Source organism: Saccharothrix luteola, assembly GCF_020859565.1.
In the GTDB taxonomy this organism is placed as follows: Bacteria; Actinomycetota; Actinomycetes; order Mycobacteriales; family Pseudonocardiaceae; genus Actinosynnema; species Actinosynnema luteola.
In genome coordinates this window covers 287,109-328,192 of sequence record NZ_JAJHUO010000008.1, presented here as the reverse complement: position 1 = coordinate 328,192, position 41,084 = coordinate 287,109, and the positions used below count along the sequence as shown (strand labels likewise).

General features: G+C 71.6%; 33 protein-coding genes, 1 tRNA gene, 1 pseudogene and 1 riboswitch (1 of these 36 only partly in view). Of the genes and pseudogenes, 20 read left to right on the top strand and 15 right to left on the bottom strand.

Features of this window, described 5'->3' with window-relative positions:
• Window positions 1-851: 851 nt before the first annotated feature.
• The gene (locus tag LNK82_RS14340; protein ID WP_443706256.1) at window positions 852-2,033 is read left to right on the top strand and encodes an alpha-lytic protease prodomain-containing protein; all 1,182 of its coding nucleotides are present in this window, start codon (window positions 852-854) and stop codon (window positions 2,031-2,033) included.
• 107 nt (window positions 2,034-2,140) lie between these two features.
• Here the strand turns inward: LNK82_RS14340 and LNK82_RS14335 are convergent, their stop codons facing one another.
• Complete coding sequence (locus LNK82_RS14335; RefSeq protein WP_308257210.1) at window positions 2,141-2,848, bottom strand: SDR family NAD(P)-dependent oxidoreductase; 708 nt, start codon at window positions 2,846-2,848, stop codon at window positions 2,141-2,143.
• A 57-nt stretch (window positions 2,849-2,905) separates the two neighbouring features.
• Between LNK82_RS14335 and LNK82_RS14330 the strand changes: the two genes are divergently transcribed.
• Both LNK82_RS14330 and LNK82_RS14325 read left to right on the top strand, forming a co-directional pair.
• Entirely contained in the window at window positions 2,906-3,475 is a 570-nt protein-coding gene (locus LNK82_RS14330) for a TetR/AcrR family transcriptional regulator (RefSeq protein WP_230567443.1), read from the top strand.
• A gap of 19 nt (window positions 3,476-3,494) precedes the next feature.
• Window positions 3,495-5,414: a serine/threonine-protein kinase gene (locus LNK82_RS14325; RefSeq protein WP_308257209.1), complete on the top strand. Its 1,920-nt coding sequence runs from the start codon at window positions 3,495-3,497 to the stop codon at window positions 5,412-5,414.
• On the opposite strand, the gene LNK82_RS14320 is transcribed toward LNK82_RS14325, so the two are convergent.
• Both LNK82_RS14320 and LNK82_RS14315 read right to left on the bottom strand, forming a co-directional pair.
• The gene (locus LNK82_RS14320) at window positions 5,365-6,483 is read right to left on the bottom strand and encodes an APC family permease (RefSeq protein WP_230567441.1); all 1,119 of its coding nucleotides are present in this window, start codon (window positions 6,481-6,483) and stop codon (window positions 5,365-5,367) included. The genes LNK82_RS14325 and LNK82_RS14320 overlap by 50 nt on opposite strands.
• Window positions 6,480-6,872, bottom strand: a complete 393-nt coding sequence (locus LNK82_RS14315; RefSeq protein ID WP_230567440.1) for a DUF2000 domain-containing protein — start codon at window positions 6,870-6,872, stop codon at window positions 6,480-6,482. Before LNK82_RS14315 ends, LNK82_RS14320 begins: the two co-directional genes overlap by 4 nt.
• Window positions 6,873-6,975: 103 nt before the next feature.
• Between LNK82_RS14315 and LNK82_RS14310 the strand changes: the two genes are divergently transcribed.
• Together LNK82_RS14310 and LNK82_RS14305 are read left to right on the top strand one after the other, a co-directional pair.
• On the top strand, window positions 6,976-7,434 hold the full coding sequence (locus LNK82_RS14310; RefSeq protein WP_230567439.1) for an Lrp/AsnC family transcriptional regulator: 459 nt from the start codon (window positions 6,976-6,978) through the stop codon (window positions 7,432-7,434).
• Between the two features lie 123 nt (window positions 7,435-7,557).
• Window positions 7,558-8,949, top strand: a complete 1,392-nt coding sequence (locus LNK82_RS14305) for a hypothetical protein (RefSeq protein WP_230567438.1) — start codon at window positions 7,558-7,560, stop codon at window positions 8,947-8,949.
• Here LNK82_RS14305 and LNK82_RS14300 read toward each other — a convergent pair.
• Complete coding sequence (locus tag LNK82_RS14300) at window positions 8,900-10,471, bottom strand: dolichyl-phosphate-mannose--protein mannosyltransferase (protein ID WP_372470487.1); 1,572 nt, start codon at window positions 10,469-10,471, stop codon at window positions 8,900-8,902. The genes LNK82_RS14305 and LNK82_RS14300 overlap by 50 nt on opposite strands.
• Window positions 10,472-10,495: 24 nt before the next feature.
• Between LNK82_RS14300 and rsmI the strand changes: the two genes are divergently transcribed.
• The 10 genes from rsmI (at window position 10,496) to LNK82_RS14250 (ending at window position 23,015) form a co-directional block, all read left to right on the top strand.
• The gene (rsmI, locus tag LNK82_RS14295) at window positions 10,496-11,341 is read left to right on the top strand and encodes a 16S rRNA (cytidine(1402)-2'-O)-methyltransferase (protein ID WP_230567437.1); all 846 of its coding nucleotides are present in this window, start codon (window positions 10,496-10,498) and stop codon (window positions 11,339-11,341) included.
• A gap of 87 nt (window positions 11,342-11,428) precedes the next feature.
• Entirely contained in the window at window positions 11,429-13,219 is a 1,791-nt protein-coding gene (gene metG / locus LNK82_RS14290) for a methionine--tRNA ligase (protein ID WP_230567436.1), read from the top strand.
• Window positions 13,216-14,052 carry a TatD family hydrolase gene (locus LNK82_RS14285; RefSeq protein WP_230567435.1) on the top strand — a complete coding sequence of 279 codons (837 nt, stop codon included), beginning with the start codon at window positions 13,216-13,218 and terminating at the stop codon, window positions 14,050-14,052. The genes metG and LNK82_RS14285 overlap by 4 nt, the downstream gene beginning before the upstream one ends.
• Window positions 14,053-14,332: 280 nt before the next feature.
• On the top strand, window positions 14,333-15,766 hold the full coding sequence (locus tag LNK82_RS14280; protein ID WP_230567434.1) for a resuscitation-promoting factor: 1,434 nt from the start codon (window positions 14,333-14,335) through the stop codon (window positions 15,764-15,766).
• An 82-nt stretch (window positions 15,767-15,848) separates the two neighbouring features.
• Entirely contained in the window at window positions 15,849-16,727 is an 879-nt protein-coding gene (gene rsmA / locus LNK82_RS14275) for a 16S rRNA (adenine(1518)-N(6)/adenine(1519)-N(6))-dimethyltransferase RsmA (protein WP_230567433.1), read from the top strand.
• 86 nt (window positions 16,728-16,813) lie between these two features.
• Window positions 16,814-16,906, top strand: a riboswitch (SAM riboswitch).
• Window positions 16,907-17,108: 202 nt separating this feature from the next.
• Window positions 17,109-18,119: a methionine ABC transporter ATP-binding protein gene (locus LNK82_RS14270; RefSeq protein ID WP_230567432.1), complete on the top strand. Its 1,011-nt coding sequence runs from the start codon at window positions 17,109-17,111 to the stop codon at window positions 18,117-18,119.
• Window positions 18,116-18,799, top strand: coding sequence for a methionine ABC transporter permease (locus LNK82_RS14265; RefSeq protein ID WP_230567431.1), 684 nt, complete (start codon window positions 18,116-18,118; stop codon window positions 18,797-18,799). The genes LNK82_RS14270 and LNK82_RS14265 overlap by 4 nt, the downstream gene beginning before the upstream one ends.
• 28 nt (window positions 18,800-18,827) lie before the next feature.
• Entirely contained in the window at window positions 18,828-19,634 is an 807-nt protein-coding gene (locus LNK82_RS14260) for a MetQ/NlpA family ABC transporter substrate-binding protein (protein ID WP_230567430.1), read from the top strand.
• A gap of 426 nt (window positions 19,635-20,060) precedes the next feature.
• Window positions 20,061-21,026, top strand: a complete 966-nt coding sequence (locus LNK82_RS14255; protein WP_230567429.1) for a 4-(cytidine 5'-diphospho)-2-C-methyl-D-erythritol kinase — start codon at window positions 20,061-20,063, stop codon at window positions 21,024-21,026.
• Window positions 21,027-21,245: 219 nt separating this feature from the next.
• Complete coding sequence (locus LNK82_RS14250) at window positions 21,246-23,015, top strand: ABC-F family ATP-binding cassette domain-containing protein (RefSeq protein WP_230567428.1); 1,770 nt, start codon at window positions 21,246-21,248, stop codon at window positions 23,013-23,015.
• Between the two features lie 154 nt (window positions 23,016-23,169).
• Here LNK82_RS14250 and LNK82_RS48270 read toward each other — a convergent pair whose 3' ends face one another.
• Window positions 23,170-24,471 carry a DivIVA domain-containing protein gene (locus LNK82_RS48270; RefSeq protein ID WP_372470486.1) on the bottom strand — a complete coding sequence of 434 codons (1,302 nt, stop codon included), beginning with the start codon at window positions 24,469-24,471 and terminating at the stop codon, window positions 23,170-23,172.
• 107 nt (window positions 24,472-24,578) lie between these two features.
• Here LNK82_RS48270 and LNK82_RS14220 point away from each other — a divergent pair, with 107 nt between their 5' ends.
• The gene (locus tag LNK82_RS14220; RefSeq protein ID WP_230567427.1) at window positions 24,579-26,228 is read left to right on the top strand and encodes a fatty acyl-AMP ligase; all 1,650 of its coding nucleotides are present in this window, start codon (window positions 24,579-24,581) and stop codon (window positions 26,226-26,228) included.
• Window positions 26,225-26,530, top strand: a pseudogene (locus tag LNK82_RS48265) (GNAT family N-acetyltransferase); the annotation flags it as partial. The gene LNK82_RS14220 and the pseudogene LNK82_RS48265, both read left to right, overlap by 4 nt.
• 37 nt (window positions 26,531-26,567) lie before the next feature.
• On the opposite strand, the gene pth reads toward LNK82_RS48265, so the two are convergent.
• The 8 genes from pth to LNK82_RS14180 all read right to left on the bottom strand — a co-directional run bounded on the left by pth (window position 26,568) and on the right by LNK82_RS14180 (window position 34,457).
• On the bottom strand, window positions 26,568-27,137 hold the full coding sequence (gene pth, locus LNK82_RS14215) for an aminoacyl-tRNA hydrolase (RefSeq protein ID WP_230567426.1): 570 nt from the start codon (window positions 27,135-27,137) through the stop codon (window positions 26,568-26,570).
• Window positions 27,127-27,639, bottom strand: a complete 513-nt coding sequence (locus LNK82_RS14210) for a DivIVA domain-containing protein (protein WP_230567425.1) — start codon at window positions 27,637-27,639, stop codon at window positions 27,127-27,129. The genes pth and LNK82_RS14210 overlap by 11 nt, the downstream gene beginning before the upstream one ends.
• A 58-nt stretch (window positions 27,640-27,697) precedes the next feature.
• Window positions 27,698-28,303, bottom strand: coding sequence for a 50S ribosomal protein L25/general stress protein Ctc (locus LNK82_RS14205; RefSeq protein WP_230567424.1), 606 nt, complete (start codon window positions 28,301-28,303; stop codon window positions 27,698-27,700).
• A gap of 361 nt (window positions 28,304-28,664) precedes the next feature.
• Window positions 28,665-29,636 carry a ribose-phosphate diphosphokinase gene (locus LNK82_RS14200; protein WP_230567464.1) on the bottom strand — a complete coding sequence of 324 codons (972 nt, stop codon included), beginning with the start codon at window positions 29,634-29,636 and terminating at the stop codon, window positions 28,665-28,667.
• 13 nt (window positions 29,637-29,649) lie between these two features.
• The gene (gene glmU, locus LNK82_RS14195; RefSeq protein ID WP_230567423.1) at window positions 29,650-31,128 is read right to left on the bottom strand and encodes a bifunctional UDP-N-acetylglucosamine diphosphorylase/glucosamine-1-phosphate N-acetyltransferase GlmU; all 1,479 of its coding nucleotides are present in this window, start codon (window positions 31,126-31,128) and stop codon (window positions 29,650-29,652) included.
• Window positions 31,129-31,195: 67 nt separating this feature from the next.
• On the bottom strand, window positions 31,196-32,842 hold the full coding sequence (locus tag LNK82_RS14190; protein ID WP_230567422.1) for a GGDEF domain-containing protein: 1,647 nt from the start codon (window positions 32,840-32,842) through the stop codon (window positions 31,196-31,198).
• Between the two features lie 91 nt (window positions 32,843-32,933).
• Window positions 32,934-33,004 (bottom strand) — tRNA-Gln (locus LNK82_RS14185).
• 307 nt (window positions 33,005-33,311) lie between these two features.
• Entirely contained in the window at window positions 33,312-34,457 is a 1,146-nt protein-coding gene (locus tag LNK82_RS14180; RefSeq protein ID WP_230567421.1) for an alpha/beta hydrolase family protein, read from the bottom strand.
• Window positions 34,458-34,612: 155 nt separating this feature from the next.
• Here LNK82_RS14180 and LNK82_RS14175 point away from each other — a divergent pair, with 155 nt between their 5' ends.
• Both LNK82_RS14175 and LNK82_RS14170 read left to right on the top strand, forming a co-directional pair.
• Window positions 34,613-35,572 carry an acyl-CoA desaturase gene (locus LNK82_RS14175; protein ID WP_230567420.1) on the top strand — a complete coding sequence of 320 codons (960 nt, stop codon included), beginning with the start codon at window positions 34,613-34,615 and terminating at the stop codon, window positions 35,570-35,572.
• Between the two features lie 125 nt (window positions 35,573-35,697).
• Window positions 35,698-36,291, top strand: a complete 594-nt coding sequence (locus LNK82_RS14170) for a TetR/AcrR family transcriptional regulator (RefSeq protein WP_053719425.1) — start codon at window positions 35,698-35,700, stop codon at window positions 36,289-36,291.
• A gap of 170 nt (window positions 36,292-36,461) precedes the next feature.
• Here the strand turns inward: LNK82_RS14170 and LNK82_RS14165 are convergent, their stop codons facing one another.
• Both LNK82_RS14165 and LNK82_RS14160 read right to left on the bottom strand, forming a co-directional pair.
• The gene (locus LNK82_RS14165; RefSeq protein WP_230567419.1) at window positions 36,462-37,583 is read right to left on the bottom strand and encodes a PQQ-dependent sugar dehydrogenase; all 1,122 of its coding nucleotides are present in this window, start codon (window positions 37,581-37,583) and stop codon (window positions 36,462-36,464) included.
• A 37-nt stretch (window positions 37,584-37,620) separates the two neighbouring features.
• Complete coding sequence (locus tag LNK82_RS14160; RefSeq protein ID WP_230567418.1) at window positions 37,621-38,151, bottom strand: DUF4291 domain-containing protein; 531 nt, start codon at window positions 38,149-38,151, stop codon at window positions 37,621-37,623.
• Window positions 38,152-38,304: 153 nt separating this feature from the next.
• Here LNK82_RS14160 and mfd point away from each other — a divergent pair, with 153 nt between their 5' ends.
• Window positions 38,305-41,084, top strand: partial view of a transcription-repair coupling factor gene (mfd, locus tag LNK82_RS14155; RefSeq protein WP_230567417.1) — the 5' portion only. 784 nt of this gene lie beyond the right edge of the window; the window shows 2,780 of its 3,564 coding nt (coding positions 1-2,780); the start codon lies at window positions 38,305-38,307; its stop codon lies off the right edge, out of view.

Sequence of the window (41,084 nt, the reverse complement as noted above, 5' to 3'; positions counted from 1 at the left end):
CCGCCCCGCCCGGCCCGCCCGCCCCGCCCGGCCCGGCCGACCCGCCCGGCCCGGCCGACCCGCCCGGCCGGCCGGGCGGCAGCCAGCCACCGGCCTGACCCGAGCCGCGGATCCAGCCGCCCTGCCATCCGGTGCGCGATTCCCGCCGCCGCGCCGCTCGCTCGAGCTGGGGTCCGCCGCGCCACCTCCTGCGGCCCGCCCCCGCTGTCATGTCGCGTGCTCGCCGCGCCGCCTGTTGCCGCTCCCGCCGCTCGCCACCGCGCCGCTCGCGGCCTTCGCGTCGCGCCTGCGGTCCCGCCGCTGGTCCCGCCGCACCCTTGGCCGACTGTCGCATGATCGCCGAACTCCGGCGCTGGCCGCATGCGCTTGCGGCTGCCGTGTCTGCGGCCGTTGATTGCGCCCATTGAGGGTCGGCGGTGCGCGTTGGTGTGGGCGTTGTTCGCCTTGGATGGCAAACGTTTGCGGGCACCGCCGGGATGGTGTGCCGGTGGGGCGGGTCTTCGTGCGGTGGGTGGGGTGAAGTCGGTGAGTTGTGGGGTGTGGGTGGGTGGCGGGTGGGGGTTGAGGTGCGGAAATGGGTGGGGGAAGATCGGGAGTGGACTGGACCATAACGTGGTGTTATGACTTGACTGGCATATCCGGTGGGGGTTTTGGCTGGCTAGCGTCGGGGCAACGGCCCCGCATCCCGTGTCACCACCCCTGCAAGGAGACAGCGGATGACTCGACGTAGCGTCGCCGCGGTCGCCGTGGCGGTTTTGAGCGCTGCCGGATTGGCAGCTGCGCTGGCCACCACCGCGAACGCTGGTCCACCACCGCCACAGCTCGCGGTCGACGGAGGCATGGTCGCGGCCATGGCGCGCGACCTCCACCTCACCCCCGACCAGGCCCGCGCCCGCATCGAGCGCGAAGCGGTCGCCGCACGGACCGAGAGGACGCTCAAGGCGCGGCTCGGTCCGGGGTTCGCCGGTGCCTGGCTCAACGCCGACGCCACCCAACTCGTCGTCGGCGTCACGGCCGCGTCGCAGATCCAGACTGTCGAAGCCGAGGGCGCGCGGGCGACGGTGGTGCCGAGGTCACTGGCCCAGCTCGACGCACTCAAGGGCAAGCTCGACCGGAACGCGCGGAGCGCACCCCGGTCCGTGCCCGGCTGGTACGTCGACGTCCCCACGAACACCGTGGTCGTCCTCGCCCGCGACACCGCGGCCGCGAAAGCGTTCGCGCACGCCGGCGGCCTGGCCGACGCCGACGTCCGGATCGAACCCTCCACTGAGGAGCCACGCCCGCTGATCGACGTGATCGGCGGCAACGCCTACTACATCGGCAGCGGCTCACGCTGTTCGGTCGGGTTCGCGGTCAACGGTGGTTTCGTCACCGCCGGCCACTGCGGCCGCACGGGCGCGACGACGACCCAGCCCAGTGGCACGTTCGCCGGCTCCAGCTTTCCCGGCAACGACTACGCCTGGGTCCGCACGGCCGCCGGCAACACCGGCCGCCCCCTGGTCAACCGCTACCCCGGCACGGTGCCGGTCGCCGGTTCCACCGAGGCGCCGGTGGGCGCCTCAGTCTGCCGCTCCGGCTCCACCACGGGCTGGCGCTGCGGCACCATCCAGCAGAAGAACACCTCCGTGACCTACCCCGAAGGCACGATCACCGGCCTCACCCGCACCAACGCCTGCGCCGAACCCGGCGACTCCGGCGGCTCGTGGCTGACCGGTGACCAGGCGCAGGGCGTCACCTCCGGTGGCTCCGGGAACTGCACGTCCGGCGGGACGATCTACTTCCAGCCGGTCAACGAGATCCTCCAGGTCTACGGCCTCCAGTTGATCGTCAGTGGCGGCACGCCAACCAGCACCACCTCGCCGACCACGACGACCACCACGGACCCCGGCCAGACCACCTGGCAGCCAGGCGTCGCGTACACGACCGGCTCCCTCGTGACGTACGACGGCGTCGGGTACAGGTGCTTGCAGGGGCACACGTCCCAACCAGGCTGGGATCCGCCGACGGTGCCCGCCTTGTGGGAGCGCGTGTGAGCTAGCGGCAAGCGCACGCGCGGGGTCCGGCTCGCACGCGATGAGCCGGACCCCTTCCCGCCAAGGCCACGTCACCGGCCGAGGTCAGGTCACCGGCCGAGGTCACGTCACAAGTGGGCGCCTCCTGTCGCATCGAGCCACGCTCCCGTCATCCACCGCGATTTCTCCGATGCCACGAAGGACACCACGTCGGCTATGTCCTCCGCGTAACCGATCCGCCCCAACGCCGAACGCGCCGCCATCGCCGCCTCCGCCGCCGGATCCCCGCGCAGCCAGGACGCGTTCGCATCGGTGTCGACCACCCCCGGTGCGACGGTGTTCACGGTGATCCCGCGCGGCCCCAGGTGCTGCGCCAGGGTCCGCGTGAACGTGTCCAGCGCGCCCTTCGTCATCGAGTACGCGATGCCCACCGGCATGGCGATGCGCGTCGCCCCGGACGAGATGTTCACGATCCGCCCACCGTCCCGCAGCACCGGCAGCACGCACTGCACCAGGAAGAACGGCGCCCGCACGTTCACCGCGAACACCGCGTCGAACGCCTCGGGCGTCACGTCCTCGATCGGCGCCGGCAACCCGATCCCGGCGTTGTTCACCAGCACGTCCAACGGCGGCAGCGCCGCCACCAGCGCGTCGAGCTCCGAGGGCAACGACGCCCGCACCGCGAACGCGCCACCACCGGCCTCCTCCACCACGGCCCGCGCCGCGTCGTCGTCCCGCGCGTAGTGCACGACCACGCGCATCCCGTCCGCCGCCAACCGCAACGCGATCGCCCGCCCGATCCCGCGACTCGCCCCGGTCACCAATGCCGTCTTCACCAGCACTCCGATCTGTAACGACCGCTACAAAAGAAGAACTGTAGCGGACGCTATAAAATGAACCCCGTGGTGGGGCGCAAACGCGGGTTCGACCGGGACGACGTGCTGGACCAGGTCACGCGCGCCTTCTGGCGCGACGGGTACCAGGCGACCTCCGTCGCCGACCTCACCGCGACCACCGGCGTCAACCCGCCGAGCCTCTACGCCGCGTTCGGCGACAAGCGCGCCCTCTTCGCCGAAGCCGTCGGGCGCTACCAGCAGACCTACGGCGCGTTCACCGCGCGAGCCCTCGACGAGGAGCCCACCGCACGTCAGGCCGTCGAGCGGATCCTGACCGAAGCCGCGATCGAGTACACGACCCCCGACCGGCCCAAGGGCTGCCTGATCCTCAGCGCACCCGAGTTGACCGGTCCGCGTGACCAGGCGAGACAGGCGGTCGAGGCCAAGATCCGGCAGGACGTCGCGACCGGCGCGCTCCCCGCGGGCACCGACGCCCGCCGCCTGGCCGTCTTCGTCGCCGCCACCGTCCGGGGCATGTCGTCGCTCGCCCGGGACGGCGCTACGCGGGCTGAACTGCACGATGTTGCCCGGACGGCGCTGTCGGTGTGGCCCGCACCCGTACCCTGAGAGGCGACGAGAAGGGGTGGTGCGGGTCGTGGAGCTGGCCGAGTCGCTGCTGGCGTGGCTGCACGGCTGGTCAGGTGTGCCCCTCTGCCCCGGCGACTGGGCCTGGACCGTCACCGCGTTCGGCGCCCTGATCGGCGTGCTGCCGACGATCGCCGCGCTGCTGTCGATCACCGTCCGCCGCGTGGTCGGCAACTCCTACGGACCGTTCACCGGCGCGATCTTCGCGGTGCTCGGCGTGGTGAGCACGCTGGTGCTGCCGTGGATGGCCTTCTCGGCCACCTACAAGCTCCTGCGCACCCGCGCGCTGCCCGGCATGGAGTCGCTGGACGGGTCGCCGTGCATGGTGATCAGCCAGTACGACTACCTCATCGTCACCGACCCGATCATCACGGCGATCACCGGCCGGTCCGGCGTGCCGGACGTCATCTTCGCCGGTGTGACGGCGCTGCTCGCCCTGCTCTGCCTGCTGTTCGTGATGCTCCAGGCGGGCTCGGCGTTCCGGCTCGGCCCGAACTGGCCGCGCCGGGTGTTCTGGCCGCCGTTCCTGGTCCTGCTGCTGTCGACGTCCGCGCTGCCGGTCACGCTGGTGGGCCACCTGCTGCTCGGGTTCTTCCCGATCGCGGTGTTGGGCTCCCTCGTCGTGCGGGTTTTCGGGTTGACTACCGCCATGCTGAACCGCCCCGGTCGCGATCGCGGGAACCCGAGCCCGCAACCCGCGGTGTCGAGAACGCCACCGCCGTCGTCCCAGCAGCCGCACCAGTCGTCCTCGCAGCCGCGGCAGTCGTCGTCGCAGCCGCCGCGCCAGCCGCACCAGCCGCCGCCGTACAAGGTGGAGAAGCCGCCGCCCTACCAGCCCGCGCAGATCCCGCCCTACCAGCCGGTCCCGCCCTACCGGCCGACGCCGCCGGCTCGGCACTACCCGCCGACGCGGGTCGCCGACGTGCCCGTGGAGTCGCCGAGGCCGACCAAGCCGGAGCAGCCCGCGCCGTTGGCCGACACGCCCGGCCCGCTGCCGTTCGGCCCGGCCGGCGCCGGCAGCAGCGCGCCGACACCGACGCCGGACTCCGGCAAGGTGTGGAACCCGGCGGGTGGCCGGTTCCGGCGGATCCGCCAGCTCGGCCGCGGCGGGTTCGGCACGGTGTGGCTGGCGGTGGACGAGCAGTTGGCGCGCACGGTCGCGGTGAAGCTCGCGCACGCGCCCGACAACGACACCGAGCAGCGCATGCTGCGCGAAGCGCGCGCTCTGGCCGCCGTGCGGCACCCGAACTGCGTGCGCGTGTTCGACATCGTGCAGGACCCGGACGGCCTCGCGATCGTCATGGAGTACATCGACGGCCAACCGCTGTCCGACGTCGTGCGCGACAGCGGTCTGCTCGCCGACACGCTCGCCGCCCGGCTCTGGGTGAACATGGCCGACGCGCTGGCCGCCGCGCACGAGCGGGGCGTGCTGCACCGGGACGTGAAGCCGTCCAACGTCATCGTGGACACCCAGGGCACCGCGCACCTGATCGACTTCGGCATCGCCAGGTCGAAGGGCGACAGCACGCTCACCGCCACCGGCATGATGGTCGGCACGCCCGACTTCCTCGCGCCGGAGACCGCCCGCGGTGAGGCGGCCAGCCCCGCGTCGGACGCCTGGCAGCTGGCCGCCACGGTCAGCTACGCGCTCACGGGCCACCCGCCGCGCGGGTCGCGGGAGAACCCGATCTCGTCGCTGATGGCCGCCGCGCAGGGCGAGCCGTGCGTGAAGCTGCCGCAGCACAGCGCCCACGCCCGGCTGCTCACCAGCGCGCTGGACGCCGACCCGGCCAAGCGGCCGGCGCTGGGCGCGATCCGCAACGAGCTGAGCACGTGGCTCTCGCAGGCGGGGCTGAGCAAGGAAGGCCCGGTCACGAGGATGATCGACCGGCCGGAACCGCCGACCCGACCCGTGCGCTGACCAGGGCCGCGACCCCGATCACCAGCGGCACGGCCAGCAGCACGCCCGAGAACGCCAGCCCCGCCGGGGGGCCGCCGCGGGCTCCCGGGGCGGTGGGGCCGCGCCGGGGGGGGGGGGGGGCGCCCCCCCCCCCCCCCGCCACCGCCGCGAGCGTGGTCGACGCGACGCGCATCAAGGTGTCCAGCTCGACGTGCAGGCGCAGCGTCACGGCGGTGAGCAGCGCGCACACCACCAGCAAGCCGGTCAGGCCGTGCCGCCCGCCGAGGCGTGCGCCGCCCGCCAGGTAGGTGTTGATCGCGCCGAAGGCCAGCAGCGTCGCGGCCACCGCCGTGACCAGCCGGGCGGACGGCCCGAACACGCGTTCCAGCAGGTCGGCGAGCGGGACGTCGCTCGTCGTGCCCGCCGTCGTGACCGCCAGCCCCAGGTACAGGACGGCGACGACGACGAGCGTCCGCCGGGTCGCCCGGCGCGGGTCGCCGAACTCGTCGGCCAGGTTTCCCGCCGCCTCCCAGCCGGAGAACGCGAAGAACAGCACCACCGCGGCGTGCCCGACGGCGAGCCACCCGTGCGGCGCGAAGGGCTCGAAGTCGTCCCGCGACACGGTCGGCACGGTGCCCGCGACGGCCACGGCCAGCAGCACCGCCAGCAGCCCGACCAGCAGGACCTGCGCGCCCGCCGACACCCGCAGCCCGGCGTAGTTGGCGGCGAACGCCGCGGCCAGCAGCACGATCGCGATCACCGCGGGGTCGCCGCCGCCGAGCGCGTGGGCGACGTACCGGCCGCCGACCAGCGCGCCGCCGAGCACCCCGAACGGCACGCCGACCAGGTAGAACCACCACGCGACCGGCCGTGCGGCCCGTTCGCCGAACGCCGTGCGCACGAACCCGACCACGCCGCCCCGGTGCTGTTCACCCAACCGGGCGAACGACACCGCGACCGGGACGCTCAGCGCCAGCAGCGCGACCCACGCCAGGAGGGAGGCCGGCCCGGCGGCCTCGGTGGCCAGGGCGGGCAGCACCAGCACACCGGGACCGAGCACCGCGCCCACGTACATCGCGGTGAGCCTCATGCCATCAACGGGAGCTTGCGGGTCAGCCGGGTGACCTCGGCGCGCGGGCCGTAGAGGGCGACGGCGACGAACTCCGGGTCCTCGGTGCGGGCGAGGGCTTCGAGGTACTCGGGGTAGGCGCGGGAGCGGCGGGCGACCTCGGTGAAGCCGATCTTCAGCACGCCGTCGGCGCGGTGCAGGGCCTTGAGGTGGTCGGCGGACGTGGTCAGCACCGGCACGGGGTGGGTGTTGAGGCCGAGGTGGAGGGTGCCGTCGGCATCCTTGGCGTCCTCGCCGAGCAGGTCGGGCAGGCGGGCGCCGAGGGTGAGGCCGAGGACGACGGCGGCGTTCGCGGCGAGGTTGGGCGGCAGGTCGTCACGCAGGATCAACGCGAGTTTGGTGGGCAGCACGTCCGGTCCGTTCGTTCGGTGGAATGTGCTCAGACTTGTCCACCTGAACGGCCTGATCCAGTGCCGCCGAACTTCGTTCGAGAGAGTTTGCCATGATCGGGACATGGACGAACTTGATTCGGCGATCATCGCGAATCTGCAACTGGATGCGCGGCTGACCAACCGCGAGCTGGCCCGGCGGCTGGGCGTCGCGCCGTCGACCTGCCTGGAACGCGTGCGCGCGCTGCGCGAGCGCGGCGTGATCAAGGGCTATCACGCGGACGTGGACCTGAGCGCGCTCAACCGCCCCGTCCAGGCCTTCGTCGCCGCCCGCCTGCGCCCGATGAGCCGTGCGGTGATCGCCAACTTCAAGGCGGCGATCGGCGCCCTGCCGGAGGTGACCGCGATGTACGTCGTGGCGGGCGACGACGACTTCCTTATCCACCTCGCCGTGCCGGACCTGGAACACCTACACGCGTTCCTCATCGACCGCCTGAGCGAACGGCGCGAGGTGATCAGCTTCCGCAGCTCGGTGATCTACGAGAGCATCCGCAACCCCGTGCTCACCGAGCTGCCGGGTTGACGTCCGCGCGGTCGCGGTCAACTGCGGCGAACGGGTGAACGCGGTGTCCCCCGGTAACGGACTCTTCCCCCGGGCCGAACTACGCGTTGATTCGTGCGAACGGAACAGTCAGCGAGGTGGATGGTGTCGTCCGAGGAAAGCTGGCACGCCGCCCGGTTGATTCCCACTTCGGGCATCAACGGCGCGGATGAACAGGAAAGACGGGCGACTTCCGCATTGCTGGCGGTGATGTCCGCGGTGCGCGAGTTCGGGCGGACGCTGACGCAGCCCTTGGGCGCGCCCGCCGCTGCCGTGCGGACGTTCATCGAGGTCCCGTTCGAACTCGAAGGACGCAAGGTGATCCCGGACGGGCTGATCCGCGTGGTGCGCGGTCAGCGGTCGTGGACGGCGCTCGTCGAGGTGAAGACCGGCGCCAACCAGTTGCAGGTCGAGCAGATCGAGAACTACCTCGACGTCGCCCGGGACCGGGGTTTCGACGCGGTGATCACCATCTCCAACGAGATCCCCGCGCTGCCCGGCCAACACCCGGCGGCGGTCGACCGGCGGAAGCTCAAGAAGGTCGCCCTGCACCACTGGTCGTGGACCGAAGTGCTCTGCGAGGCCGTGGTGCAGAAGGAGCACCGGGGCGTCGCGGACACCGATCAGGCGTGGATCCTGGGCGAGCTGATCCGGTACCTGGAACACCCGCGATCAGGTGCGATGGCGTTCGAGGACATGGGGCCCGCGTGGGTGCCGCTGCGCGAGGCCATCCAGGCCGGGACGCTGCGGGCGACCGACAAGACCGCACCCGAGGTCGCCCTGCGCTTCGACGCCCTCGTGCGGTTCGCGTGCCTCCGACTCGGGCGGAGGCTCGGTGCGGAGGTGACCCCGGCGCTGACCCGCAAGGAGCTGGCCGAGCCGCAGACGCGGGTGGCGAAGCAAGTCGGTCAGCTCGTCGCCGAGGGCAGGTTGACCGCCGGTGTCCACATCCCCGGCACGGTGGGCGTGCTCCAGGTGACCGCCGACCTGCGGGCCGGCAGGGTCTCGTGCCACGTCGACCTGGACGGGCCGCGGGAAGGGCGCCCGACCACCCGGGTCAACTGGTTGGTCCGGCAGTTGAAGGACGCCCCGGACACCGTCCGGCTCGAGGCATTCGCATTGCACGGCCGCGGCGCGGGTGCGTCGGAACTGCTGCGCACCGTGAGAAGCAACCCGATGGCGTTGGTGGCGGACCCGGCGAAGGACATCCGCGGATTCCGGGTCGCCAATTCGGTGCCTCTGGGAAGCAAGCGCGGCACCGGCCGGAATTCGTTCATAGATTCCGTGCTCGCCGCCGTCACGGGTTTCTACGAAGACGTCGTGCAGAACCTGAAGCCGTGGGCTACCGCACCGCCGCGGATCCGGCCGGAGGAAGCGTTCGCACCGCCTGTCGACGTTCCTCCGGCACTCGTGTCCACCGCGCCGTCCTCGCAGGACGGCCCCGAGATCAGTTCCAGGACGGCAGCCACTTCTGGGCGTCCCACACCTCCGGGGTGATCGGGATGCCGTTGAGGATCGGCCACAGCCACACGAAGTTGGCCACGACCAGGCCCACGTACAGCGACACCGCGAGCAGGCCGGTGCCGCGGCGTTCCTTGCCGTCGGTCCGCCTGCCCAGGACCTCGCCCAGCGCCAGCGCGATGCCCAGCACCAGGAACGGCGCCATCGGCATCGCGTAGAAGTAGTACATCTGCCGGTCGACGTTGAGGAACCACGGCAGGAAGCCCGCGCCGTACCCGACCAGCACCGCCGCGTACCGCCAGTCCAGCTTGGCGATCGACTGCCACATCGCCCACGCCAGCATCGGGAACGCCAGCCACCACAGGGCGGGCGTCCCGATCAGCATGATCGCGCCGACGCAGCTCGGTCCGCCGCAGCCCTGCACCGAGCCCTCGAAGTAGTAGAGCATCGGCCGCAGGCCCATCGGCCACGTCCACGGCTTCGACTCCCACGGGTGCTGGTTCGTCTCCGACGTCACCAGCTTGGTGTGGAACTCCAGCACGTTGCCGCTGTAGTACCAGAGCGCCCGCAGCGGCGCCGGGATCCAGCCGTCCTCGGGGATCTTCGTGCCCGCGATGTGCCGGTCGATGGCCGTCTCCGACGCGAACCACGCCCACCACGTGGCCAGGTACGCCAGCAGCGGGATCACCAGCAGTGCGAACAGCGACGGCAGCAGGTCCTTCGCGAACGCGCCCACCCACGGCCGCGCCACCCCCGCCGAACGACGCGCCAGCGCGCTCCAGAACACCGACAGCACGCCGAAGAACGCGATGTACCACAGACCGGACCACTTCACGCCGCACGCCAGGCCGAGCGCGACCCCGCCCGCGAACCGCCACCAGCGGAAACCCAGCCACGGGCCGAACGGCGAGTTCGTCACCCAGCCCTCGCGCACCGCCTCGGCCAGCCGCGACCGCACCTGGTCCCGGTCCACCACCAGGCAGGCGAACGCCACCACCACGAAGAACGTCAGGAACGCGTCCAGCATCCCCATCCGCGACTGCACGTGGCTCATGCCGTCCGCGATCAGCAGCACGCCCGCGATCGCCGCGATCAGGTCCGACCGCGTCATCCGCCGGGCGATCCGCACCACCAGCAGGATCGTCAACGTGCCCACGGCGGCCGACGCGAACCGCCAGCCGACGCCGTCGTAGCCGAACAGCCACTCGCCGATCGCGATGAGCTGCTTGCCCAGCGGCGGGTGCACGATCAGCTCGTAGCCGGGGTTGTCCTCGTACCCGCCGTTGCGCAGCACCTGCGCGCCCTGCGGCACGTAGTGCTTCTCGTCGAAGACCGGGGTGCCCTTGTCGGTCGGGAACCCGAGGTTCCAGAACCGCACCACACCGCCGATCAACGCCACGGTCAGCGTGACGAGCCAGCCCCTGAGGGCGTCGCTCATCGCGCCGGGTTCGAGCTGGCGGGCCCGCTGTTCGCGGTCGTTGCCCGGTGGCGGGCTCGTCGGCGGCGCCCCGCCGGCGTCGACCACGTCGTCTGCGGACTGCGGTGCGATCAGGCTCACGCGCACGATCGTAGGGTGAGACACGTGAGACCTGTATCTGGATCAGGCCGTTTGGTGCTGGCGGCTACTCCGCTCGGCGACGTCCGGGACGCTTCGCCGCGCCTGGTGGAGGCGTTGGGCACGGCCGAGGTGATCGCGGCCGAGGACACCAGACGGCTGCGGTCGCTCGCTTCGGCCCTCGACGTCACGCCGGCCGGGCGGGTGGTCAGCTTCTACGACCAGGTCGAGACGGCCCGGCTGCCCGGCCTGCTGGAGGCGCTGCGGGACGGCCGGACGGTGCTCCTGGTGACCGACGCGGGGATGCCGAGCGTGTCCGACCCCGGCTACCGCCTCGTGGCCGCGTGCGTCGAGGAGGACATCCGGGTCACGTGCCTGCCCGGCCCGTCCGCGGTGACGACCGCGCTGGCCGTGTCGGGCCTGCCGTCGGACCGCTTCTGCTTCGACGGCTTCCCGCCGCGCAAGCAGGGCGAACGCCGGCGGTGGTTCGCGGGCCTGCTCGACGAGCCCCGGACGTGCGTCTTCTTCGAGTCACCCCATCGGCTGGCGGACACCCTCGCCGACGCCGCCCACGTGCTCGGCCCGGACCGCCGCGCCGCCGTGTGCCGGGAGCTGACCAAGACGTACGAGGAGGTCAAGCGGGGTGGCCTCGGCGAGCTGGCCGAGTGGGCGGCCGAGGGCGTGCGCGGCGAGATCACCGTCGTGCTGGCGCCCGCCGAGGCCCGCGAGACCCCGCCGATCGAGGCGCTGGTGGCCGAGGTGAAGCAGCGCGTGGCCGACGGCGAGCGGCTGAAGACGGCGGCGGCGGAGGTCGCCGAGGCGGCGGGGGTGAGCAAGAAGGCCCTGTACGACGCCGCGATCAGCAAGAGCTGAGACGGGCGGGCGGTCCGCCGCGCACGGCCCCTCGCGGACTGCCCAACCCGCGGAAACCCGCTGGAAGCGGCTCCGTAGGCTTGGCCCATGAGTGCCTCCGTGCTGACCGCGGTGGCGTGGCCCTACGCCAACGGCCCCCGCCACATCGGTCACGTCTCCGGTTTCGGTGTCCCCTCCGACGTGTTCTCCCGCTACATGCGCATGTCGGGCAACCGGGTGCTGATGGTCTCCGGCTCGGACGAGCACGGCACACCCATCTCGGTGCAGGCCGAGAAGGAGGGCATGTCCACCCGCGACCTCGTGGACAAGTACCACCGCGTGATCGCGAACGACCTGCACGGCCTCGGGCTGTCCTACGACCTGTTCACCCGGACGACCACCGGCAACCACTACAAGGTGGTCCAGGAGCTGTTCCTCGCCCTCTGGCGCAACGGCTACGTCATCCCGAAGACCGAGATGGGCGCGATCAGCCCTTCCACCGGCCGCACGCTGCCCGACCGCTACATCGAGGGCACCTGCCCGATCTGCGGCTACGACGGCGCCCGCGGCGACCAGTGCGACAACTGCGGCAACCAGCTCGACCCCGTCGACCTGAAGAACCCGCGCTCGCGCATCAACGGCGAGACGCCGAAGTTCGTCGAGACCGAGCACCTGTTCCTCGACCTGCCGCAGTTCATCGACGCGCTCGGCGGCTGGCTGCAGACCCGGTCCGAGTGGCGGCCGAACGTGCTCAAGTTCAGCCAGAACCTCATCGGCGACCTGCGCCCGCGCGCCATCACCCGCGACCTGGACTGGGGCATCCCGATCCCGCTCGACGGGTGGCGCGAGCAGCCGATGAAGCGCTTCTACGTGTGGTTCGACGCCGTCATCGGCTACCTCAGCGCGTCCGTCGAGTGGGCCCGCCGCAGCGGGGACGACGACGCCTGGAAGGAGTTCTGGACCGGCGACGCCCAGGGCTACTACTTCATGGGCAAGGACAACATCGTCTTCCACTCGCTGATCTGGCCCTCCCTGCTGCTCGGGCAGAACGGCCAGGGCGCGAAGGGCGGCGAGCCCGGGGCGTTCGGCACGCTGAACCTGCCCACCGAGGTCGTCAGCTCCGAGTTCCTGACCATGAGCGGCTCGAAGTTCTCCACCTCCCGCGGCACGGTGATCTACGTCACGGACTTCCTGAAGCAGTTCGGGCCCGACGCGCTGCGCTACTTCATCTCCGTCGCCGGCCCCGAGAACCAGGACACCGACTTCACGTGGGAGGAGTTCGTCCGCCGGACGAACTTCGAGCTGGCCAACGAGTGGGGCAACCTGGTCAACCGGTCGATCTCGATGGCGCACAAGAACGTGGGCGCGATCCCGAAGCCGACCAGCCCGACCCAGGCCGACCACGAGCTGCTGGAGCTGTCCCGCAAGGCGTTCGACGTGGTGGGCTCGAACCTGCGCCGCTCCCGCTTCAAGCAGGCCTCCTCCGAGGCGATGAAGGTGGTCGGCGCGGCCAACCGCTACCTGTCCGACCAGGAGCCGTGGAAGCTCAAGGACGACCCCGAGCGCCGCGACACCGTGCTGCACACCGCGTTGCAGGTCGTGCAGGACGCCAACGCCCTGCTGACGCCGTTCCTGCCGCACTCGGCGCAGAAGGTGCACGAGGCGCTGGGCGGCACGGGCGTGTGGGCCGCCCAGCCGCAGCTGACCGACGTGCCGGACCTGGACGTGCCCGACCGCGAGTACCCGGTGCTGACCGGCGACTACGCGGCCGAGCAGGCGACGTGGGCGTCCACCCCGATCGAGGTGGGCAGGCCGCTGGCCAAGCCCGCGCCGCTGTTCGCGAAGCTCGATCCCGAACTGGGTGAGACCGGCCCCGAGTGGGCCCCGATCGCGAAGTGACGAAGCGACGAGGCGAACGGCCACCGGTCCCGGAAGCCCTTCCGGCGCCGGTGGTCGACGCCCACACCCACCTCGACGCGTGCGGCGCGGAGACGCCCGAGCAGGTGCGCGAGGTGCTGGACCGGGCCGTGCGGGCGGGCGTGGACCGCGTGATCACGGTGGCCGACGACCTCGACGCCGCGCGCTGGGCCGCCGAAGCCGCCACGTGGGACGACCGGGTGTTCGCCGCCGTCGCCCTGCACCCCACGCGCACGTCGACGTTCGGCGAGGTGGAGCAGGCGGAGCTGGAGCGGCTCGCCGCGCAGCCGAGGGTCGTCGCGATCGGCGAGACCGGGCTGGACTACTACTGGGACTACGCGCCGAAAGCGGCGCAGCACGAGGCCTTCCGGTGGCACATCGACCTGGCCAAACGGGTCGGCAAGCCGTTGATGATCCACGACCGGGACGCGCACGACGACATCCTCGCGGTGCTCGACGCCGAGGGCGCGCCGTCCACTGTGGTCTTCCACTGCTTCTCCGGCGACCTCTCCTTCGCGCGCGCGTGCGTGGAGCGCGGGTTCGTGCTCTCGTTCGCGGGCACCACGACGTTCCGCAACGCCCACGCGTTGCGGGAAGCCGCACTGTGGGTGCCGGAGGACCACGTGCTCGTCGAGACGGACGCGCCGTTCCTCACGCCCCACCCGTACCGAGGTCGCCCGAACGAGCCGTATTGCGCGAACTACACGCTCCGGGACCTGGCGACGCTGCGTGAGACCGACCTCGGTGAGTTGGCCACGAAGATCACCCGAAACGCCGAACGTGTCTTCGGTCTTCGTGACGCGGTGAAGTCGTAGTCCTCCTTACGACGAATGGCGGACAGACTTGCTCCCCTGACGGAGTGACTGAACTCACAAGGGTTGTCGGGGTGTTGGCACAACCCCCGTGAACCCGTTACGGTCCCGTGACCGTGCCCCTGGTCGTGATTCGGGGGCGCACCCGCAGTCGGGGCGGGTCACGTTGACACCAGAAGCGAGAAGCCGAACACGCACAGGAGTTGCCGGAGATCACCAGCTGACCACCGACATCGACCGTGCGCGTCGCCGGACTTCGCGCCTTCAGGAGGTATGGCACCCCGTGAACTCGTTCAACGAGGACACCGACTGGTTTACGCCCGTGCAGTCGACACCCGTGACCGGTGTCGACGTCCTGGACAGACCCGGGCCGCCGTCCGAATGGGACACCGCGGTGTTCACCATCACCCCGGACGACGTGCTGGACGTGCTGGGACCGGACGCCGACGCGCTGCTGGAGAGCGCGAACGTCGACGTCGACGAGCTGATCCGGCTGATCAACGCCGAGACCACGCTCCTGCCGCCGATCATCATCCCCGACGAGGTCTCCCAGGACCGGGTCGCGGGCAGCCTGGCCGCCGAGCGGCCGAGCGCCCCGCCCGCCGCGCTGGTCGAAGCCGCGGGGAAGTGGAAGCGGCGCTTCCTGAAGGCCGCGGTCCTCACCGTGCTGGTCACCATCTCCGGCGGCGGCGCCACCGCGATCGCGATGGACAAGTCCGTCACGGTCGACGTCGACGGCGAAGCCACCACCGTCCGCACGTACGAGTCGACCGTGGGCGAGATCCTCGCCGACGAGGGCATCGTGATCGGCGAGCACGACGCGCTGAGCCCGTCACCCCAGGCGAAGGTGAGCGACGGCGGCAAGATCTCGCTGGACCGCGGCCGGCTGGTGAAGATGACGGTCGACGGCGAGCAGCGCGAGGGCTGGGTCCGCTCGGTCACCGTGGACGAGGCCCTGGACCAGTTGCAGGTCGACGACGAGGGCGCCTGGCTCTCCCACGACCGCAACATGGACGTCCCCCTCGACGGCCTCTCGCTCGAGGTCAAGAGCCTCAAGACCATCACGCTCTACGACGGCGGCAACGCGCCCCGGCAGGTCCAGACGACGGCCGTGACCGTCGAGGAGCTGCTGAAGAACGAGAACCTGTCGCTCGGCCCCGACGACAAGCTCGAGACGGCGATCGACCTGCGCGTCACCAACGGCGCCGAGGTCCACATCACGCGCACCGGTGTGTCGGTGATCAACGCGACGGAGGCCATCCAGCCGCCCGTCGAGGAGGTCAAGGACGACACGATGATGAAGGGCCAGAAAGAGGTCCTGGACCCGGGCGAGGCCGGCGAGCAGATCGTCACCTACCGCGTGACGGTGAAGAACGGCGCCGAGGTCGGCCGCGAGAAGCTGGGCGCGAAGGTCACCAAGGAGCCGAAGCCGAAGAAGGTCAAGGTCGGCACCAAGCTCCCGCCCGACGGCGCGGTGTGGGACGCGCTGGCGCAGTGCGAGGCGACCGGCAACTGGGCCATCAACACCGGCAACGGCTACTACGGCGGCCTGCAGTTCAACAAGGGCACCTGGGACGCCTACGGGGGCGCCCAGTACGCCGCGTACCCGCACCAGGCGACCCGCGAGCAGCAGATCGCCATCGCCACCAAGCTCCGCGACGCGCGCGGCGGCTACTCGGCGTGGCCCCACTGCCAGCAGAAGCTCGGCTTGCCGTAACACGGCGCCGCCTCCGGCGTCGCGGCGAGGTCGCCTGCGACCTCGCGTGGTGGTCCATCGGCAGTGGTGGAGAATGGGTCGGGTGACTGAGGATTCGACGACGGCCGGGTCCGGGAGCCAGCTCCTGGGTCCGGCCGACGTCCGTCGGCTGGCCGCCGAACTGGACATCCGCCCCACTAAGAAGCTCGGGCAGAACTTCGTCCACGACCCGAACACGGTGCGGCGCATCGTGTCGGCGGCCGACCTGCGCCCGGACGACGTGGTGCTCGAGGTCGGGCCCGGCCTGGGCTCGCTGACGTTGGCGTTGCTGCCCTCCTGTCGCGCGCTGGTGGCCGTGGAGATCGACGGCGTGCTCGCCGACCGCCTGCCGGTCACGGTGGCGGAGCGGGCGCCCCGGCTGGCCGACCGGCTGTCCGTCGTGCACGCGGACGCGATGCGCGTCACGCCGGACCAGCTCCCGGTCGAGCCGACCGCCCTCGTGGCGAACCTGCCGTACAACGTGGCCGTGCCCGTGGTGCTGCACCTGCTGGCCGTGCTGCCGTCGTTGCGCACGGGCCTGGTGATGGTGCAGTCGGAGGTGGCCGACCGGATGGCCGCCGGTCCCGGCAGCAAGGTCTACGGCGTGCCCAGCGTGAAGCTCGCCTGGTACGCCGACGCCCGCCGGGCCGGTCCCGTGCCGCGCTCGGTGTTCTGGCCCGTGCCGAACGTGGACTCGGCGCTGGTCGCGTTCGACCGGCACGAACAGCTGTCCACTGTGGACCCGAAGCGGCTGTTCGCCTTGGTGGACGCGGCCTTCGCGCAACGCCGCAAGATGCTGCGGGGCGCCCTGTCGGGCTGGGCGGGCTCGGCCGCCGAGGCGCAGCGGCTGCTCGTCGCGGCGGGCGTGGACCCCTCCGTGCGCGGCGAACAACTGGACGTCGGCGACTTCATCCGGATAGCCGAGGTCGCGTCCGCTCGATAGTCGTTGATCTTTCGGCCGAAAGTGTGATTTGCCGGACGATCCAGTTTCGGGCTTGCGTCAGCCGGGTCCCGTCAGGTCTACTCGTGGTGCCATCCCGAGCGGCCGAGAGACCTGGCTCCACGACGCCGCAGCAACCACCCCTCCACGGGGGCAGGTGCTTCCGCCAGGAACGATGGAGGAATCACGTGCCCAGGATGCGAATGCTCACCCGCCGGCGGGTCGTCGACCACGGCCGCCGCACGTCGTCCGCCTGTCGCAGCCGCTGAGCAGCCGCAGGCGCCTCGAATCCCCGCGTCCTTCATCCAGGACACCTTTCTGAGCTGAGCCGTCGGTCACGCACGCCATGAGCGTGCGCTGCCGCATGCCGTCGTGGAGCGAAACGTGATCACTGTCGAGAACCTCACCAAGACCTTCCCCGGGAGTACCGGGCAGGTTCGCGCGCTGGACGGCGTGAACCTGGACGTCGCCGCGGGCACCGTGCTCGGCGTCGTCGGCCCCAGCGGGGCGGGCAAGTCCACCCTGGCCCGGTGCGTCGCGCTCCTGGAGCGGCCCGACAGCGGCGCGATCCGCGTCGACGGCACCGACCTCGTCTCGCTCGACGGCACCGCGCTGCGCGCCGCCCGCCGGCAGATCGGCGTTGTGCCGCAAGGGGATTCCCTGCTGCGCCAGCGCACCGCCGCGGGCAACGTCGCGCTGCCGCTGGAGGCGGCGGGCGTGGCCGGGCCGCAGCGCCGCACCCGCGTCGCCGAGCTGCTCGACCTCGTCGGCCTGACCGACAAGGCGGGCTCGTACCCCGACCAGCTCTCCGGCGGCCAGCGCCAGCGGATCGCGGTCGCGCGGGCGCTCGCCGCGTCGCCGTCCGTGCTGCTGGCCGACGAGCCGACGTCCGCGCTCGACCCCGAGACCACCGGCTCCGTGCTCGCCGTGCTGGACCGGGCGCGCGCCGAACTCGGTGTGACGGTGCTCGTGGTCACGCACGACATGGGCGTGGTCCGGAAGATCTGCGACGACGTCGCGGTGCTGGAGGACGGCCGCGTGGTGGAGCACGGCAAGGTGCTCGACCTGGTGTCGGACGCCGCGAGCCGCACGGCCGCGTCGCTGCTGCCCGGCGTGGACCAGAACCCGGCGGTCGAGAGCTCGTTCGACCGGGTCGCGGACGTCGTGCTGATCGGCTTCGCCGCCGTGGGCGCGCTGCTGCCCGAGGCCACCAGCCGGTTCGGCGTGGAGCTGAACCTGCTCGGCGGCGGCCTGACCAGGCTCGGCGAGACCCCGGTGGCGCGATTCCGCGTCGGTCTCAAGGGCGAGCGCGCCGACTCGGCGCTGGAGTGGATCTCGGAAGCGGGCGGCTCCGTGCGACGGACCCTGTCGGGTCCGCAGGGAGTAGCTGCGTGAGGTCTGCGACACCCTGGTCCATCGTGTTCGACGACGTGCTGGTCGCCACCGGCGAGACGTTGTACATGGTGGTCGTCTCCACCCTGATCGCTGTTCTGCTCGGCGCGCCCGTCGGCATCTGGCTTCAGCTCACCGCACCCGGTGGGCTGAAGCCCCGGCCGGTCCTGCACAAGGTGCTCGGGTTCGTCGTCGACCTCGGCCGGTCCATGCCGTTCCTGGTCCTGCTGGTGGTGCTCACCTCGCTGACCAGGCTGCTCCTGGGCAGCACCATCGGGCCGACGGCGGCCATCGTGCCGCTCGCCGTGGGCGCGATCCCGTTCGTCGGCAGGCTGGTGCAGAACGTGCTGGCCGAGGTGCACGTGTCGGTGGTCGAGGCCGCCGTCACCACCGGGTCGTCCACGCTGCGGATCGTGCGCAGCGTGCTGCTCCGCGAGTCGTTGCCCGCGCTGGTCAACGCCATCGGCGTGACCGCGATCGCGCTGCTGGGCTACTCGGCGATGGCCGGCGTGGTCGGCGGCGGCGGGCTCGGCGACCTCGCCGTGCGCATGGGCTACCAGCGGTTCAACGACCGCTACCTGTGGAGCACGGTCGTCGTGCTGGCGGTCATCGCCACCGCGATCCAGTTCACCACCAACCGCGTGGCCCGCGGCGTCGACCGCCGCCGCACCGCGTCCGTCTGATCGTTCTTCTCCTCACCTAAGGAATGAAATGCGTATTCGTGCTGCCCTGCTGGCCGTGCTGCTGACCGCAGTGGGCTGCGGTAGTGGCGACACCGGCGCCGCGTCGGACCCGAACGCGCCGCTGAAGGTCGGCGTGAGCCCGGTGCCGCACGCCCAGGTGCTGCGGTACGTGGCGGACAACCTGGCCGCGGCGAAGGGCCTGAAGATCGAGGTCGTGGAGTTCACCGACTACGTGCAGCCGAACACGGCGCTGGTGGACGGGTCGCTGGACGCGAACTACTTCCAGACCGTGCCGTACCTGGACACGTTCAAGGCGGAGAGCGGCGCGTCGCTGGAGTGGATCGGGCCGGTCCACCTCGAACCGCTCGGCGTGTACTCGAAGAAGCACAAGTCGCTGGCCGACCTGCCGTCCGGCGCTCGGGTGGCGGTGGCGAACGACGCGACGAACGAGGCGCGCGGGCTGAAGCTGCTGCAGGACAACGGGCTGATCAAGATCACGCCGGGCGCGGAGAAGACGGCGACCATCCGGGACATCGCGGAGAACCCGCGCGGGCTGGAGTTCGTCGAGCTGGAGGCCGCGCAGCTGCCGCGTTCGCTGGACGACACCGACGCGTCCGTGGTGAACGGCAACTACGCCATCGACGCCGGCCTGAAGCCCGCGTCCGACGCGTTGGCGCTGGAGAAGGCCGACGGCAACCCGAACGCGAACGGCCTGGTCACCCGAACCGACCTCAAGGACGACCCGCGCGTGAAGGACCTGCTGGCCCTGCTCCAGTCGCAGCAGGTCAAGGACTACATCAAGGAAACCTTCTCGGGTTCCGTCCTCGCCGTCTAACCGCGAGAGTCCTACGTTCAGGACGCGAGAGTCCTACGTTCGGAACACCTGAATTCAACGCTCAGGTGTGAGGGCGTGGCGGGTGGAAGATCAGAAGAGTCCTCGCCGGACGGGCAGATCAGCAGGATGACGGGGTTGGGTGCTTCTGTTCCGGGTCCGTTGTTCGTCGGGTTTCGTGTCATCCCACCGACCTCCACAAGGGCTGCCACACGTGGCAAGGGGGGCGGCATCAGTGAACGCCGACAGGCAAAGCTGGGACAGCGCCCCCCTTGACACGCGCGGTAGGGCTGCGCCAGGTCGGCGGGATGACACGAAGCCCTTCCCTTGGGTGGGGCAAGCGAGTGCGTGAGCGGGAGTTGGGTGTTTCGCCGCAGGTCAGAGGTCGGTAGGAGCGGGCAACCCGGAAACGCCCGTACGCTTCATGGCGTGCTCGCTGTCGTCCCACCCCCGGTCACCGTCCGCGTCCCGGCCAAGGTCAACCTGCACCTGGCCGTGGGCGACTCCCGCGAGGACGGGTACCACGACCTGGTGACGATCTTCCAGGCCTTGTCGCTGACCGACGAGGTGACCGTCGCCATCGCCGAGGAGCCCGGCGTCGAGGTGCACGGCGAAGGCGCCGACTCGGTGCCCACCGGCGCGTCCAACCTGGCGTGGCGGGCGGTGCGGGTGCTGGCCCAGCACGTCGGCCGCGACCCCGACGACCCGAAGGTCCGGGTGGTCATCCGCAAGTCCATCCCGGTCGCCGGCGGCATGGCGGGCGGGAGCGCGGACGCGGCGGCGACGCTCGTCGGGCTGGCCTCGCTGTGGCGGCTGGAGATCAGCCGGGACGAGCTGGCCGGCCTCGCGGGCAAGATCGGCGCGGACGTCCCGTTCGCCATCTACGGCGGCACGGCCCTCGGCACGGACCGCGGCGACCGGATCGTGCCCGTGCTGTCCCGCCACACGTTCCACTGGGTGCTGGCGTTCGACCGGCGCGGACTGTCCACGCCCGAGGTGTTCGACGAGCTGGACCGGCTGCGCGCCGACGGCGACCCGCCCCGCGTCGGCGAGGCGGAAGCCGTGCTCGAAGGCCTGTCCTCCGGCGACCCTCGCCAGCTGGCGCTCCTGCTCGGCAACGACCTGCAGGCCGCCGCCGTGTCGCTGCGCCCCAACCTGCGCCGCACGCTGCGCGCGGGCGTGAACGCGGGCGCGTTGGCCGGCATGGTGTCCGGATCGGGTCCGACCTGCGCGTTCCTCTGCACGGACGGCGACTCGGCGGTGCGGGTGGCGGCCGAGCTGGCCGGTGCGGGCGTCTGCCGGACGGTGCGCGTGGCGCAGGGACCGGTGCACGGCGCGCGCGTCATCGGCACCGAGGAAGCACCCCGGCCGATCCCGCCCGAAGTGCACGCCTGACCTGCGCGCCCGCCTTCTTCGCCGGCACGCGCCCTGGCCGGACGCGTCCTCCTCGGGCAGCCGGTGCAGAACGGCGAACGTGCCCTCTGAGCTGTGACGTCGGACTCCCTGGCGCCGGTCGTGGCCCTTACCACGAGCCGGCTCGGGCTGTCGTCACCGGCGCGATAGCTAGGCTGGCGTACTGCGTTGTCACCCCGTTCTCGATGAAGGTGCTGGTACATGGCCAACTTGGTCAACTTGGAGTCCGTCTCCAAGTCGTTCGGCGTGCGTCCGCTGCTCGACGGCGTGTCCCTCGGCGTCGGCGAAGGCGACCGCATCGGGGTCGTCGGCCTCAACGGCGGCGGCAAGACGACGCTGCTGGAGGTGCTGGCCGGGCTCGCCCCGCCGGACGAGGGCCGGGTCAGCCAGAACCGGGGGCTGCGGATGGCCGTGGTCACGCAGCGCACCGAGCTGGCCGAGGGGTCGACGGTGCGCAACGCCGTGATCGACCCGCTCGGGTTCGACTCCGAGCACGAGTGGGCCTCCGACGCGCGGGTGCGGTCGATCCTGGACGGCCTCGGCATCACCGGGTTCGGGCTGGACTCGCCGGTCGGCACGATGTCCGGTGGCGAGCGGCGACGGGTGGCGCTGGCGGCGGCCCTCGTGCAGGACCTCGACCTGGTCGTGCTGGACGAGCCGACCAACCACCTCGACGTCGAGGGCGTGCGGTGGCTGGCGGAGCACCTGCTGGCCCGTCGCACGGCACTCGTCGTGGTGACGCACGACCGGTGGTTCCTGGACACGGTGTGCAGCCGCACCTGGGAGGTCGTCAACGGGAAGGTCGAGCAGTACGAGGGCGGCTACGCGGACTGGATCTTCGCCCGCGCCGAACGCGCCCGACTGGCCGACACGATCGAGGAGAAGCGCCGCAACCTGGCCCGCAAGGAGTTGGCGTGGCTGCGCCGCGGCGCGCCCGCCCGCACGTCCAAGCCCCGCTACCGCATCGACGCCGCCGAGGCGTTGATCTCCGACGTGCCGCCGCCGCGCGACTCGGTGGAGCTGCTCGCGTTCGCCAAGCGGCGGCTCGGGCGCACCGTGCTGGAGCTCGAGGACGCGACGCTGACCGTGCCCGACCGGGTGCTGGTGCGCGACCTGACGTGGCGGATCGGGCCGGGCGACCGGGTCGGGATCGTCGGCGTGAACGGGTCGGGCAAGACGACGCTGCTGCGGGCGTTGGCCGGTGAGCGCGAGCTGGAGAGCGGCAAGCGCGTCCAGGGGCAGACGGTGAAGCTCGCGCACCTCAGCCAGGAGCTGCACGACCTGGACGGGTCGATGCGCGTGCTGGAGGCCGTGGAGGAGATCGCGCGGCGGGTCGTGCTGGGCAAGCAGGAGATGTCGGCGTCGCAGCTGGCCGAGCGGTTCGGGTTCTCGTCGCAGAAGCAGTGGACGCCGGTGGGCGACCTGTCCGGCGGTGAGCGGCGGCGGTTGCAGCTGTGCCGGCTGCTGATGGCCGAGCCGAACGTGCTGCTGCTGGACGAGCCGACCAACGACCTGGACATCGACACGTTGCAGCAGCTCGAGGACCTGCTCGACTCGTGGCCGGGCACGCTCGTGGTGATCTCGCACGACCGCTACCTGGTGGAACGGGTGTGCGACAAGGTCGTGGCGCTGTTCGGCGACGGTGGGCTGACCGACCTGCCGGGCGGGATCGAGGAGTACCTGCGGCGGCGGGACAAGCAGAAGGAAACCGCCGCCGTGCCGAGCGCGAAGCCCGCGTCCGCGCCGTCGTCGGCGGCGGACCAGCGCGCGGCGCGCAAGGAGCTGTCCCGCCTGGAACGCCGGTTGGAGACGTTGCAGAAGAAGGAAGCCCAGCTGCACGCGGCGCTGGCCGAGGCCGCCACCGACCCGGAACGCCTGCTGGCCCTGGACGCCGAGCTGAAGGCCGTCCTGGCCGAGGCCGAGGACGTCGAGGCCCAGTGGCTGGCCGCCGCCGAATCCGCCGAATCCTGACCCACCGGCGAGAGTCCTACCTTCACGTCGCGAGAGTCCTACGTTCAGAGCACCCGAGTTCGACACTCGGCAGACCGGGCGGTCGGTCTGAGCGTTGAATCCAGGGTGCGTGAGCGTAGGACTCTCGCGTGCTGAACGTAGGACTCTCGCGGGGTCAGCGGCCGCGGCGGCGCAGTTCGGCGGCCAGCAACGGCATCAGCTCGTCCACGAACGCGCAGTCGTAGCCCTGCCCCGCGATCAACGCCGTGGCGAACTTCGTCGTCGCCACCTCCGCCGACGACGCGCCGAGCATGCCGTCGAGCGCGATGCCGACCTCCTCGAGCACCCGGTCGACCTGGGACGTCCGGTACCCGCGCTGCGCCGGCCCCGCCACCGGGATCTTGATCGACCGCAGCTGCTTCCACGACGTGATCGGCGGGATGGCGCTCGGCCGCGGCGGTCCGTCGCCCAGCTGCTTCTCCACCCGCGCCAGGAACGCGTCCACCTCGGTCTCGTCGTACCCGCGCCGGCCGAACATGGGCCGGCTGAAGCGGACTTCACGGACCTCGCGCGCGGTCAGGTCGTCCTGGCCGAGCAGGGTGTTCTCGATCCGGTCGAGGAACTTGTCGACCTGCGACTCCTGGTAACCGCGCCGGCCGCGCGGCGGCTTGCCGAAGGCGGCGGTGCGGACGTCACGGGCCGTCAACGGGCGCGTGCCGGGGCCGGGACGAGGCCGCAACGGAGGCGCGGGAGGGGTGGGAGGCGAGACAGGGGAGAGAGGGGAGGGGGAAGCGGGGGGAGCCAGGGTGAGGGGAGCGAGGGAGGGGGAAGAGCGGGAGGTGAGGGGAGAGGGGAGAGGTGGTGCGGGCATCCGCTCCAAGGTCACCACGACGAGGTCGAGGAACGTGTCCACGTCGTCCTCGTCGTACCCCACCTGCCCCGGCGGGGCGGGGCTGAACTCGAAGTCCTGCACTTCCCGGGCGGTCAGGTGGTCGCGACCCGCCAGGGTGTTCTCGATCCGGTCGAGGAACGCGTCGATCTCGCCCTCGTGGTAGCCCCGGTTCCCCGGTCTCGGCTTGTGGAACCGCACACCGCGCACGTCCTGCGGCGTCAGCCTGGCCGCCGGGCGCATCCCGGTCGACGTGGCGTGCGCGCCCTGCGCGGGGGCGGTGGCCTGGCGCCGCTGCGGCGTCGAGCCGAGCGTCTCGGCCACCAGGTCCATGAACGCGTCGACCTCGGCCGCGTAGTAGCCGGGCCGCGAGGGTCTGAACCGCACTTCGCGCACGTCCTGCTCGGTCACGTCGTCCCGGCCGAGCAGCGTTGCCTCGATGCGGTCCAGGAAGGCGTCCACCTGACCCTCGTCGTACCCAGGCTGACCGGGCGGGGGGCGGTGGAAGGCGACCTGCCGCAGATCCTGCGCGCCCAACAGCGGCGCCGGATGTGCCGGCATGTGCTGACGAGCGTCGAACCCGGCCACCCAATTACCTCCTTCGTGTGGTGTACCGGGGAGTATCGCCGGACGATGCGCCCGATGTTTCGCCCTATCGGCTCAATGCGCCGGAAGATCGCTCTACCCTGACGGACATGAGCCGGTTCGTGGACACGATGGTGGCAACCGCTACGGGCGCCGGAGGACAGGCGCGGGGCATGACCACGGGGGAGCCGAGCGCTCCGGTCCGCAGGTCCTGGGCGGAGGTGCACCGGCAGGCCACCCGCATGGCGGGCGCCCTCGTGGCGGACGGGGTCGCGCGCGGCGAGTCGATCGCCGTCCTGGCGGGCGACCCGGCGGAGATCGCGCCCGCCGTGCAGGCGGTGTGGCTGGCCGGCGGCAGCACGACGATGCTGCACCAGCCGACGGCGCGCACCGACCTCGCCGAGTGGGCCGGTGACACGTTGCGCGTGCTCACCATGATCGGCGCGAAGCTGGTGCTGCTCGGCGCGCCGTTCGACGCGCTGTCGGGCGTGCTGGACGAGCACGGCGTCTCCTACCGCAGGCTGGCCGAGCTGGACGGCGAGCCGCTGGCGGCGCCCGTCGACGTCGACGAGGACCTGCCCGCGCTGCTGCAGCTCACCAGCGGTTCCACGGCCGACCCGAAGGCCGTCCGCATCACGCACGGCAACCTGTGGTCCAACGCCAAGGCCATGGAGATCGCCGCCGAGCTCGACCCGGAGACCGACCGGATGGTCTCCTGGCTGCCGCTGTTCCACGACATGGGGATGGTCGGCTTCCTGACCGTGCCGATGCTGTTCGGCATCGACCTGGTCAAGGTCACGCCGGTCGACTTCCTCGGCCGGCCCACCCTGTGGCCGGACCTGATCAGCCGCTACCAGGGCACGATCACCGCGGCCCCGAACTTCGCCTACGCCATCGCCGCCCGCCGCATGCAGGGCGTGGACGACGGCGCGTTCGACCTGTCCAAGCTGCGCATCGCGCTCAACGGCGCCGAGCCCATCGACCCGGCCGCGGTGAAGATGTTCACCGACGCGGGCGCGCGGTTCGGGCTGCGCCCCGAGTGCGTGCTGTGCGCGTACGGCATGGCGGAGACGACGCTGGGCGTGGCGTTCGCGCCGGTGTTCACCGGCCTCTCGGTCGACGTGGTCGACCCGGAGGAGCTGGAGGCGGGCCACCGGGCCGTGCCCGTGCCGCCGGACAGCCCCAACGCGCGGGCGTTCCCGCTGCTCGGGCCGCCGTTGCCGGGGCTGGAGGTGCAGGTGGCGGACGACGAGGGCAAGGTGCTCGGCGAGCGCGAGGTCGGTCAGCTGCGGGTGCGCGGCGAGGCCGTGACGCCCGGCTACCTCACCGTGGACGGCCCGAGGGACACCCAGGACGCCGAGGGCTGGCTGGACACCGGCGACGAGGGCTACGTGGTGGACGGCCAGGTCGTCGTCTGCGGGCGGCGCAAGGACGTGATCATCATGGGTGGGCGCAACATCTACCCCACGGACATCGAGCGCGCCGCGACCGCCGTGGAGGGCGTGCGCGCGGGCAACGCGGTGGCCGTGCGGCTGGACGCGGGCACGCGCCGTGAGCGGTTCGCCGTGGTGGTCGAGTCGAAGCTGGCCGGCGAGGAGGACGCGGTGCGGGCGTTGAGCAAGGAGATCAGCGCGCGGGTCGTGGACGCGGTCGGGCTGCGGCCGTTCTCGGTGGTCGTGCTCAAGCCGGGCAGCCTGCCGAAGACGCCGTCCGGCAAGCTCCGCCGTTCCGCCGCCGTGGGCTTGGTGCCCACGGGATGACCTCAGGGCCCGTGGACGAGGTGGAGATCCGCCTCGCCCGTGACCAGGACCTGCACGCCGTGGCCGAGCTGCGCCGGCGGTGGACGGTGGAGAGTCGCGGCGAGGTGCCCTCCGAGGAGTTCGTGACCCGGTTCGCCGCCTGGGCGCGTGCGCACGCGGCGACGCATCGGTGCGCGGTCGCGGTCGCGGGTGGGCGGGTCGTCGGCATGGCCTGGCTCGCGGTCGTGCCCCGGGTGCCGCACCCCGCGGCCTTCGACCGGGCGTCGGGCGACGTGCAGTCGGTGTACGTGCTGCCCGACCGGCGGGGCGGGGGACGTGAGGAACCAGGGGGACTTGTGCTCAGTGGAACTTGTTCTGGGCGGCTTCCAGCCCCAGCTCCAGCAACGCCTCCACGGCGTCCGCCGCCCGGTCCAGCTCCAGCGCCAGCTGCTTGCGCTCCACCAGCGAGAAGTCGCGCAGCACGTAGTCGGCGGGGTCCATCCGGCCCGGCGGCCGGTCCACCCCGAACCGCACCCGGTGGTAGTCCTTGGTGCCCAACGACTTCGTGATCGACCGCAGCCCGTTGTGCCCGTTCTCGCCGCCGCCGAGCTTGAGCCGCACCGCGCCGAACGGCAGGTCCAGCTCGTCGTGCACGACGATGATCGACGACGGCGGCGCCTTGTAGAAGTTCGCCGTGCCCGCCACCGGTCCGCCGGAGGTGTTCATGTAGCCGCGCGGCTTCGCCAGCACGACCCGGCGGCCGGCCAACCGGCCCTCGAGGACCTCGGCGCCGCCCTTGTGGGCCTTGAACCTCCCACCTACGCGCGCGGCCAGCTCGTCCAGCACGAGGAAGCCGACGTTGTGCCGGTTGCCCTCGTACTTGGAGCCGGAGTTGCCCAGCCCGACGACCAGGGCGACGTCATCGACCACGGAACCGCAACTCCTGCTCAAGCTCGTCCAACAGGGCGTCCACCGCGCGCACCTGGTAGCCCCGGCGCAGCCCGGACGTGGTGGTGAACCTGGTGTGGCGCACCTCGCCGGAGGTCATCCGCCCCCGCCCGTCCAGCGCCGCGGCGGCCCGGCCGAGGAACGCGTCGACTTCGCCGCGATCGTAGCCGTTCGGCGAGCGCGGCAGCTTCACCGCCAGCACCGCCTCACCGGTCTGCAACGTGGTCGGCGGCACGTGACCGGACCGCAGCTGGTGCTCCAAAGCGGCCAGGAAGTCGTCCACAGTCCGCTGGTCGTACCCGCCGGCGATCTCGGTGAACGCGATCGTGCGCACCTGGTCGGGGTGCAGCGACGTGCGTCCGGCCAGCGCGTCGGCGATGCGCAGCACGAACGCGTCCACCTGCGCCGGGTCGTAGCCCTTGCCCCTCTTGCGGGGGAACCGGGTGGCGCGCACCTGCGCCGGGCTCAGGAACGGGAACGGCACGCCACCCCAGCCGTGCGGCGGGGGAGGCGTGCCGTTCGAGTTGCCCGACGTGATGGGCTCAGCCTTCTTCGGTGGCCTCGGGCTCGGCGGCCTCACCGGTGTCGCCGTCCAGCTCGGCGGCGGTCGGCGCGGCGTTCACCGCGAGGACCATCGCCTCGCCGTCGGTCACCAGCGTGGTGCCGGCCGGCAGGACCAGGTCGGAGGCGTGCACCTGGGTGCCCGCGGTCAGACCGGCGATGGAGTACTCGACCTGCTCGGGGATGTTCAGCGCGTCGGCCTCCACCTGGATGGTGGTGAGGTCCTGCGTGAGCAGGGTCGCCGCGGCGGCGTCGCCCGTGAGGACGATCGGCACCTCGACGGTGACCTTCTCGCCCCGCTGCACGAGCAGCAGGTCGACGTGCTCGATGTAGTTCTTGATGGGGTGCGTGGTGACGGTCTTGGTCAGCGCCAGCTCGGTGGAGGACTCGATGTCCAGCGTGAGAACTGCGTTCTGACCGTGCTCGCGGACAACACGGGCGAACTCGAGCGCCGGCAGGGCCAGGTGCTTCGGGTCGGAACCGTGGCCGTAGAGCACCGCGGGGATCTTGCCGGCGCGGCGGGTGCGGCGGGCGGCGCCCTTGCCGAACTCGGTGCGCTGCTCTGCGGCGAGACGGACCTCGGACACGGTGGGGCTCTCCTAACGGTCTGGCCTGGTAAACGTCGGCGGGTACGTCGGGCGGGGCGAAGCGGGGGTTGGCCTGCGGCGGCGGGCGGCGCGGAGGGTGAACACGCGCGGCATCACAACCGCCGCGTCGATCACGCCGAGCGTGATGCTCGCCCTCGCCGAGGCAACCTGGCCAGTGTAGGCCGATCCGCTGGGCGGGGCCTAATCGGGGGCCTGAACGCCCGGCCGGGGCCGTCGCGAACGGTGAACTCAGGGGTCCTGAACGTAGGACACGCGCGTTCCGAACGTAGGACTCTCGCGCGCTGAACGTAGGACACGCGCGTGTGTCCTACGTTCAGAACGCGAGAGTCGAGCGCTCGTGTCAGGCGTTGCCGTCGAACAGGGAGGTCACCGAGCCGTCCTCGAAGACCTCCTGGATCACGCGCGCCAGCAGCGGCGCGATCGGCAGGACGGTCATGGCGTCGAACCGCTTCTCCGCCGGGATCGGGAGGGTGTCGGTGAACACGACCTCACGGGCGCCGCAGTCGCGCAGCCGCTCGACGGCCGGGCCGGACAGGACCGGGTGGGTGGCGGCGATGACGACGTCCGACGCGCCCTCGTCGAGCAGCTGCTCCACCGCCTTGGTGATCGTGCCGCCGGTGTCGATCATGTCGTCGATGACGACGCACAGCCTGCCCTCGACCTGGCCGACGACCCGGTTGGCCACGACCTCGTTCGGCCGCAGCGGGTCGCGGGTCTTGTGGATGAACGCGATCGGCGTGCCGCCGAGGGTGTCCGCCCACTTCTCGGCCAGCTTGGTGCGGCCGGCGTCGGGGGAGACGACGGTGATCTCGCGGCCCGCGTACTTGGCCTTGATGTGCTCGGCCAGCAGCGGCATGGCCCAGAGGTGGTCCACCGGGCCGTCGAAGAAGCCCTGGATCTGCGCGGTGTGCAGGTCCACGGCCACCAGGCGGTCCGCGCCCGCGGTCTTGAACAGGTCCGCGACCAGGCGGGCCGAGATCGGCTCACGGCCGCGGTGCTTCTTGTCCTGCCGCGCGTACGGGTAGAACGGCATGATCACGGTGATGCGCTTCGCGGACGCGCGCTTGAGCGCGTCCACCATGATCAGCTGCTCCATCAGCCACTGGTTGATGGGCGCGCAGTGCGACTGGATCACGAACGCGTCGCAGCCGCGCACGCTCTCCTCGAACCTCACGAAGATCTCGCCGTTGGCGAAGTCGTACGCCGACTGCGGGGTCACCGACACGTTCAGGTGCTTGGCCACCTGCTCGGTCAGCTCGGGGTAGGCCCGCCCGCCGAAGAGCATCAGGTTCTTCTTGGGTGTCCCGGCCATCGTGGGGTTCACGTCAGCGCCCTTCATCGGTTGTGCCTGCATTCTCGGGCGTCAGAGCGCGCTCCGCCGCTTCGGCCGAAGGCGTGCCCGCCCGGCGGGACACCACCCATCCGTCCAGGTTGCGCTGGGGTCCGCCGGACACGGCCAGCGCGCCGGGCGGCACGTCGCGCCGCACCACGGTCCCCGCGCCGGTGTACGCGCCGTCGCCGACGGTGACCGGCGCGACGAACATGTTGTCCGAACCGGTGCGGCAGTAGGACCCGATCGTGGTCCGGTGCTTGTTCACGCCGTCGTAGTTGACCGTGACGCTGGCCGCGCCGATGTTGGAGTGCTCGCCGATGGTCGTGTCGCCGATGTAGCTCAGGTGCGGCACCTTGCTGCCCGCGCCGATGTCGGAGTTCTTCGTCTCCACGAAGGTGCCGATCTTGCCGCGCTCGCCGAGCCGGGTGCCCGGCCGCAGGTAGGCGAACGGGCCGACGGACGCGCCCGCGCCGATCTCCGCGCCGGAGCCGTGCGTGCGCACCACGGTCGCGCCCGCGCCGATCACGCAGGCCGACAGCGTGGTGTCCGGGCCGACGACCGCGCCCTCGCCGACGGTGGTGCCGGCCCGCAGCTGCACGTTCGGCTCGATCAGCACGTCCCGCTCCAGCCGCACGTCGGCGTCCAGCCACGTGGTGGCCGGGTCGACGACGGTCACGCCCGAGCGCATCGCGGCCTCCACCAGCCTGCGGTTCAGCTCGGCGCCCAGCCTGGCCAGCTGCACGCGGTCGTTCACGCCCTCGACCAGCCAGGCGTCCGACGTCACCAGCGCGCCCACGCGCCGGCCGTCGCCGCGCGCGATCGTCAGCACGTCGGTCAGGTACAGCTCGCCCTGCGCGTTGTCGGTGGAAAGCCGGGACAGCCCGTCGCGCAGCACGGCCGCGTCGAACGCGTACACCCCGGAGTTGATCTCGGTGATCTCCCGCTGCTCGGGCGTGGCGTCCTTCTGCTCGACGATGCCCTCGACCGAGCCGTCCGCGGACCGCACGATCCGCCCGTACCCGGTGGGGTCGGCCACCACGGCGGTCAGCACGGTGACGGCGTTGCCGCGCGCGCCGTGCTCGGCGAGCAGTCCGCGCAACGTGTCGGAGTCCAGCAGCGGCACGTCGCCGTAGGTCACCACGACCGTGCCGCCGAGGTCGGACGGCAGCTCGGCGAGCCCGCAGCCGACCGCGTGCCCGGTGCCCTTCTGCTGCTCCTGCACCGCCACGGTGACCTTGCGGTCCAGCGCGGTGGACAGGCTGTCGAGGTGGTCGGCGACCGCGGCGCGGCCGTGGCCGACCACGACGGCGAGGTGGTCCGGGTCCGTCCCGGCGGCGGCGCGCACGGCGTGCTCCACCAGGGAACGACCCGCGACGCGGTGCAAGACCTTCGGGGTGGCTGAGCGCATGCGGGTGCCTTCACCCGCTGCGAGGACGATCGTGCTGACTGGGGTGGGGACACCCTCGAGCATCAGCGCTCTCCCTAGCTGAGTGCGTGCCTTCAGCGGGAGGGGCCTGGCTTCCCGCCAGGTGCCGATACTAAGCCTCCGAGGAGGGCTCTACTTCCACGGCCGCAACCTGGCAGCCACCTCGCCGCTTCGCCGCGTACATCGCCGAGTCGGCTCGGGCGAGCGCCGCGTGCGCCGCCTCGCGCGGGCGCACGGAGATCACGCCCACCGACAGCGTGACCCCCCTGGACAGGTCGGAAGGCAAGGCGGCGACCGCATCCACGGCCCGGGCGAGGGCCGCTTCGGCGGCGTGCAGCGGCGCGCCGGGCAGCAGCACGACGAACTCGTCGCCGCCGTAGCGGGCCACCAGGTCGTCACCCCGCAACGCCTGGCGCAGTGTGCTCGCAATCACGCGGAGGACGTCGTCACCCTCGGCGTGCGAGTGCTTGTCGTTGACGACCTTGAACCCGTCGAGGTCGACCAGCGCGATGGCCATCGGGTGGGTCTGCGCGTTGATCAGCGCGGCCAGCCGGTCGTCGAGCGCGCGGCGGTTCGGCAGGCCGGTCAGCGGGTCCTGCAACGCCTGCTGCGCGATGGCGCCGTGCGCGCGGGTCAGCCGTTCGTGGTCGCGCCGGGTGAGCAGGGTGGCGGTGCGCGCCTCCTGCATCAGCCACAGCTCCACCTCCAGCGCGTTGGCGTAGGTCTGCAACGCCGAGATGGTGCGCTCGCCGTGCGGGCCGGACATCCGGGCGTACTCCCGGGTCAGGCACAGCATCAGGGTCGGCTCGGACGTGTCGTGCTCCAGCCGGTCCTGGGCGTCGTGCAGCACCTGCAACGCCTGCTGCGGCAGCTCCTCCATCTCCAGGCAGCGCGCCAGCGCGATCGACACGATGATCAGCTCGCGGGCGTACATGGCCAGCTCGCGCAACGCCCACAGCCGCGCGATGTGCTCCGCGCCCGGCTTGGCCAGCGCGTGCGCCGCGCCGATCACGGGCACCTGCTCGGCGGCGGTGCGGTCGCGCCTGCCGGGGTGCAGCGACTCGCGGAACGGCCCCTCGACGGCGGTGGCGATGGCCGACGCGGTGGCGAACCGCTCGGCGGCCTCCTCGAAGTTGTCCACCCGCTCCAGCCGCAGGCCCCAGCCGATCAGCAGCCGGGCCCGGTTGACCAGGTGGACGTAGATCTGGTGCGGGTTGGCGCTGTCCCGGATCGCGTTGTGCGCCCGCGCCAGCACCTCGTCGGCCATCTCGTAGACGCCGAGCTGGGTGAGCACGAGCCCGGTCGACTGCAACGCGGAGGCGAGCAGCCGGTCCCAGGTGCGCTTGTCGATCATCGGGTCGGGCGCGAGGTCCTCTTCCAGCATCGCCAGGCCGCCCGCGACCTCGGTCAACGCCTTGTCCTCGAACCCGCCGAGCAGGTAGCGCCGCCCGCGCAGGGCGTGCGCCTCCGCCTCCAGCACCAGCAGGCCGTGCCGGCGGCAGTGCGCCACCATCTCGTCCAGGACGGAGTCGGACAGGTCGACCAGGCCGGGGGTGACGATCCGGACGACCGCGGCCGCGCGCAGCAGCTGGCCGACGATCCGCGGCTCGCCGCGGCCCTGCGCCTCGGCCAGGATCTCGTCGACCTCGTGCGCCGCGTCGAGCTGGTCGGACAGGTGGCTGCTCTGGGCCACGGCCACGAGCTCACTCGCGCGGCCGACCAGCCACGCGTCGGACATCTCGTGGAGCGCCGGCGCCACGTTGTCCTGCTCGTCGACCGCTTCCTCGTGCAGCGACTCACACCCCCATGCAGACGCAGGGCGGCCGGGGCCTTCGTGGCCCGGCCCCTCGCTCCGCCACCAGGATTCGAACCTGGACCATCGGAACCAAAATCCGAGGTGCTGCCTTTACACCATGGCGGAACGGTCGAGGCTCGCCCCGACCGCGCGAACACATGTTGTCACGAGTCCCCCTCGAAGTTCAGCACCACCACTCAAGTGGCGGCAAGCCCACCGTGACCCGATCATGACACTGTGTGTTTATGCAGGTCAGCGCGGTGAAGAACGTGGCCCACATCACGGCTGGGTGAACTCCACACCGCTGCCGGTCGACGCTTGAGGGCGGCGTGGCGGGGTCTCGTGACCCCTCTTCGCCACGATTTCGGGCGAAACAATCACCCGCTTAACTACCTTCCGTAGTCGATCGGGCACAAGCAGACGCGCCACCGGGCTACCGGATGCCGTCGACCGAGTCGAGGAACTCGGTCAGCGTGCGGTCGTAGGCCTCCGGGTCGACGTTCCACGCCGCCGTGTGCTCGGCCGCGGGCACCTCGACGTACCGCATGGGCCAGTCGAGCCGGTCCGCCGCCGCGGCCAGGTCGCGCGACGCCTGCACCGGCACGGTGCCGTCCGCGCCGCCGTGGAACAGCAGCGTCGGCGGCCTGCGCGCGGGCGGGTGGTCGAGCAGGTCGAAGCGGGTGAACTCCAGGTCGACCCGCCAATCCGAGACCAGCTCCGCGATCGGCGCCAGCTGCACGGGCACGCCCCGGTTGCGCGACTGCAGCTCCAGCGTCTTCGTCCAGCTCACCACGGGCGCGTCGAGCACGACGGCGGCCACGGCGTCCGCCTCCGCCGAGCGGCCGAGGAACTGGCCGACGATCGCGCCGCCCATCGACCACCCGTACAGCACGACATCGCGCGCGCCGTGCTCCTGGGCGTACCGGACGGCCGCCTCCACGTCACGCCACTCCGTGTCGCCCAAGTGGTAGAGACCGTCCGGCGAGCGCGGCGCGCCCTCGTCATTGCGGTAGGTCACGGCGAGAACGGGTAGCCCTAGCTGGTGCAAGGCAGGCATCACGCGCAGCGCCTCGGCCCTCGTGCCACCCCGACCGTGCACCGCGACGACCCACGTGTCCGACGTCGCGGGGACCAGCCATGCGGGCGCGTCACCCAGTTCGGTGGGAATTCGCACTTCCGTGTACTCCAGGTCGAGCGCGGTGGCGGGGTCGGTGCTCCAGACCGAGGTCTCCAGCCGCACCTGCGTGCCGTCCGCCGGCGCCTCGCCCTGCAACTCGCGCACCACCGTGCCCTCCGACCGCTGGGTCACCGGGCCGACCTTCGCGCCGCCGCCCGGCCAGACGAGACCCCACGTGCCGGGAAGCACTGTGACCCTGGACTCCGCCAGCGCGACGGTCCCCGAAGCCGACGACGTGACCGTGTCGCGGTAGCCGGGACGGGCGTTCTCGGGTTCGAGGAGTTGGCCGCTGTAGTACCAGCCGAACCCCAGCAGACCCCCGATGACCAGCAGGAACACCACCGCGAACGTGACCAGTGCGATGCGGAGGCGGCGGCGGGCGCGGACGTTCGGTGACCCCATCACCGAATGATGCCCCCGCCGTGATCGACACGCCCGACTTCCTGAGAACACGCCGTGACTTCGGCCGCGGCTCTGGCGGGATGAGGCACGGCTAACTTACGCTGCCGTAAGTTACGGTTCCGTAGGTAGCCCCGAGTACACAACGAGGTACATGTATGACCAGCACCCTTGAGAGCAGGTCCACGCCGCAGGGTCCTGAGGATCGCGGACCCAAGCCGATGATCGAAGGGCGACGGGGACACGTCGAGCAGTTCGGCGTGTACGTGTTCGTCATCGTGCCGTTCCTGGCTCTGCTCGCGGCCGTTCCGCTCGCTTGGGGTTGGGGCCTGGGCTGGGTGGACGTCGCGCTGTTCGTGGCCTTCTACTACCTGGCCGGCCTCGGCGTGACGATCGGGTTCCACCGGTACTTCACGCACGGCTCGTTCAAGGCCAACCGCGCGCTCAAGATCGGCCTGGCGATCGCGGGCATGATGGCGTTGCAGGGCCCGGTGATCGTCTGGGTCGCCGACCACCGCCGCCACCACGCGTTCTCCGACCGCGAGGGCGACCCGCACTCGCCGTGGCTGTTCGGCCGCGGCCCGGTCGCGCTGGCCAAGGGCTTCTGGCACGCCCACATGGGCTGGCTGTTCGACCGCGACAAGACCAACGCGGAGCGCTTCGCGCCCGACCTGCTGGCCGACAAGGACCTGGTCCGGATCGACAAGCTGTTCCCGCTGTGGACCGCGATCAGCCTGCTCGCGCCCGCCGTGCTCGGCGGCCTGATCACGATGTCGTGGGCCGGCGCGCTGTCGGCGTTCTTCTGGGCCGGTCTGGTCCGGGTGGCGTTCCTGCACCACGTGACGTGGTCGGTCAACTCGATCTGCCACATGGTGGGCGACCGCCCGTTCGCCGCGCGCGACCGTTCCGCGAACGTGTGGGCGCTGGCGATCCTGAGCTTCGGCGAGTCGTGGCACAACCTGCACCACGCCGACCCGACGTGCGCGCGGCACGGCGTCAAGCGCGGTCAGATCGACACCTCCGCGCGGCTGATCTGGGTGTTCGAGAAGTTCGGCTGGGCGACCAACGTGCGGTGGCCGAACCAGCAGCGGTTGGCCCGCATCAGCGCCAAGAAGTAGACGTGGCCGAGTAGTCGAGCAAGCGACCGCCTGCCCCTCGCGACCCACGCGGGGGGCAGGTGTTTAGGGTGGTCTGGGTGGCGGGGAGACGGCGCGGCGACGAGACACCGGTGCCGCGCGTGCGGATGACGGGCAAGGAGCGGCGCGAGCAACTGCTCGACGTGGCCCGGGCGCTGTTCGCGGAGAAGGGCTTCGAGGTCACCTCCATCGAGGAGATCGCGCACCGGGCGGGCGTGTCCAAGCCCGTGGTGTACGAGCACTTCGGCGGCAAGGAAGGCATCTACGCGGTCGTGGTGGACCGCGAGATGCAGTACCTGATGGACCACATCGTCAACGCGCTGTCCGGCGGGCACCCCCGTGAGCTGCTGGAACAGGCCGCGTGCGCGTTGCTGGACTACATCGAGGGCTCGACGGACGGCTTCCGGATCCTCGTGCGCGACTCGCCCGTGGCGTCGTCCACCGGCACGTTCTCGTCGTTGCTGAACGACATCGCGTCCCAGGTGGAGTCGATCCTGGGCCTGCACTTCTCCCGCCAGGGTTACGACCGCAAGCTGGCCGCGCTCTACTCGCAGGCCCTCGTGGGCATGGTGGCGTTGACCGGCCAGTGGTGGCTCGAGGTCCGCAAGCCGAAGAAGGACGAAGTGGCCGCCCACCTGGTCAACCTGGCCTGGAAGGGCCTGTCCCACATGGACCACAAACCCCGCCTCCGCACCCGCTGACCCCCGCGCGTGTCGAACGCTCGGGTCCCGCGTGTCGAACCCTCAGGACCCCTGAGTTCAACGCTCAGGTACCCGCGGGCGGACCTGAGCGTTGAATTCGGGGTACGCGAACGTTCGACTCGCGGGTCCTGAGTGTTCGACACGCGGGGCCTGGAGGTTCGACGCGCGGGTCAGGTCGGGTTGGTGATGCGGAGGATCTTGTCGTCGGTGCCGTTCGAGGTGGTGACGTAGAGGGAGCCGTCGGGGGACAGTTCGGCGCCGCGCAGGCGGCCGTGGGTGCCGTCCAGTTCCGACGGGATGGCGACCGAGTGCACGCCGCCATCTTGGGTGACGGTGAAGAGCAGGAGCTTGGCGCCCTTGAGGGCGGTGACGGCGAGGACGCCGTTCAGGGAGCCCCACTGGTCGCCGACCAGGAAAGCGGCGTCGCAGATCGCCTCGGTCGGACGGCCGGACGACCACACGGCCGACACGGCGTCGGGGAAGCGCGAGAGGTCCGTCATCGGCACGTCCTCGTCGTACCCGCCGACCGTGCCGCCCTGCGACGGGTCCCAGCCGTAGTTCCCGCCGGGCTTGAGCACGTTCACCTCGTCGTCCACCGAGGGCCCGTGCTCGGCGGTGAACACCATCCCGTCCTGCCGCACGGCCACGCCCTGCACGTTGCGGTGCCCGTAGGTGTAGATCCGGTCGCCGAACGGGTTGCCCGCCACGCCCTCGCCGGTCGCGAGGTCGATCCGCAGCACCTTGCCGCCGAGGCTGGCCCGGTCCTGCGCCACGTCGCCCCGCGCGGTGTCACCGGTGCCGACGAGCAGGTTGCCGTCGCGGTCCAGCGCCATCCGGCACCCCGAGTGACGTCCGCTCGACGCCGTCGGCAGCCCCGAGAGCAACGGGTCCTTCACCCTCGTCGCCTTCGCGCCGTCCAGCTCCCACGTCACCAGCCGCACGTCCGAGGACGTGTTGAAGCACGTGGTGAACCGACGGCTGGTCGCGAAGTCGGGGTGCACGACCAGGCTCATCAGCCCGCCCTCGCCCCGCGCCTCCACGTCACCGAGATCGGCCTCGACCTCGGTCACCCGGCCGTCCGCGACCAGCGCGATCCGCCCCGGCCGCTGCGGCACGAGCATCCGCCCGTCGGGCAGGAACCCCACGTCCCACGGGTGGCTCAGCCCGGAGGCGACCACCTCGACCCGCAGCCCCTCCGGCGTGGTCGTCGAGGGCGCGGTGCCACCGGCGCCCTCCGTCGAACACGCCGCGCACGCGGCCAGCACCGCGGCGAACCCGACAAAGCGACGCATGTCCCCCAGCATGACAACCCCCGTGTGTGCTCGACGTTCACGTGCGGGGCATCGGGTACGGCCGTTCCACCGGCAGCAACGCCCGCGCGCCCTCCAGGTCACCGGCACGCACCAGCGCGTGCACCTCGTGCGCCAACGGCGTCACGTCGGTCAGCCCCACGACCCACTCGTCCACGTACCGCCGCGACGCCTCACCGGCCAGCCCCAGCTGCAACGACCGGTGCGGCAGCGCCTCCAGCCGCAGGCTGCGCTCCGGGTCCCACTGCACCCGCACGTCCGGCTTCCGCCCGACCCCCTCGTCGCTCGGCACGGCCGACCGCACCGCCCAGTCGAACCCCGATCGGGTGATTCGCACGGCCAGCACGCACTCCTGGTCCGGCTTCGCCCCCCACCCGGACCGGTACATCATCCACAAGAACGACGGCTTGATCCACGTCATCCGCCCCGGCCTGAACGGCGGCACGAACCGCCCCGCCGCCAGCGCGGGGACGGCGATGGCCGGGGAGTACGCCTGGTACACCGTGATGTGCCGATCGTCGTAGTCGGCCCTGATCTCCCTGTGCTCCACGTACCCAGCGTCACCCCGCGGTCAACCGAAATCACGGCGCACCCGGCCGGCGGGGGCCGTAGGCTGGGAAGTCGAGAACCCCTCCGGTGGACGTGGACGTGTTCGGTCCCGGGCAGGGGTCTGTCCGCGTTCGAAATCCGGGGAGCCACCGCAATGCCCCAGCCCGGCCCGCTGTCCGGCCTGCTGACCGCTGTCCTGCCCGACAAGGCGCTGCGCGCCCTCGCCGACTCGGTCGGCGTGCCCGACCTCGAACTCGAAGGACCGCCCGCCGCCCGGCCGCTGGTCGCGGCGGCCCTGTCCCGGCACGCGCCCGTCCTCGCGGTCACCGCGACCGGCCGCGAGGCGGACGACCTCAAGGCCGTGCTGTGCGACCTCATCGGCCACGAGCAGGTCGCCCTGTTCCCGTCGTGGGAGACGCTGCCGCACGAACGGCTCTCGCCCCGGGCCGACACGGTCGGCGCCCGCCTGGAGGTGCTGCGCCGCCTGGCCCACCCCGGCGAGCACCCGCTCAAGGTCGTCATCACCACGGTCCGCAGCCTCATCCAGCCGATGGCGCCCGGCCTCGGCGACCTCGAACCGGTGCACCTGGCCGTCGGCTCGGAGCACGACTTCGAGGCCCTGCTGGTCAACCTCACCGAGATCGCCTACACGCGCGTCGACATGGTCGAGAAGCGCGGCGAGTTCGCGGTCCGCGGCGGCATCCTGGACATCTTCCCGCCGACCGCCGAGCACCCGCTGCGGGTCGAGTTCTGGGGCGACGAGGTCAGCGAGATCCGCCCCTTCGCGGTCGCCGACCAGCGGTCGCTGCCGGAGGAGGTCGCGGGCTTCATCGCGCCGCCGTGCCGCGAGCTGCTGCTGACCCCGCAGGTCAAGGCCAAGGCCGCCGCGCTGGCCGAGGAGCACACGGCCGACGCCCACCTGCACGAGCTGCTGACCAAGATCGCCGAGGGCATCCCGTCGGAGGGCATGGAAGCCCTCATCCCCGCCCTGTGCGAAGGCGAGCTGCAGCTCCTCACCGACGTCGTCCCCGCGGGCACGCACGTCGTGCTCAACGACCCGGAGAAGATCCGGGCCCGCGCCGCGGACCTCGTGCGCACCGGCCAGGAGTTCCTGGAAGCGTCCTGGATGGCCGCGGCGGGCGGCGGGCAGAGCCCCATCGACCTGGACTCCAGCGCCTACCACAGCCTCGCCGACGTGGCGCGGTCCGCGCGGGAGCAGGGCCGGCCCTGGTGGACGCTCAGCCAGCTCACCACCGAGGGCGAGGACGTCGTCCGGCTCGAGCTCAAGCAGGTCGAGGCCTACCAGGGCGACATCGACCGGGCGTTCGCCGACCTGCGCGCCCACACCGTCTCCGGCGGCACGGCGGTCCTCGTCGTCCCCGGCGCCGGCACGGCCCAGCGCGCCACCGAGCAGCTGCGCGAAGCCGACGTGAACGTGGTGCTCCGCGAGACCCTGGACACCGCGCCCAAGAAGGGCGCGGTCACCGTCGTGCGCGGCGCGCTGGAGGACGGCTTCTCGCTGCCCGAGCTGGCCCTGGTCGTGCTCACCGAGACCGACCTCACCGGCGGCCGGCACGGCACGTCCACCAAGGACATGCGCCGCATGCCCAGCCGCCGCCGCAACGCGGTGGACCCGCTGGCCCTGCGGCCCGGCGACTACGTCGTGCACGAGCAGCACGGCATCGGCAAGTACGTCGAGATGGTCCAGCGCACGGTGGCCGGCGCGACCCGCGAGTACCTGGTCCTGGAGTACGGCTCCAGCAAGCGCGGTCAGCCCGGCGACCGGCTCTTCGTGCCCACCGACCAGCTCGACGAGATCTCCCGCTACGTCGGCGGCGAGCTGCCCACGCTGAACAAGCTCGGCGGCAGCGACTGGAAGAACACCAAGGCCAAGGCGAAGAAGGCGGTCAAGCAGATCGCCGCCGAGCTGGTCCAGCTCTACGCCGCGCGCCAGGCCGCGCCCGGGCACGCGTTCGCGCCCGACACGCCGTGGCAGCGCGAGCTGGAGGACGCCTTCCCGTTCACCGAGACCCTCGACCAGATGGCCGCGATCGACGAGGTCAAGGCCGACATGCAGCGCACCGTGCCCATGGACCGGGTGATCTGCGGCGACGTCGGCTACGGCAAGACCGAGATCGCGGTGCGCGCGGCGTTCAAGGCCGTGCAGGACGGCAAGCAGGTCGTGGTGCTCGTGCCGACCACGCTGCTCGCCCAGCAGCACCTGAACACGTTCACCGAGCGGATGCGCGCGTTCCCGGTGAACATCAAGGGCCTGTCCCGGTTCACCGACGCCCAGGAGGCAGAGCAGACGATCACCGGCCTGGCCGAGGGCGAGGTCGACATCGTCATCGGCACGCACCGGCTGCTGCAGAAGAGCCTGCGCTACAAGGACCTCGGCCTCGTGATCGTGGACGAGGAGCAGCGGTTCGGCGTCGAGCACAAGGAGCACATCAAGGCCCTGCGCACGCACGTGGACGTGCTCACCATGTCCGCCACGCCGATCCCGCGCACCCTGGAGATGTCGCTGGCCGGCATCCGCGAGATGTCCACCATCCTCACCCCGCCCGAGGAGCGGCACCCGATCCTGACCTACGTCGGCTCCTACGACGACAAGCAGGTCGCCGCCGCCATCCGCCGCGAGCTGCTGCGCGACGGCCAGGTGTTCTTCGTGCACAACCGCGTGTCCTCCATCGAGCGCGCCGCCCGGCACATCCGCGAGCTGGTCCCCGAGGCCCGCGTGATCACCGCGCACGGCCAGATGAACGAGGACAAGCTGGAGAAGATCATCCAGGGCTTCTGGGAGAACGAGTACGACGTCCTCGTCTGCACCACCATCGTCGAGACCGGCCTGGACATCTCCAACGCCAACACCCTCATCGTCGAGCGCGGCGACCTGCTCGGCCTCGCCCAGCTGCACCAGCTGCGCGGACGCGT

Coding starts and splice junctions, on each gene's coding strand:
- LNK82_RS14220 (WP_230567427.1), top strand. CDS start 24,579: ATGAGCCGGTTCGTGGACACGATGGTGGCAACCGCTACGGGCGCCGGA.
- LNK82_RS14250 (WP_230567428.1), top strand. CDS start 21,246: ATGGCCAACTTGGTCAACTTGGAGTCCGTCTCCAAGTCGTTCGGCGTG.
- LNK82_RS14165 (WP_230567419.1), bottom strand. CDS start 37,583: ATGCGTCGCTTTGTCGGGTTCGCCGCGGTGCTGGCCGCGTGCGCGGCG.
- metG (WP_230567436.1), top strand. CDS start 11,429: ATGAGTGCCTCCGTGCTGACCGCGGTGGCGTGGCCCTACGCCAACGGC.
- LNK82_RS14320 (WP_230567441.1), bottom strand. CDS start 6,483: ATGAGGCTCACCGCGATGTACGTGGGCGCGGTGCTCGGTCCCGGTGTG.
- LNK82_RS14175 (WP_230567420.1), top strand. CDS start 34,613: ATGACCAGCACCCTTGAGAGCAGGTCCACGCCGCAGGGTCCTGAGGAT.
- glmU (WP_230567423.1), bottom strand. CDS start 31,128: ATGCTCGAGGGTGTCCCCACCCCAGTCAGCACGATCGTCCTCGCAGCG.
- LNK82_RS14340 (WP_443706256.1), top strand. CDS start 852: ATGGCGCGCGACCTCCACCTCACCCCCGACCAGGCCCGCGCCCGCATC.
- LNK82_RS14180 (WP_230567421.1), bottom strand. CDS start 34,457: ATGGGGTCACCGAACGTCCGCGCCCGCCGCCGCCTCCGCATCGCACTG.
- LNK82_RS14330 (WP_230567443.1), top strand. CDS start 2,906: ATGAACCCCGTGGTGGGGCGCAAACGCGGGTTCGACCGGGACGACGTG.
- LNK82_RS14260 (WP_230567430.1), top strand. CDS start 18,828: ATGCGTATTCGTGCTGCCCTGCTGGCCGTGCTGCTGACCGCAGTGGGC.
- LNK82_RS14310 (WP_230567439.1), top strand. CDS start 6,976: ATGGACGAACTTGATTCGGCGATCATCGCGAATCTGCAACTGGATGCG.
- LNK82_RS14170 (WP_053719425.1), top strand. CDS start 35,698: ATGACGGGCAAGGAGCGGCGCGAGCAACTGCTCGACGTGGCCCGGGCG.
- LNK82_RS14200 (WP_230567464.1), bottom strand. CDS start 29,636: ATGGCCGGGACACCCAAGAAGAACCTGATGCTCTTCGGCGGGCGGGCC.